Annotated in this window: 49 protein-coding genes (1 of these 49 running past the window's edge); 30 read left to right on the top strand and 19 right to left on the bottom strand. The window is 64.6% G+C overall.

Features of this window, described 5'->3' with window-relative positions; translation table 11 throughout:
* The 5 genes in view from trbL to ABDW49_RS27145 are tightly spaced (at most 23 nt apart) and all read left to right on the top strand, a layout consistent with a single transcriptional unit that may run on beyond the window.
* Positions 1 to 1,280, top strand: the 3' portion of a protein-coding gene (gene trbL / locus ABDW49_RS27165) for a P-type conjugative transfer protein TrbL (protein WP_343616926.1). It extends 34 nt beyond the left edge of the window; only the last 1,280 of its 1,314 coding nucleotides appear in the window; its start codon lies beyond the left edge, outside the window; the stop codon is at positions 1,278 to 1,280.
* A 4-nt stretch (positions 1,281 to 1,284) separates the two neighbouring features.
* On the top strand, positions 1,285 to 2,049 hold the full coding sequence (gene trbF, locus ABDW49_RS27160) for a conjugal transfer protein TrbF (protein WP_343616924.1): 765 nt from the start codon (positions 1,285 to 1,287) through the stop codon (positions 2,047 to 2,049).
* A gap of 23 nt (positions 2,050 to 2,072) precedes the next feature.
* Positions 2,073 to 3,152, top strand: a complete 1,080-nt coding sequence (gene trbG / locus ABDW49_RS27155) for a P-type conjugative transfer protein TrbG (RefSeq protein WP_343617410.1) — start codon at positions 2,073 to 2,075, stop codon at positions 3,150 to 3,152.
* Positions 3,149 to 4,441, top strand: coding sequence for a TrbI/VirB10 family protein (locus tag ABDW49_RS27150; RefSeq protein ID WP_343616922.1), 1,293 nt, complete (start codon positions 3,149 to 3,151; stop codon positions 4,439 to 4,441). Before trbG ends, ABDW49_RS27150 begins: the two co-directional genes overlap by 4 nt.
* Positions 4,441 to 4,656, top strand: a complete 216-nt coding sequence (locus tag ABDW49_RS27145; protein WP_343616921.1) for a DUF2274 domain-containing protein — start codon at positions 4,441 to 4,443, stop codon at positions 4,654 to 4,656. The genes ABDW49_RS27150 and ABDW49_RS27145 overlap by 1 nt, the downstream gene beginning before the upstream one ends.
* Positions 4,657 to 4,742: 86 nt before the next feature.
* On the opposite strand, the gene ABDW49_RS27140 is transcribed toward ABDW49_RS27145, so the two are convergent.
* The 3 genes from ABDW49_RS27140 to ABDW49_RS27130 form a co-directional block, all read right to left on the bottom strand.
* Positions 4,743 to 5,204, bottom strand: a complete 462-nt coding sequence (locus ABDW49_RS27140) for a hypothetical protein (protein WP_343616920.1) — start codon at positions 5,202 to 5,204, stop codon at positions 4,743 to 4,745.
* 30 nt (positions 5,205 to 5,234) lie between these two features.
* Entirely contained in the window at positions 5,235 to 6,173 is a 939-nt protein-coding gene (locus tag ABDW49_RS27135; protein WP_343616918.1) for an integrase family protein, read from the bottom strand.
* Positions 6,174 to 6,392: 219 nt separating this feature from the next.
* Complete coding sequence (locus tag ABDW49_RS27130; protein WP_343616916.1) at positions 6,393 to 6,881, bottom strand: polysaccharide deacetylase family protein; 489 nt, start codon at positions 6,879 to 6,881, stop codon at positions 6,393 to 6,395.
* A gap of 82 nt (positions 6,882 to 6,963) precedes the next feature.
* Here ABDW49_RS27130 and ABDW49_RS27125 point away from each other — a divergent pair, with 82 nt between their 5' ends.
* From ABDW49_RS27125 to alkB, 7 genes are all read left to right on the top strand, one after another.
* Complete coding sequence (locus ABDW49_RS27125; RefSeq protein WP_343616914.1) at positions 6,964 to 7,860, top strand: LysR family transcriptional regulator; 897 nt, start codon at positions 6,964 to 6,966, stop codon at positions 7,858 to 7,860.
* Positions 7,861 to 7,988: 128 nt separating this feature from the next.
* Positions 7,989 to 10,091: a TonB-dependent siderophore receptor gene (locus ABDW49_RS27120; RefSeq protein WP_343616912.1), complete on the top strand. Its 2,103-nt coding sequence runs from the start codon at positions 7,989 to 7,991 to the stop codon at positions 10,089 to 10,091.
* 232 nt (positions 10,092 to 10,323) lie between these two features.
* Entirely contained in the window at positions 10,324 to 10,716 is a 393-nt protein-coding gene (locus ABDW49_RS27115) for a hypothetical protein (protein WP_343616911.1), read from the top strand.
* Positions 10,717 to 10,800: 84 nt separating this feature from the next.
* The gene (locus ABDW49_RS27110; protein WP_343616909.1) at positions 10,801 to 10,986 is read left to right on the top strand and encodes a hypothetical protein; all 186 of its coding nucleotides are present in this window, start codon (positions 10,801 to 10,803) and stop codon (positions 10,984 to 10,986) included.
* A 126-nt stretch (positions 10,987 to 11,112) separates the two neighbouring features.
* A complete protein-coding gene (locus tag ABDW49_RS27105) occupies positions 11,113 to 11,625 on the top strand; it encodes a methylated-DNA--[protein]-cysteine S-methyltransferase (protein ID WP_343616907.1) in 513 nt (170 codons plus the stop codon).
* Positions 11,622 to 12,341, top strand: coding sequence for a 2OG-Fe(II) oxygenase (locus ABDW49_RS27100; protein WP_343616905.1), 720 nt, complete (start codon positions 11,622 to 11,624; stop codon positions 12,339 to 12,341). Before ABDW49_RS27105 ends, ABDW49_RS27100 begins: the two co-directional genes overlap by 4 nt.
* Positions 12,331 to 13,026 carry a DNA oxidative demethylase AlkB gene (gene alkB, locus ABDW49_RS27095; protein WP_343616903.1) on the top strand — a complete coding sequence of 232 codons (696 nt, stop codon included), beginning with the start codon at positions 12,331 to 12,333 and terminating at the stop codon, positions 13,024 to 13,026. Before ABDW49_RS27100 ends, alkB begins: the two co-directional genes overlap by 11 nt.
* Here alkB and ABDW49_RS27090 read toward each other — a convergent pair.
* Genes ABDW49_RS27090 through ABDW49_RS27055 form a run of 8 tightly spaced genes read right to left on the bottom strand, consistent with a single transcriptional unit; the run spans position 13,013 to position 22,917 of the window.
* A complete protein-coding gene (locus tag ABDW49_RS27090) occupies positions 13,013 to 14,119 on the bottom strand; it encodes a CapA family protein (protein WP_343616901.1) in 1,107 nt (368 codons plus the stop codon). The genes alkB and ABDW49_RS27090 overlap by 14 nt on opposite strands.
* Before the next feature lie 13 nt (positions 14,120 to 14,132).
* On the bottom strand, positions 14,133 to 15,323 hold the full coding sequence (locus ABDW49_RS27085) for a CoA transferase (protein WP_343616900.1): 1,191 nt from the start codon (positions 15,321 to 15,323) through the stop codon (positions 14,133 to 14,135).
* Positions 15,320 to 16,471 (bottom strand): CoA transferase, encoded by a 1,152-nt coding sequence (locus ABDW49_RS27080; protein ID WP_343616899.1) that lies wholly within the window; start codon positions 16,469 to 16,471, stop codon positions 15,320 to 15,322. The genes ABDW49_RS27085 and ABDW49_RS27080 overlap by 4 nt, the downstream gene beginning before the upstream one ends.
* Positions 16,468 to 18,792: a 2-hydroxyacyl-CoA dehydratase family protein gene (locus tag ABDW49_RS27075; protein WP_343616897.1), complete on the bottom strand. Its 2,325-nt coding sequence runs from the start codon at positions 18,790 to 18,792 to the stop codon at positions 16,468 to 16,470. Before ABDW49_RS27075 ends, ABDW49_RS27080 begins: the two co-directional genes overlap by 4 nt.
* Positions 18,789 to 20,030, bottom strand: a complete 1,242-nt coding sequence (locus ABDW49_RS27070; RefSeq protein WP_343616895.1) for a CaiB/BaiF CoA-transferase family protein — start codon at positions 20,028 to 20,030, stop codon at positions 18,789 to 18,791. Before ABDW49_RS27070 ends, ABDW49_RS27075 begins: the two co-directional genes overlap by 4 nt.
* Positions 20,027 to 21,076 (bottom strand): TRAP transporter substrate-binding protein DctP, encoded by a 1,050-nt coding sequence (gene dctP, locus ABDW49_RS27065; protein ID WP_343616893.1) that lies wholly within the window; start codon positions 21,074 to 21,076, stop codon positions 20,027 to 20,029. Before dctP ends, ABDW49_RS27070 begins: the two co-directional genes overlap by 4 nt.
* Positions 21,077 to 21,079: 3 nt before the next feature.
* Positions 21,080 to 22,387, bottom strand: coding sequence for a TRAP transporter large permease (locus tag ABDW49_RS27060; RefSeq protein ID WP_343616891.1), 1,308 nt, complete (start codon positions 22,385 to 22,387; stop codon positions 21,080 to 21,082).
* Complete coding sequence (locus ABDW49_RS27055) at positions 22,384 to 22,917, bottom strand: TRAP transporter small permease subunit (RefSeq protein WP_343616889.1); 534 nt, start codon at positions 22,915 to 22,917, stop codon at positions 22,384 to 22,386. The genes ABDW49_RS27060 and ABDW49_RS27055 overlap by 4 nt, the downstream gene beginning before the upstream one ends.
* Before the next feature lie 154 nt (positions 22,918 to 23,071).
* On the opposite strand from ABDW49_RS27055, the gene ABDW49_RS27050 reads away from it, so the two are divergent.
* The 4 genes from ABDW49_RS27050 to ABDW49_RS27035 all read left to right on the top strand — a co-directional run bounded on the left by ABDW49_RS27050 (position 23,072) and on the right by ABDW49_RS27035 (position 29,806).
* Positions 23,072 to 23,593 carry a MarR family transcriptional regulator gene (locus ABDW49_RS27050; RefSeq protein WP_343616887.1) on the top strand — a complete coding sequence of 174 codons (522 nt, stop codon included), beginning with the start codon at positions 23,072 to 23,074 and terminating at the stop codon, positions 23,591 to 23,593.
* A gap of 184 nt (positions 23,594 to 23,777) precedes the next feature.
* A complete protein-coding gene (locus ABDW49_RS27045) occupies positions 23,778 to 26,465 on the top strand; it encodes a TonB-dependent receptor (protein WP_343616884.1) in 2,688 nt (895 codons plus the stop codon).
* The gene (locus ABDW49_RS27040; RefSeq protein WP_343616882.1) at positions 26,465 to 28,240 is read left to right on the top strand and encodes a CocE/NonD family hydrolase; all 1,776 of its coding nucleotides are present in this window, start codon (positions 26,465 to 26,467) and stop codon (positions 28,238 to 28,240) included. Before ABDW49_RS27045 ends, ABDW49_RS27040 begins: the two co-directional genes overlap by 1 nt.
* A 57-nt stretch (positions 28,241 to 28,297) precedes the next feature.
* Complete coding sequence (locus ABDW49_RS27035; protein WP_343616880.1) at positions 28,298 to 29,806, top strand: alpha/beta hydrolase domain-containing protein; 1,509 nt, start codon at positions 28,298 to 28,300, stop codon at positions 29,804 to 29,806.
* Between the two features lie 102 nt (positions 29,807 to 29,908).
* On the opposite strand, the gene ABDW49_RS27030 is transcribed toward ABDW49_RS27035, so the two are convergent.
* The gene (locus ABDW49_RS27030) at positions 29,909 to 30,910 is read right to left on the bottom strand and encodes a zinc-dependent alcohol dehydrogenase family protein (protein WP_343616878.1); all 1,002 of its coding nucleotides are present in this window, start codon (positions 30,908 to 30,910) and stop codon (positions 29,909 to 29,911) included.
* 123 nt (positions 30,911 to 31,033) lie between these two features.
* On the opposite strand from ABDW49_RS27030, the gene ABDW49_RS27025 reads away from it, so the two are divergent.
* Entirely contained in the window at positions 31,034 to 31,951 is a 918-nt protein-coding gene (locus ABDW49_RS27025; protein WP_343616876.1) for a LysR family transcriptional regulator, read from the top strand.
* A gap of 113 nt (positions 31,952 to 32,064) precedes the next feature.
* On the opposite strand, the gene ABDW49_RS27020 is transcribed toward ABDW49_RS27025, so the two are convergent.
* Entirely contained in the window at positions 32,065 to 33,351 is a 1,287-nt protein-coding gene (locus ABDW49_RS27020; RefSeq protein WP_343616874.1) for a hypothetical protein, read from the bottom strand.
* Between the two features lie 309 nt (positions 33,352 to 33,660).
* Between ABDW49_RS27020 and ABDW49_RS27015 the strand changes: the two genes are divergently transcribed.
* The gene (locus ABDW49_RS27015; protein ID WP_343616873.1) at positions 33,661 to 34,299 is read left to right on the top strand and encodes a MarC family protein; all 639 of its coding nucleotides are present in this window, start codon (positions 33,661 to 33,663) and stop codon (positions 34,297 to 34,299) included.
* 43 nt (positions 34,300 to 34,342) lie between these two features.
* A complete protein-coding gene (locus ABDW49_RS27010) occupies positions 34,343 to 35,305 on the top strand; it encodes a L,D-transpeptidase family protein (protein WP_343617409.1) in 963 nt (320 codons plus the stop codon).
* Between the two features lie 112 nt (positions 35,306 to 35,417).
* Here the strand turns inward: ABDW49_RS27010 and ABDW49_RS27005 are convergent, their stop codons facing one another.
* A complete protein-coding gene (locus ABDW49_RS27005) occupies positions 35,418 to 38,471 on the bottom strand; it encodes a TonB-dependent receptor (protein WP_343616871.1) in 3,054 nt (1,017 codons plus the stop codon).
* Positions 38,472 to 38,929: 458 nt separating this feature from the next.
* Between ABDW49_RS27005 and ABDW49_RS27000 the strand changes: the two genes are divergently transcribed.
* Complete coding sequence (locus tag ABDW49_RS27000; protein WP_343616870.1) at positions 38,930 to 40,357, top strand: amino acid permease; 1,428 nt, start codon at positions 38,930 to 38,932, stop codon at positions 40,355 to 40,357.
* A 38-nt stretch (positions 40,358 to 40,395) separates the two neighbouring features.
* On the opposite strand, the gene ABDW49_RS26995 is transcribed toward ABDW49_RS27000, so the two are convergent.
* Entirely contained in the window at positions 40,396 to 41,814 is a 1,419-nt protein-coding gene (locus ABDW49_RS26995; RefSeq protein ID WP_343616869.1) for a short-chain fatty acyl-CoA regulator family protein, read from the bottom strand.
* A gap of 100 nt (positions 41,815 to 41,914) precedes the next feature.
* On the opposite strand from ABDW49_RS26995, the gene ABDW49_RS26990 reads away from it, so the two are divergent.
* From ABDW49_RS26990 to ABDW49_RS26965, 6 genes are read left to right on the top strand one after another with little or no spacing between them, the layout of a single operon-like run.
* The gene (locus ABDW49_RS26990; RefSeq protein ID WP_343616867.1) at positions 41,915 to 43,441 is read left to right on the top strand and encodes an acyl-CoA carboxylase subunit beta; all 1,527 of its coding nucleotides are present in this window, start codon (positions 41,915 to 41,917) and stop codon (positions 43,439 to 43,441) included.
* Positions 43,411 to 43,674 carry a hypothetical protein gene (locus tag ABDW49_RS26985; RefSeq protein ID WP_343616865.1) on the top strand — a complete coding sequence of 88 codons (264 nt, stop codon included), beginning with the start codon at positions 43,411 to 43,413 and terminating at the stop codon, positions 43,672 to 43,674. The genes ABDW49_RS26990 and ABDW49_RS26985 overlap by 31 nt, the downstream gene beginning before the upstream one ends.
* Before the next feature lie 4 nt (positions 43,675 to 43,678).
* A complete protein-coding gene (mce, locus tag ABDW49_RS26980) occupies positions 43,679 to 44,116 on the top strand; it encodes a methylmalonyl-CoA epimerase (protein ID WP_343616863.1) in 438 nt (145 codons plus the stop codon).
* Complete coding sequence (gene scpA, locus ABDW49_RS26975) at positions 44,103 to 46,256, top strand: methylmalonyl-CoA mutase (RefSeq protein ID WP_343616862.1); 2,154 nt, start codon at positions 44,103 to 44,105, stop codon at positions 46,254 to 46,256. The genes mce and scpA overlap by 14 nt, the downstream gene beginning before the upstream one ends.
* A 1-nt stretch (position 46,257) precedes the next feature.
* A complete protein-coding gene (bioB, locus tag ABDW49_RS26970; RefSeq protein WP_343616860.1) occupies positions 46,258 to 47,298 on the top strand; it encodes a biotin synthase BioB in 1,041 nt (346 codons plus the stop codon).
* 42 nt (positions 47,299 to 47,340) lie between these two features.
* Positions 47,341 to 49,362: an acetyl/propionyl/methylcrotonyl-CoA carboxylase subunit alpha gene (locus ABDW49_RS26965; RefSeq protein ID WP_343616858.1), complete on the top strand. Its 2,022-nt coding sequence runs from the start codon at positions 47,341 to 47,343 to the stop codon at positions 49,360 to 49,362.
* A gap of 148 nt (positions 49,363 to 49,510) precedes the next feature.
* Here the strand turns inward: ABDW49_RS26965 and ABDW49_RS26960 are convergent, their stop codons facing one another.
* A complete protein-coding gene (locus ABDW49_RS26960) occupies positions 49,511 to 50,578 on the bottom strand; it encodes a phosphatidylinositol-specific phospholipase C1-like protein (RefSeq protein WP_343616857.1) in 1,068 nt (355 codons plus the stop codon).
* 428 nt (positions 50,579 to 51,006) lie between these two features.
* Between ABDW49_RS26960 and ABDW49_RS26955 the strand changes: the two genes are divergently transcribed.
* From ABDW49_RS26955 to ABDW49_RS26945, 3 genes are all read left to right on the top strand, one after another.
* Positions 51,007 to 52,122, top strand: coding sequence for a hypothetical protein (locus ABDW49_RS26955; protein ID WP_343616855.1), 1,116 nt, complete (start codon positions 51,007 to 51,009; stop codon positions 52,120 to 52,122).
* An 87-nt stretch (positions 52,123 to 52,209) separates the two neighbouring features.
* Entirely contained in the window at positions 52,210 to 53,823 is a 1,614-nt protein-coding gene (locus ABDW49_RS26950; protein WP_343616853.1) for a ShlB/FhaC/HecB family hemolysin secretion/activation protein, read from the top strand.
* 62 nt (positions 53,824 to 53,885) lie between these two features.
* Positions 53,886 to 55,163, top strand: coding sequence for a Xaa-Pro peptidase family protein (locus ABDW49_RS26945; RefSeq protein WP_343616851.1), 1,278 nt, complete (start codon positions 53,886 to 53,888; stop codon positions 55,161 to 55,163).
* A gap of 129 nt (positions 55,164 to 55,292) precedes the next feature.
* Here ABDW49_RS26945 and ABDW49_RS26940 read toward each other — a convergent pair whose 3' ends face one another.
* Entirely contained in the window at positions 55,293 to 55,547 is a 255-nt protein-coding gene (locus ABDW49_RS26940; protein WP_343616849.1) for a DUF2171 domain-containing protein, read from the bottom strand.
* 179 nt (positions 55,548 to 55,726) lie between these two features.
* Here ABDW49_RS26940 and ABDW49_RS26935 point away from each other — a divergent pair, with 179 nt between their 5' ends.
* The gene (locus ABDW49_RS26935) at positions 55,727 to 55,954 is read left to right on the top strand and encodes a hypothetical protein (protein WP_343616848.1); all 228 of its coding nucleotides are present in this window, start codon (positions 55,727 to 55,729) and stop codon (positions 55,952 to 55,954) included.
* Positions 55,955 to 55,960: 6 nt separating this feature from the next.
* On the opposite strand, the gene ABDW49_RS26930 is transcribed toward ABDW49_RS26935, so the two are convergent.
* Complete coding sequence (locus ABDW49_RS26930) at positions 55,961 to 56,509, bottom strand: lipocalin family protein (RefSeq protein WP_343616846.1); 549 nt, start codon at positions 56,507 to 56,509, stop codon at positions 55,961 to 55,963.
* 41 nt (positions 56,510 to 56,550) lie between these two features.
* A complete protein-coding gene (locus ABDW49_RS26925; RefSeq protein ID WP_343616844.1) occupies positions 56,551 to 56,748 on the bottom strand; it encodes a hypothetical protein in 198 nt (65 codons plus the stop codon).
* Positions 56,749 to 56,920 lie beyond the last annotated feature (172 nt).

Below are 56,920 nucleotides of genomic sequence, written 5' to 3'. Positions count from 1 at the left end.
GCGATTTCACGCGCTACATCGACAGCGGCTTCGGGCTGCTGGGCGCCGACGTGCATTATCTCACCGCGACACTGATCGCGATCGACGTCACCCTTGCCGGGCTCTTCTGGGCCATGGACGGCGAGAACAACGTGCTGGGCCGACTGGTCAAGAAGGTGCTCTATGTCGGCGCCTTTGCCTACATCATCGGCAATTACTCGACCCTCGCCGACATCATCTTCCGTTCCTTCGAGCAGGCAGGTCTGACCGCGGGTGGTTCCGTGATCAGTGCCTCTGATCTGCTCAAGCCGGGCAGGCTGGCCGGCACGGGGTTCAGCGCGGCCTGGCCTCTGCTTCAGCAGGTGAGCCAGCTGATGGGCTTTGCCAGCTTCTTTGACAATTATCTCACTGTCGCGGTGCTGTTGGTCGCCTGGATCATGGTGATCCTGTCTTTCTTCGTCCTCGCGGTCCAGCTGTTCGTCACGATCATCGAGTTCAAGCTTACCGGGCTCGCAGGTTTCATCCTTGTGCCCTTTGCCCTCTGGAATCGCACCAATTTCCTGGCCGAGCGCGTGCTGGGCAATGTGGTGACTTCGGGCATCAAGGTCATGGTGCTGGCGATCATCGTCGGTATCGGTTCCACCTACTTCAGCCAATTCACCTCGGATCTTCAGGGCAAGGAGCCTGACATCGGTCAGGCGATGAGCCTGGTTCTGGCCAGCCTTGCCCTGCTCGGGCTCGGCATTTTTGCCCCGGGCATCGCAACGGGTCTGGTGGCGGGAGCCCCGCAACTTGGTGCCGGTTCGGTCATGGCAACCGGCGCCCTGGCAGCCGGAGGGCTGGCCGCAGCCGGCGGCGCAGCACGCGTCGCCGGCGCCGCGGGCATGAGTGCCGTTCGCGCGGGAGCCTCGATGGGGGCCGCAGCGAAGAGTGCCTATCGCACCGGGCAGGCCGATGCCGGGGCCTCGACCGTCCGTGCCGGCATGGCCGGTGTCTATAACGCTGCCCGGGCTGCCGCCGCGCGCGGGACCGGCGAGCGCGCCGGGCAGGGGGCTGACGAAGCCTCCGCCAAGTCCGCTGAAGGCGGAGCCTCGCCCCCGGCATCAGAAGGACCCGGCGAAGCAGCGCCGAGCGAGGAGCCTTCCTCGCCTGACCGTGACGGCAAGGCCGCTCCCCCTTGGGCCCGCAAATTGCAGGCCAATCAGAATGCCCGTCATCGCCGCCAGATGACGATCCATGCCCTTCAGCAGGGCGACAAGGGCGGTGGCGGCGCCAACCCCGACATCAAGGAGAAGGAATAAAGCCATGATCTTCAAACGCCCTATCCAACGTTACAGCAACATGCCGGAACCTGAGACGCCCTGGCAGCGTGCAGGTCAGATCTGGGACGACAGGATCGGATCAGCGCGGCTCCAGGCCAGCAACTGGCGGCTGATGGCCTTCGGTGCCCTGGGCCTTGCCAGTTGCCTTGCCGCCGCGCTCGTCTGGCAGTCATTGCAGAGCCGTATCGTGCCCTATGTCGTGGAGGTCGACCACCTGGGCGAGCCGCGCGCGATTGCTCCGGCCGATACGGCCTATCGCCCGAGCGATCCGGAAATCTCCTGGTTCCTGGCCCGCTTCATTTCCGATGTCCGGGCCCGGTCGCTCGACCCCGTGCTGATGCGGCAGGACTGGCTCCAGGCCTATGATTATGCGGGCACGCGCGGCGCGCTGTTCCTTGATGAATATGCGCGTGCCAACGATCCCTTCGCTGGAGGCGGAGACAAGACCGTCTCGGTCGAGGTCACCAGCGTGGTTCGGGCATCGGACAGTTCATTCCAGGTGAAATGGACCGAGACCAGCTATGATCGCGGCAGTCTGGCCGGCACGGCGCGCTGGACTGCGATCCTGACCATCTCCCAGAGGCCCCCGAAAAACGCCGATGTGCTGCGGCGCAACCCGCTCGGGCTCCATGTCGACGCGATCGCCTGGAGCCGAGAACTCGAGACAGCGTCCGATCGGGCTCCGCGACCGCTCTCCCCCGCTCCGGCAATGGGGCTGGCCCCTGAAGCAACCGCATCCCTCAACTAACCCCAGATGGAGTCGATCCCATGATGAAAGCCCTGATTGCGGCCACGGCACTTCTTTGCCTGGCTTTCCCGCTCCACGCCCAGACCAACGCGGCGAAGGGGGCGAGTACAGCGAGCCCGCCAAAGGCGGCAGCACCTGCGGCGCCGCTCAAGCAGGCCGAGCCCACGATCAAGCCACAGGCCGTTGTCCCGGTCACGCATGCCGCTTCCCATACTGCGGCCCATCACCGACTGGTGCGCAAGGCCAGGACATCCTCAGCGGAACTCAGCGTGCGCCTTGCAAATCGCAGGGCGCTTCAGGAGCCCGCTTCCATCGGATTTATCAACGCGGCGCAGGTCTACGGCTGGAATGAAGGTGTGCTCTACCGCCTGCTCGCCGCGCCTGGAGCCGTCACCGACATCGCGCTCCAGCCCGGCGAGACCATGACCTCGGTCGCGGCGGGCGATACCGTGCGCTGGACAGTCGGGGACACCAGCAGCGGCACAGGGGAGGAGAAGCGGGTTCATATTCTCGTCAAACCGTTCGCGGCGGGCCTTTCGACGAACCTTATCATCGCCACCGACCGACGGACCTATCATCTCGAGATGCTCAGCACGGTCGGCACGGCCATGGCAGCCATCTCCTGGACCTATCCTCAGGGGGACCTGATCGCCATTCGCCGTCAGCGAGCCGAAGTTGCCTCGGCAAGTCAGAATGGCGGCGCAGCCGCCGGCACAGCCGTCGAGGCAGGGTCAGGGCAGGGAAGGCCCGATGCTGCTCCTGGCCTTCAGGCAGGCGGACTGTCGCTCGATCATCTCAACTTCGGCTATGCGATCAGCGGGGACAATCCCGCTTGGCGTCCGCTCCGGGCATTCGATGACGGGCGGCAGACCTTTATCGAGTTTCCCGCCAGCATCGGTGTCGGAGAGGCGCCGCCGCTTTTCGTCCTCGGTGACAAGGGCGAGGCCCAGCTGGTGAATTACCGGATGGCCGGGCGCTACTATGTCGTCGATCGGCTTTTCTCCTCGGCGCAGCTCCGGCTTGGCACCAAAAAGCAGGCCATCGTGACGATCACGCGCACGGCCAAGGATCAGCCCCGTCGTGACGAGGGGAGGATCGCATGAGCGAGACCAAAGAAGCCGATCAGCCTCCGATTCCTCTGCCTCCCTCGCCTGAGATGCAGTTGCAGCCGGTACCCAAACTCGATCCTGAGACGCTTGTTCTGCGTGGTACGCCGCGCCGTGTCACCCGTTTCCGCAAGCAGGCGATTATCGCACTGGTCGCAATCGGCATTCTGCTTGTCGGGCAGGTGACCTGGCTCGCACTGCGTAACCCAAGCCCTACTGCTTTTGCAGCGGCCGATGCCCAGGACAGTGCGCCAACCCGTAGGACCAGCGAAGTGATGGCCGGCGCGCCTCAGACCTATGGTGACGTTCCAAAACTTGGGCCGCCTTTGCCCGGCGACCTCGGGAAGCCGATGCTCGAGCACCAGCAGTCGTTGGGCAGTGTTGTCACAACGCCCGCGCCGGATCCTGCTATTCGGCAGAGTGCCGTCGCGGCAGAACAGAACCGCGAGGCCGAGCGCAAGTCTGCCCGCGAGTCCGGCGTGATGGTGCAGATCGCCGGCGGGAATCATGCGAATGCCGGATCTGCCGGCGCACCCGAGGCGACCCAGTTCGCGCCGACCATCGTGGCCTCCTCGCAGCCCGAGAGCACGGCTGGGCGCCTGTCGCTTGATCCCGAACATGATCCCGGCAACCAGCAGCGCAAGGTCGATTTTCTGGCGGCAAAGGATCAAGGTGGTGACATCAATCCCCACGAACTGACCCGACCGGCCTCGCCTTATACGCTGACGGCGGGCACTGTGCTGTCGGCCAGTCTGATCACGGGCGTCAACTCCGATCTTCCCGGGCTGGTCGTCGCGCAGGTCACCGAGAATGCCTATGACACGGCGACAGGGCGCATTCTGCTCATTCCGCAGGGATCCAGACTGATCGGCAGCTACGACAGCGTTATAGCCTATGGCCAGAAGCGTGCCCTGCTCGTCTGGCAGCGGATTATCTTGCCCGACGGTTCATCGGTGCGGATCGATAATGTACCGGCCAGCGATATGTCGGGCTATGCCGGGCTCGCTGATAAGGTGGATGCCCATACCTGGCAGCTTCTCAAGGGCGTCGTCCTATCAACGATGCTGGGTGTGAGTGCGCAGCTCAGCTTCGGCAGCGATGAAAGCGATTTGCTTCGGGCGCTGCGTGAATCGACGCAGCAGAGCGTGTCCCGTGCTGGCGACCAAATCGTCGGCCACGCGCTCAATATCCAGCCAACTATCACCGTCAGGCCCGGCTGGTCGCTGCGCGTGATAGTGCACAAGGACATCGTTTTGCGCCCGTGGGGGCCGCAAGGGAGGTTATAATGGTGGATTTGAAACTGGGTAAGCTGCCCGAACGTGTGCCGGTGAAGCTGACGATCAGCGTGCATCCGGACCTCAACGGACGCTTGCTGGATTATGCCGCCGCATATGCAGAAGCCTATGGCCAGCAGGAGCCTTTGACTGAGCTCATTCCGGCAATGCTGTCGGCCTTCCTCGAAAGCGACCGCAGCTTCGCACGTCGCGGACGTCTGTCATGAAGCGGGACCAAAGCCTCGATCGGACAAAATCCGCCCAGGAGATCATCTCAAAGGCGGATTTCATTACAGTAGACGAGTTTGCCCTTTTAGCGCGATTGTCGCGACGGCAGATCGACAGACTCCGAAAGAGTCGGCTTCCTGGGTTTCCACGTGAATACGAACTTAGCAGTGGTCTGAGCAAATTTCGGACTTGCCCAAGGTTTCGCCGTTCCGATGTTGAGCGCTGGCTCGGCACTCGCGCGCTTTGGTAAATCTACTTTGAACGTGTATCCATTTTTCGGAGGTTCAACCTTTACGCCGAGTGCGTTGGCTACGCCAACACTCTCGGCGATTTTTATGATCTCGGCTTCCCACCTTAAAAACCAAGCCCGTTTTTCTTCCTCAAGATCATAGAGGTCGTAGGTCTTCTCCAGCCCCCTCTTTGCGTGGTTGAGCATTGCCTCGGCTGTCTCATAGTCAGTGTCGAGCCTTTTGGTGTTCGAACGGGCTGTACGACGCAGATCATGTGGAGTGAAATGTTCGATCTTCTTCCCCGAAATTTTTCTCATCCGAGCGAGAATTCGGTTGCGAATGAAATACTAAATTCCGTGAGCAAGAGGACCATCGTTCACAGGGGACGGAAATATCCATTCATGATTGCTGACCATTAAAGAGCGGCCCCATGGACCGAGGGCAATCCGATGCTCGCGGGAGCTTTTCGTCCTGCTTGCCGGGATAATCCACATATCGCCATGAATTTCAGAGGTTTTTGCCTGTCGCACCTCCGAAATGCGGGCTGCGGATAGAAGCAACAGCAGAAACCCGCGCTGGAAATGACGACTTTCTGGAACCAGAGATTGCAGGAACCAACCAATTTCCTGAACGTCCAATATCCTCCCGCGGGGGCTCTCTGGAAAATGAAGGTCATGGAGGCGTTTGGCAGGATTAAATGTCAATCCGACTTCACACCCTTTCAACGAGGATGCCCACCCGAAAAAGACGCCTAGTTCAACAGCAAGGCGATTTGCCATCGATTTCGCTGTTCGCCCCTTCTTTTCGACCAGCCGGACGAGATCATCTTCGGTGACGTCATAGATGCTGCGGTGAGAAAGGGTCGGTGCGATATTGGCTTTGTAGATTTTAATTTTTCCTGCGATGGTCTTCTCCTTGTTAGGCCGCTTTGCCCTGGACGATCGTCCTTCACGGGCTGCTGTCATGTACAGCTCATGTGCCTTCGCTACGGTCATTTCTGCTCGGGCGCGCTCGTCTCGTTGAATGGCACGTGGATCAAGACCGGCTTCCACCTTTTCATTTTGCTCGCGTGCCCAAGCTCTCGCTTCGCTGATTGCGCGGGCGGGATACAATCCGCCGAACATCGTGACGACCACTGTCGAACCAGCAATTTGCCGACGATACCGCCACCGCTTTTTACCGCTTGGCAGGACTTCAATCGCTAGGCCCGGTGTCAGCAAGTCCGCCAGTGTGCCTTTTGTGACGCCGTCGATCGCCGCAGGTGAGAGCGCTATTTTCTTGGCCATAATCCGAACCCTTCGAAGTCAGGCACAGATAAAATCATGGCAGAAATCATGGCAGAATAGCTGTCGATCCCTGTCGGATTGAGGGGAGCTGAGGCCAATAAATACGCATGACTTTTTACAATGACTGTCAGTGCATAACCATTCCATGAGGACTCAAATGACTGAAAATAAGCGGATTATCGTTTTTAATCAGCAGCGACTCGAACTGATCAGGATGCTCTAAACTCTTAAGGATCGAGCATCTGATTCATTGTTTTGCCAGAAATTGCCGTGCGCACCGGCCTCATGGCCGCGCCTGACGATCTCCTGAGCGATATCCGGAGCCTTGCGCACCGCCTCACCCACCATGAAGGAGCTGAGTTTGATCTGGTGCTTGTCCATCAGGTCGAGGATGCGCGGAATGCCTTCATAGATGCCATATTGGAAAAAGGCGTTGGTCGGCAGGTCGGGCAGGCCGTTCTGGATGGGTTCGGGGATGGGGCCACCGGCGCCGGAAATGGGCTGGCCGCCCGCTTCGAACATCAGCGACAGGCTTACGGCGATGCGTGCGCCATTCGGCCAGAAGCCGCCGCCTGAGTTGGGGCTCACGCGCGGCTGGACCGGTGCGCGGGCGGTTGCGGGGAGCGCGGTTGCGGCGAGCCCGGCAGCGGCGATGCCGGTGCCAAGAACGCTGCGGCGCGTGACGGAGAGGGGGGCTTGCTGTGTCATGAGCACTGTATAGCTTGTCGCCCCGAAAGGGATTAGAGAGCCAGTAAGCGATGCACTGTCAAACCAGAATTGAGAGTTGGTGATGCTGGACGATCTCAACGAGTTGAAGACCTTCCGCGCCATTCTGGCGGTGGGCAGCCTGTCGGGCGCGGCGCGGGATCTGGGGATCAGCCTGCAGGTCGCCAGCAAGCGGCTGGCCATGCTGGAGCAGCGGGCCGGGATCAGGCTGATCAACCGCACCACCCGCACGCTCTCGGCCACGGAGGAGGGGGCCAGCCTGCTGATCGATGTGGAGCGCGCGCTCGATGCGCTGACTTCGGGCGAGGATCGGCTGGTGAAGGGCCGCGACGAGCCGATCGGAACCTTGCGGATCAGCGCGCCGGTGTCCTTCGGACGGCGCCATGTGGGGCCGGTGCTGGGGGCGTTGGTGGCGCTTTACCCGCGCCTGTCGGTCTCGCTGACGCTCGATGACCGCGTGGCCGATCTGGTGGGCGAGGGGCTGGATGTGGCGATCCGTATCGGTGCGACTCAGGACAGTTCGGCCATGATGCGCAAGCTGGCCGACAATCACCGCATTCTGGTGGCCTCCCCGGCCTATCTGAATGTGGCGGGCCGACCGGCGTCGATTGCGGACCTCCATCGCCATGAGTTCCTGCGCTATGGCACCGCCAACGCGCCCTGGGCGATGTTTGGGCCCGGCGGGCGGCGTCAGACGATTGCCGCCCCCGCCCGACTGCGGGCGAGCAATGGCGATGCCGTGCATGACTGGGCGGTGTCGGGCCTTGGCATTGCCCTCAAGTCGGAGCTGGATGTGGCGGAGGACATCGGCTGCGGGCGGCTGGAGCGGGTACTGCCCGATTGGGATGGCGGCGACACGCCGGTCGTCGCGCTTTATCCCTCGGGGCGCAATCTGCCGCTCAAGACGCGGGCCTTCATCGACTCGGCGATCAGCCATTTGCGGTCCATGCGCCGGGCCTGACATCTGTCGCAATCGGTGAACCGGTGATCGCCATCGGCCCCTATCCGTGATGTTGTTTTATGAGAATGCATTGCAATAGCTAAACTGTCTGACTATGGGGCCCGTCAAACAAGGGGCCATCTTTCATCATGCGCGCATCATTCCGTTCGTTTCTGCTCGTCTCGCTCACGCTTCCTGCCTCGGCTGCCTTTGCCGCCGCGCCCGATGCGCCCGCCGCAGCCGATGCGCCGCCCGAAGCCTCCAACATCATCGTGAACGGCGTGCGCCCGGCCCGATCCTATGTCGCCGACGACACCAATGCCGCCAAGATCGCGGCGCCGCTCCGCGACATTCCGCAATCGGTCACCGTGGTGCCCGCGCAGGTGCTGCTCGACCAGCGCGCCCTGTCCTTGCAGGATGCCCTCAAGAACGTGCCGGGCATCGGCATGAGTTCGGGTGACGGCCAGCGCGATCAGGTGTTTATTCGCGGCTTCACGGCGATTGCCGACCAGTTCGTCGACGGCTTCCGCGACGACGGCCTCTATTTCCGCGATCTGTCCAATGTCGAGCGAGTCGAGGTCGTGAAGGGCCCGGCGGCGGTGCTCTATGGCCGCGGCTCGTCGGGCGGGTTGATCAACCGCGTGACCAAGAAGCCGACGCTCAACATCATGTCCGCCACCTTCACCGCGGGCAGCTATGACACCTATCGCGGCGAATTCGATGTCGGCCATTTCGACCCTCAGGCCGGTGTCGGCGGGCGCATCACCGGCGCCTATGAGGATGACGGCAGCTTCCGCTCGCAGCAATTCCTCAAGCGCAAGGCGGTCGCGCCCTCCTTCGTGTTCGGCCAGGGCAAGGACACGACCGTGCTGCTCCAGGCCGATTATCTGATGGACAGCCGCCTCAACGATTTCGGCATTCCGGCGATCAATGGGCGCCCGGTCAATGTCGATCCCGGCACCTATTACGGCGCGGCCAATGCGCGGGCCACCGATGTCGCGCGCTCCGAGGTGTTTTCGCAGACGGTCACGCTGACCCAGCGCATCTCGGACACTCTGAGCTTCCGCAACGGCTTCCGCCATTATCACTACACGCTGGACCGCCATAACACCAATGTGACGGCCGCCAACAACGCCACCGGCACCATCACGCTGAGCCATGGCGGCATCGCGCGTGACGAGGATGGCTGGTCGAACCAGGCTGAACTCACGCAGAAGCTCAACCTGCTCGGCATCAAGAACACGCTGCTGTATGGCTGGGAACAGGCGCGTCAGGCCAAGGGTGCGATTACGCTGGCCTCGCGCGTGGTGGGCACCACCTCGGCCTTCGCGCCGGTGCTGCCGCAGGTCGATCCGTCCAGCTTCACCGCGCTCAGCGCCAGCAACATCAATTATTTCAACGTCACCGGCCTTTATGCGCAGGATCTGCTCGATTTCGGGCATGGCATCAAGGCGCTGGTCGGTGTGCGTCACGACCGTTTCAGCCAGCGCACCGTGCAGCGCATCGCGGGCCTGCCCAACCTTGCGCGTGTCGACAACACCTGGAGCCCGCGCGCGGGTCTAGTCCTCCAGCCCGACACGAAGCAGTCCTATTACGCCTCGTGGAGCCGCAGCTACCAGCCATCGGGCGAGACCTTCGCGCTGGCGGCCAGCAACGCCGATCTGGCGCCGGAGAAGACCGAGAACAAGGAAATCGGCGCCAAATACAATCTGTTCAGGAACCGCCTGTCGCTCAATGTCGCGGGTTTCATCCTGCGCCGCACCAACATCAAGGGCACCGATCCGGTGACCAATGCGGTCATCCCCATCGGCACCCAGCGCACGCGGGGCGTGGAACTGTCAGGCACGCTGGATCTGGGATCGGGGCTGAAGGCGATCGCCGGCTATTCCTATCTCGACAGCGTGGTGACGGCCTCGGCCACGCCCAGCTTCGTCAACAAGGGCGCGACGCTGACGCCCAGGAACCAGGCCAATCTGTTCGTCACCCAGACGATCAAGACGCATTACGGCATTGGCGGCGGCGGCAATTATGTCTCCAACCGTTGGGCGGATCCGGCCAACACCACCATCCTGCCCAATTATGTGACGCTCGATGCCATGGGCTGGGCGGAGTTCGGGCCGCTGCGGCTGCAGATCAACGTCTACAACCTGACCGACAAGCGCTACATCATCTCCGGCCACGGCACTTCGGCGCTGCTCAACATGCCCGGCGCGCCGCGCAGCGTGCTGGGAACGGCGCGGATCAGCTTCTGAGGCAGAGCGCACAACCACCCTGTCAACGCGCTGGCAGGGTGGTGATGGGGCGGGTGCTCGCAGTCTCGCAGGGACGGCACTCATCTGTTATGATGTGCCAAAGTTCTGCTGGATAAGGTTGAAGAGCATGCCCCATGCCCGCGCGACCGCGCTTCTCATCCTTCTTGTGACAGCCACGGCGGTGAGCGGTGCACCCTCCCGGACACCGGCCCAGAAACTCGGCACGAAACGGGTGTCCGCTCTGACGGGGCAATGCACGCATCTGGCCTTTGCCGGTCGCCTGATTGAGGCGCCCTGCAACGAGCAGGCCTTCGGCACGATCTATCCGAACGGGCGCGTGGCCTTCGCCTTTTCCGTCGATGGCAAATTCACGCTGCAATTCGCGGGCGATGGCGCGCGAAAACAGGCCGTTGGCAGTTTGGGCAGCATGCAGCCGATCGATGCCGTCACCTTCGGGCTGCTGGACACGGGGCCGGGCGGCAGACCCCAGCGGCTGAAGGCGACCGGCAAATGTGTCTATGGCGATGCCTTTTCCGGCGAACCGATCAGGATCGTCTGCGAGGGCGCTACGGCCAAGGGCAAGTTCGAGGTCACCTTCGAAACCGATGGCGACAGCCCCGGCTGAACCGCCTCCCTTCCACCCCACGCGGCCACGCTATGGCCGATGATCCATGGTACGCTTCGAGCCGAAGCCACAGGAATCAGACGTATGGACGATCATCCTTTTATCGACGCACTCGGGATCGCCCGTGGCCTGTCGAAGCTGCTGCGGGAACGCCTTGAGCCGACCGAGGCGACGCAAGTCATTCTGGACCGCGAGGAAGCCGTTCTAGCGCTGGGCGTTATCGATGCCATGGTCGAGCTGGTCGCGCGGGATCAGGCCGCTCAGCCCTAGTTCGGGCGGCCCTTGCGGGAGCCGCGCGGCTTGATTCGCGCCTGTCCGCAATTTGAAAGCAAGGATCGGAGCGCGTCGGATCACCCCTTGCCCTATCCCGGCTGCATCAGCCGAAGGATCAGACTTATGAGCAAGGACAAAGAGCAACTGCACTACGCCATCGGCGATACGCAGCTTGGCACGGTGATCGTCGCCCTGAGCGACCATGGCGTGGCCGCCATCCTGATCGCCGACGATGCAGCCCGCGCCTTGCGGGATCTGCAGGCCGCCTTCCCGGAGGCCGAACCGATCGAAAACATGGCAAAGGCGGGCGATGCGCTAACCTCGGCCATCGCGCTGGTCGACAGGCCGCAGGGCGCGTTCACCCATGCGCTCGATCTGCGCGGCAGCGCGCAGGAGCTGGCCGTCTGGCAGGCGCTGCGGGATATCCCTGCGGGCGAGACGCGCAGCTATGGCCAGTTGGCGAAAACTCTGCCGCTGCCGATGACCGCGCGGGAGGTGGGCGCAGCCTGCGGCGCCAACCGCATCGCCGTCGCCGTACCCTGCCACCGGGTGGTCAAGGCCGATGGCGGCATCTCGGGCTATCGCTGGGGTGTGCCGCGTAAGCGCAGGCTGATCAACATGGAAGGCGTCGCATGAGCGGGCAGCCGGATCTTGCCACGCAGATCGCCGCCTATGACTGGAGCGCCATTGCCGCCAGCCTCGATCAGCAAGGCTGGGCGGTGCTGCCCGGCCTGCTCGATCACGCGGCATGCGATGGGGTGGCGGCGCTCTATGGCCCCACCGCTGCCTTCAGAAGCCATGTTCACATGGCGCGCCATGGTTTCGGCAAGGGCGAGTATCGCTATTTCGCCTATCCGCTGCCGGCGCTGATCGAGGCGGCACGGACCGCGCTCTATCCGCATATCGCGCCGGTGGCCAATGGCTGGCATGCGCGGATGGGGATCGATGTCCGTTTCCCCGCCGATCACGCCAGCTTCCTCCAGCGATGCCACGCAGCCGGGCAGAGGCGGCCCACGCCGTTGCTGCTGCAATATGGCGAGGGCGACTACAATTGCCTGCATCAGGACCTTTATGGCGATCATGTGTTCCCGCTGCAGGTGGCGGTTCTGCTCTCGCAGCCCGGCAAGGACTTCACCGGCGGCGAGTTCGTCCTGACCGAGCAGCGGCCGCGCATGCAGTCGCGCGCGGCGGTGGTGCCGCTGGGCAAGGGGGACGCCGTGCTGTTCGCGGTGAACATCCGCCCGCAGCGCGGCGCGAGGGGTGACTATCGCGTCACAATGCGCCATGGCGTCAGCACGCTGCGATCCGGCAAGCGCCATACGCTGGGGATCATTTTCCACGATGCAGCATGACCTGTTCGCCGACGACCGGCGCGATGTTCATCTTGGACCGGGCGCCGCCATCCTGAGCGGTTTCGCGCTGGACGGCGCCGACGCGCTGATCGCCCATGTCGAGCGCATGGCGGCGCTCTCGCCCTTCCGCCATCTGGAAACCAGAAGCGGCAAGCGCATGTCGGTCGCGATGTTCAACTGCGGCGCGCTGGGCTGGGTGTCGGACCGCTCGGGCTATCGCTATGATCCGATCGATCCCGAGACGGGGAGGGCCTGGCCGCCCCTGCCGCCGCTGTTTCTCGATCTGGCGCGCCGGGCGGCGGGGGCTCTGGGCTTTCACGGATTTGTCCCTGATGCCTGTCTGGTCAACCGTTACGTGCCGGGCGCGCGGCTGTCGCTCCATCAGGATATGGATGAGCAGGATCACAGCGCGCCGATCGTTTCGGTCTCGCTGGGCCTGCCCGCGAGCTTTCTGTGGGGCGGCCACCAACGCGGCGACCGTGCCGTGCGACACCGGCTGGTCCATGGCGATGTTGTGGTGTGGGGCGGGCCCTCGCGGATGATCTTCCACGGCGTGGAGGAACTGCAGGACGGGAACCACCCCGTGACCGGCGCGCTGCGTTACAACCTCACCTTCCGCAAGGCTGGGCCAGCGCAGATAATCCGCCAGGCGATGGGCCATCCATCAAGCTTCAGCCAAGGCTGAAGCTGATGCCATCCTCGCTGTGCCAGTCGAGCGACGGCAGACCTGCTGCCTCGCCGATGCGCTGGAGATAGGCGGCAACATCACCCGCCTTCTCGCCCGCCAGCACGGGGCGGCCGGGCGGCTCGAACCAGATGGGCAGCAGGCCGGCTTCGATCCTGCGGTCCTGATGCCAGAGGATCTGGCCGATCATGCCGTTGACCGCCTCGGGGTGGAAGGGGGCGAGAGGGTAGGCCGGATCGGGCTCGAAGCCGAACATGCGTTTGCGGCGTTCGACCCATTCGGCGCGGGCGGGGTGGTCCTGCGCCGGGGACAGCGCATGGGTGACGACGCAGCCATTGCCCAGCCCATGGAACACCGGCCTGCCCTCGATGATCTCGATGCCGCGCGCGATATGGGCATGATGGCCCACCACCACATCGGCCCCGGCGGCAACGGCGGCGGCGCTCAAGGGGCGCTCATAGGGGGCGAGGGCGGCGGGGCGATGGGTGATGCCCTTGTGGAGCGCGACCACCACCAGATCGGCCTTGCCCTTGGCCGCCGCGACATCGGCCTCCATCAGCGCTTGCGAGGCCGGATCGATGGTCACCAGATCGGCCTGAGGGCGCGAGGGGCTGCCATCCGCAGGCAGGATGCGGATATAGGCGCAGCCGGGCTTGCCCTCCCCCGCCCAGCTCAGTTCCGGCCCGACGCAATTGTAGCTGAGCAGGGCGATGGTCCGTTCGCCTGCCCTGATGAAGCGCGGGGCGCGGGCGGCGTCCAGATCGAGGCCCGCTCCGGCATGGGCGATATGGTTGCGATCCAGCCCGTCCATGGTGTCGGCCAAGCCCTGAGCCCCGCAATCCATCATATGGTTGCCCGCCATGCTGACCGCCGTGACCCCCGCCCGCGCCAGAGCATCGAGATGCGCCGGATCGGCGCCGGGGGCGGGCACGTCTCCGGGCATTTCCTCGGTGCTGGTGGTATAGGGCACCTCCAGATGGCCGATCACCACATCGGCGGCGCGCAATGTGGGCGCAAGGCCCGAAAGCCAGTGATCGGCATCGGGCACATCGAGGATCAGATCGCCCAGCAGCAGGATTTTGGTCGCGGTCATTCAGATCACCTTGTCAGATCACCCCGGCGGCGCGCAGGGCGGCGATGGCGGCCTCGTCCATGCCCAGCTCGGTCAGAATGGCATCGCTGTCCTGGCCCAATGTCGGGACGGCGAGGGGACGGCTGTCCCCGGGAAAATCGGGGCCGAGGCCGGGGCCGAGAATGTCGAGCGGCCGCTCCTGCCCCGGAAGGCTGGCCTGATGCAGCAGGCCGCGCCGGGCGATATGGGGATGGGACAGAATATCGCCGATCTCGCCAATCCGGGCGGCGGGCACGCCGGCGGCGGCCAGGGTTGCATCCAGCGCCTCGGCATCGTGGAGCAGCATCTGCGCCGTCAGCCAGCCCTTGAGATCGGCGTAATGCGTCACGCGTGCGGCATGGGTGGCGAAGCGCTCATCCGCGATCAGGTGAGGATGGCCCAGCGCGGCAAACAGCGCGGCGATCTGGTGCTGGTGATTGGCCCCCAGTGCGATCCAGCCGGTGCGGCAGGCGTAATACTCCGCCGTCGCCACCAGACGAAAGCCGCGATTGCCGGTCCCCTTGGGCGCCTGCCCCGTATAGGACCAGACCGAGGCCGCCGAGCCCATGATTTTCAGCGCGGCATCGATCATCGCCACATCCAGACGCTCGCCCTGGCCTGTCAGCTCGCGGCGGCGCAGCGCGGCCAGCACGCCGATCACGCCGAGATAGCCGGTAAAGCTGTCCACCACCGGAATGCCGATTTTCAGCGGGCCTTCGGGCGTGGCATTCATCATCGCCATGCCCGAGGTGGCCTGAGCGATATGGTCATAGGCCCCGCGATCCTTGAGCGGGCCGTCCTGCCCGAAGCCCGAAAGCGACAGATAGATCAGGCTTGCATGGCAGGAGCGGAGGGACTCGAACCCCAGTCCCAGCCTGTCCATCACGCCGGGACGGAAGTTCTCGACCAGAACATCGGCCTTTTGGGCCAGATCGCGGGCAATGGCCAGTCCCTCTGGCGCCTTGAGATCAAGCGTGAGCGAGCGTTTGCCCGCATTGACCGCCGCAAAGGGGATCGACATGCCGGGCAGCCCGGCATGTTCGGTGTAGTGGCGGAAGTCGTCGCCCTTGCCCGGCGGTTCGACCTTGATGATCTGGGCGCCCAGTTGCGCCAGCATCTGCGTGGCGGTGGGCCCCGCGATGGCATGGGTGAAATCCAGCACCCTGATCCCGTCGAGGGGCATCATGCGGCGTCTCCCGGTATGGCAGGATCGAAGCCCAGTTCGTGCAGGATCGCCGCTGTGTCCGCGCCGGGCAGGGCGGCGGGGCGGGGCGGGACACTGGGCGTGTCCTTGAGGATAAAGGGCAAGGCGAGCTGGGTGACCGGCGCCTGACCGGGCAGCGGCACCTCCACGACCCGCCCGCGCGCGCGGTGATGCCGATGGGCGACCGCCTGAGCCGGGGTGAGGACGGGCATGGCCTGCGTATCGGCCTGCGCCAGCAATTCCACCCATGCATCGCGCGAGCAGGTGGCGATGATGGCGGCAATCTCGGCCTGCATCTGCGGGTGGAGATCGGTGCGGTGTTGCAGGGCGCCCAGATCATCACGCCCGATGGCGGCGCAGAAGCGTTGCCAATAGCGCGGCTCCATATCGGTGGTGCACAGATACTGCCCATCGGCGCAGAGCCACAATCCGCCCTTGGGATGCCACGCGCCCGGCTGGGGCATGGCATCCAGATCGTCGTGGCGACCCATCGAGACAGCCAGCAGCGGCAGGCAGGCATCGCTCATGGCGACATCGACATGCTGGCCTTTGCCTGTACGCTCACGGGCTTGCAGGGCGAGCAGCAGGGCGATGGTGGCATGGGCGCCCGTCAGCACATCGGCCACCTGCAGGCCCGGCAGCGAAGGTGTTGGCAGGCCGTTCAGCCGGGATAATGCCCCCGCCAGTGCCAAAGCCGCAGGATCATGCCCGGCCCGCTGCGCGCAAGGCCCTGTCTGCCCGGCAAAGCTGACCGAAAGGTAGATCAGGCGCGGATTGAGCGCCAGCATTGCCTCCACGCCATAGCCCATGGAGGCCAGCACGCCGGGGCGGTAATCCTCGATCAGCACGTCAGCTTTGGCGATCAGCTTTTCGAGGATCGGGCGCGATTGTTCGTGGCCCGGATCGATCTTCAGGCTGCGCTTGTTGCGGGTGTAGCTGGGGCGGGCGCGGCGGCGCAGGGCGGCGGCCTGATCGGCATCATCGCCGAACATGGCGGCCTGTTTGGCCAGTTCGCGCGGGTGCTCGACGCGGATCACATCGGCGCCCATGTCGGCGGCTACCCAACCGGCATATGCCCCCGGCAGAAACCGGCTGAAATCGACAATGGAGAGGCCGGTGAGCGCACTCATGCCGGTGCCAGCCTCTGGGCCGAGCGTTCGGCGGCCGGGCCTTCGATAAAGGCGGTGATCGCCGCATCGGTGGCGGCGGCATCCTCGCCCTCGCGGTTGAAATTGTCGGTGGTGAGTTGCAGCACCGGATAGCCTGCCGCCTGAAGCGCGCGCACCACAAAGGGATCGGCATCCGACAGGGCCACCACGCCGTCCACTGCGTGGGTGTCGGCCTCATGCACATACCATGGGCCAGCCCATGTCGGCATGCGCAGCTCATCGCCCATGGTGATGCAGCGTGAGGCCAGCGCGCGCAAAGGATCGCGCCCGCCCGACAGATCGCGGATATAGCCGTCCGCCGCCAGCGCCAGATACATCGACCAGACGAAGACCGCGCCATGGCTCTCCTCCCATTTCTGGTAGAAGCCCATATCGCTCCACAAGCCGCGCCCCAGCCAGAGCAGGCGGATTTTTTCATGCGCGCAAGCCGCGAGACCGGCATCGACGCGGGCCTTCACCTCCTCATAGAAGGCGCGTGCGGCGTTGCGCGCCCAGACCGTGCCGCGATGCCATTGCGGCACCATGGTGGCGGGCATGGAATCGACCACGCCGATCGGCGCGGGCACGGTGCGGGCGACCAGATCGCGGGTGGCGCGGTAATAGCCCTCCTGCTCGTTCACCAGATCCATCACGGCGCGGAATTTTTGCGCGTCGAAGCGGCGCCCGGTGGCCTGTTCGAGGCTGGCGATCACCGCGCGCAGTTCTTCCGTCATCAGATCGATGCGCTCTTCTTCCAGCGCGCTGTCCCATTGGTCGGGCAGGCGGCGCCACCAGTCGCTGTAGAGGTCCGGGCGCGGGTCGCTGGTCTTTTCGTAGACGAAGGTCTGCGCGCCGCTTTCCCGGCCCCAGTTGGCGAAGATCTTCGCGGTCGGCTCGGAGGAGGCGACGGCATGCAGGAAATCCGGGTGAGGCAGGCCGCCCCACGGGGCGTTGTCCGCGTCCTCATCGAAATGGGCGGCGAGGCCCTGGGCGGAATAGGCCTCCACATCGGAAGGATAGTGATGCGCGCGCAGCAGGCCCTGATAGCGGCGCGATTGCTGCTTGGCCGCCACGATCGAGGCCCACCACTGGTTGACCACAAAGGGAATATCCAGCGCGCGCAGGATCTCCTGAGGGGCATTGGCATTGACCATGGCAAAGGGGCTGCCATCGGCCACAGCCGCGCGGATGCCGGCAAACCAGTCGCGCTGATAGGCGTTGAAGCTGGCCACCGAGGTCAGCGACTTGCGGCTGCGCGGCGGGGGAGGTGACGCAGCGCGTGGGGCTTTGGGCGCGGTTTGCGGCTTGGTGGGGGCCGGTTCGCTGCGCAGGGCGGCGGCCAGTTTGTCGCCACCATGGGCCGGGCAGCGGATGGTGGTGAAGGGGACATTGGGCACAGCCTTGCGCAGGGCGGCGATATCCCATGGTGCGGCCTCATCGCCGCCGATGGCGATATGGAGGATGGCCTCGGGCCGGGTCGCTTGTGTCAGGGTGGCGAGGCGGGCGGCTGGGGCGCCGCTGTCTTCCACCAGCGGGGGGATGGGGCCGTGCGGGAAACGGACGCCCCAAGGGTGATCCTCGCCGACGATCAGATGGCCTTGGGCCTCGATGGCACGGTAGATGGTGTCGTTTTCATGCGGCGTGCCGCAGACCAGCACACGCTTGCCCGGCAGGATGGGGGCATCGGGCAGGGTGGCCAGCAGGGTTTCGAGCGCTGCGATATGCTGGGCGGGCGGCAGGATAGCGGCGCTGGCGATGATGGTCAGCGCATCGCTGCCCGACAGGCGCCCGGCGGCGCGGTATGGGGCAAGGGCGTCGATCAGCACGGTCTGGCGGGCGAGCAGGCTTGCGATTTCGGCCAGATGTTCGGGCGCATGGCCGCCCAGAGCGATCAGCCAACCCTGCAATTGGGCCAGTCGCTTGGCGCTGTAGGCCTGCGAGGAAGGCCGATCCATATGCAGCAGGTCGAGGAAATGGATATGCTTGGGCGTCGGTTCGCCTTGACGCGCCAGTTCACGCAAGGCGGCGTAGAGCCCGGCCTGTTCGCTGTCGGCGGCGGTGATGAGGATTGGGGTTTCGGCCAGTGCCTCGTCCAGCAGGATCTCCAGCAGGGCGCGTCCGCGTGGGCTCATGGCGGTGGTGCCCATGATGGCGTCGGCGCGCGGGGTCTGCTCCATGATGGGGGCGACCAGACGCATGGGCTGGAAGCCGCAGGCCAGCAGCAGCGCGCGCGGAGCATCGAAGCCCAGTGTGCGGATCACGCGGGCGCCGGGCTCCGGTTGGGCGAGGAAGGGCGCGATCACAGCACGCCGTCGCTTTTCAGGCGGGCCATGTCGGTGTCGGAATAGCCCAGCAGCTCGCGGTAGATCGCGTCATTGTGCTGGCCGATGCTGACGGGCAGCGCATCGTCAAAGCCGGTGGTGGCCGCCGAAAACTGAATCGGCACGCCCGAGGTGCGCAGATCGACCGTCGAGCCATAGGTGGGGTGCTCCACCGCCATGGTTTCGTGGCGCTCGACGACGCGGGGGTCGACCAGCGCGTCTTCCGGATGACGCACCGGGGCGACGGGGACGCCGCGTTCCTCCAGCGCGGAGACCACCTGCGCCACCGGCAAAGTGCGGCTCCAGGCGTTGATGCGGGCTTCCAGCACTTCGGCATTGGCGACGCGGGCGTCGCGGTTGCAGAAGCGGGGGTCCTGCGCGAGGTCCGGCTCACCCATGGCGGCGAAGAGGCCGCGTGCGAGAGGCTCATGCACCGCCACCACCGCGACATAGCCATCGGCGCATTCGAACACGCCGAAGGGCGAGAGGCGTTGCACCGTTAATCCCGTGCGCGCCTCCATCCCGGCGGCGGCCATGGCCGACCAGTTCTCGATCGCCACGAAGGAGGTGAGGGCGCCCAGCATGGAAACGTCCACATGCTGGCCCTCGCCGGTGCGATGGCGCTGCTCGATGGCGGCCAGGATGCCGATCACGGTGAAGACCGGGGCCAGCATATCGGCGATGGGGATGCCGATGCGCACGGGGGGATGGCCGGGTTCTCCGCTGGTGAACATCGCGCCCGACAGCGCCTGAATGATCACATCCATCGCCTTGCCCGAATGGTTGTTGGCGCCAAAACCCGAGAGCGAGGCGAAGACCACGCCGGGGTTGATCGCCTTGCAGGCCTCATACCCCACGCCGAGGCGGTCGGCGGTGCCGGCGGTGAAATTCTCGACCACGATGTCCGCCTTGGCCACCAGATCCATAAAGACCTTCTTGCCTTCAGGGTGCTTGAGGTTGAGCGAGACGCCATATTTGCCGCGCGCGCGGGTGAGGTGCGACAGCGAGATATCGTCCTCATGCGCCCGTTCGACCAGAATGCCGTCGCGGCCCAGATAGGGGCTGTTCTCGCGGGCGAGATCACCGCCATGGGGTTCCTCGACCTTGATGACCTTGGCGCCAAGGCCCGCCAGCAGCAGCGTGGCATAGGGCCCGGCCAGAGCGCGGGTGAGGTCGATGACGGTGAGGCCTTCGAGGGGGCGGGTTTGCGGAGCGGTCATCGGGCGGGTTCCTTGGAAGGGGCGGCGCAGTTGGCTGTGCCATGCGCGATAAGGGATTGGGCGGCGCGGAAGACGGGCTCTCCATCGATGCCGAAGCGGGACAGGTCGCGCGCTTGGCTGAGGGCGAAACGGTTGTAGAGGTCGTCGAAACGCGCCTGATCGGCTGCGGGCAGGGGGATCACCTCGACGTGATGGGCATGCGCGAAGTCGAAACCGGCTTGCTCGGCATGCGCGTTCTGGGTGTTGAGCTGGGCTTCCCACCAGGGCTTGGAGTCGGCCAGCAGCTTTTGCAGATCGGCGGGCAGGCGGCGCCACGCCAGATCGGACATGGCACGGGCCGGATAGCCGCCCCGGCTCAGGCGCAGGGTGGTGTAGTGGTGCGCCACCTCGGCGAAATGCAGGCTCTTGATCGTATCGGCTGGGGCGACCACGCCGTCGATCACGCCCTTGGCCAGAGCGGAATAGACGTCCGCCATCGGCATGTTCACCGGATCGGCGCCCAGCGCGCGCAAAGTGTCGATGCTGTCGGTCTGGGCGCGCAGGCGCAGGCCCTTCAAATCGGCCAGCGTGTGGACGGGCTTGTCGCGGGTGATCAGGCCGGGGAAATTGCCCGCCTGCACCGCCAGCACATGCAGGCCGGCCAGCTCCTGATTGTACTGCGGGAAGCGGGCGGCGAGGCAGTCATAGACCGCGACCTGCTGCTCCATGGTGTTGACGCCGCCGTAAAAGCCGGCCTGCGTGCGCTGTAGATGGACGCCGCCGCGCGTGTAGATCGGGGTGATCAGGCCGATATCGGCAAGGCCATGGCGGATTTCGCTGATGCTCATGGAGGAGGAGATCAGCGCGCCCGACCAGAAGGGTTTGAAGGCGATGCGCCCGCCGCTGGCCTGCTCCACATGCTTCATCCAGGCGATGTCGGCCTTGCTGAAGGGATGGGTGGGCGGATAGGGGCTGGCGTAGGTCAGCGTGTATTCGGCGTGATGCTCGGGTTTGGGCGAGCAGGCGGCGAGCAAAGCGCAGACGGCCAGGGTGATGATCTTGCGCATGGGTCAGGCTCCCACGACCGAGGGCAGCCACAGCGCCATCTGGGGAAGCGCGATCAGGCAGGCCAGATGCAGGAAATCGGCGACAAGGAAGGGGATCACCCCGCGAAAGATCGTGCCCAGCGACAGATCCTTGGCCACCCCCTGCAGCACATAGATGTTGAGTCCAAGCGGCGGGTGGACAAAGCCCAGCTCCATGGTGCGCACCAGAAAGATGCCGAACCAAATCGGGCTGTAGCCCAGCGTATGGGCAATCGGCAGGAAGATCGGCGTGGTCAGCAGCATCAGCGCCACGCCATCCAGGAAGCTGCCCAGCAGCAGCAGCACGGCGGCCATGGCGACGATGGCCAGCACAGGGCTGGCATGCAGGCCGATGACGGCGTTCGACATCGCCTCGGTGATGCCGCTGATCGAGACGAAGGTGGCAAACAGCATGGCGCCGATGATCACCAGATAGATCATGCCCGCCGTGCGCAGGGTGGATTTTGCGGCGTTGCCCAGTGCGCCCAGCGAAAATGCCCCGCGCAGCGTCAGGATCACCAGAGCGGCCACCACGCCGACCGAGGCCGCCTCGGTCGGCGTGAACCAGCCGATCATCAGCCCGCCCAGCACGAAGAGGATCAGCAGCGCGATGTCCGCGATCTTGGTGAGGGCGCGCAGGCGCTCGCTCCATGGCGCGCGGGCGATGGCTGGCGCCAGTTCGGGCTTCAGGGCGCAAAGGATGATGATGGTGGCCAGATAGCTGATGGCCTGGGTTGCCACCGGGATCAGCGAGGCGGCAAACAGCTTGCCGATGGATTGCTCGGCAATGATGCCAAAGACGATCAGCGCGCCCGAGGGCGGCACCAGCGAACCCAAAGTGCCGCCTGCGGCCAGAGCGCCCGCCGCGAAACCGGGCTTGTAACCGGCCTTGCGCATTTCGGGCAAAGCGACCGAGCTGATCGTGGCAACGGTGGCCAGCGACGACCCGCTGATCGCGCCAAACCCGGCGCAGCCCGCGATGGAGGCCAGCGCCAGCCCGCCGCGCCGATGGCCGACGAATTTGGCGGCGACCTCGAAGAAATCGCGGCTGGCCCCGGCGGCAAAGCAGATATGCGCCATCAGCAGGAACAGCGGCAGCACGCCCAGTTCATATTTGGACATCATGTCGAAGGAGGTGACGGCGCCCTTGGTCAGCGCTGCTTCTGGCGAGATCAGCACGGCCATGCCGCCCAGCCCGACCAGCGCCAGCCCGACGCCGATGGGCACGCCTGCTGCCAGCAGAACAAGCAGAAGCGCGACGCCGCAGGCGCCGATCAGTTCGGGGGGGATCATGCGTCGGCCCCCCCAGAAACCGGGGCGATGGCGCGGCGCAGGAACAGGGCGGCAATGGCGATGGTGGTCAGCAGCCACAGGGCGCGCAGCCAGCGCAGCGGGATATGCAGCAATTCGGTCTGCTCGAAGCCGTTCCAGAGTTCGGCGTTGAGGCGCGCCGTGCCCAGAGCCAGCAGGATAAACAGCAGCGCGCCAAACAAAGCCGCGACTCGCGCCAGGCGCCCGGCGTTGACCGGCGAAAGGCGCGCCGTCAGCATATGCACGCTGGCATGATGGAAATCCAGGGTGGCCACCAGCATCGCAGAGGTGGAGAGCAGCACGATGGCCGCCTCGGTGATCTCGATCGAGCCGAGCAGATGCAGGCCGATATGGCGCCCCGCCACGGCAATCGCGTCCGAGCCTGCCGCCAGAACCAGCCCCAATGCGCCGGGCGTATAGGCGGCCAGCATTGCCGTGCGGCTCCCCCATGAGACAGGGCGTGATGGAGCAGGGCTGTCGGGCGCGATAGGGCCGGCCTCGCTTGGGGGCATGATGTCCTCTTTCCCTTCTGGCGCTCTGTGGCGCATTGTGCTGGCGGGCGGCGTTGACAGTCTGACCGCCAAGGCGTCTAATACCCCTATCCAGTAGATGGTAGATTAGGAAGATAATTGATGATGTCAACCAATTTGCAGCCGGAGCATGTCCATGGCCAGTAAGGTGGCCGGCAGCGGCAGGCCGGTGCAAACCCGTGCTGTGGAGAGCGCCACGGGCGTAAAGCTGGGGCGCTTGGGCGATTTTGTCGGCTTCCGTCTGCGCCGCGTGCAGAATCAGCTCTCGCGCGATTTCGCGGCGGTGACGGCGGAGCGTGGGCTGCGCTCGGGCCTGTTTTCATCGCTGGCTTTGATTTCGGCGAATCCGGGCCTGTCGCAGGCCGAATTGTCGCGGGAAATCGCCATGGACAAGTCGGTCACGGTCACGCTGGTCGATGAGATGGAGCGGCGCGGCTGGGCCGAGCGCAAGCGTTCCCCCACCGACCGGCGGCGCCATGCGCTGTTCGTCACGGCGGAGGGCGAGGCGCAGTTGGAAGAGATGTTCGCGCTGGTCAGTGAGACGGAAAATGCCGTTTTGCATCAGCTTTCTCCGGCGGAATTGCTGCTGCTCAGCGAGTTGCTCGATCGCATGTATGCGGTCTGTGTGGCGGAGGATGGTGGGGAGTCAGCAAAATAGGTGATAAAAAATAAGGTTGACTCATTCCACCATTATCAGCATCTTCCCCGGCAGAAGCAGAGTACAGTGCCGATAGGCTGAAAGCGGCCGTCGGGAGAGGATGTTCATAAGGGGGTGCTCAAGGCCCCCGCTACCCTCGTGCTGTCCATCTGCGCGTGCATGCATTGCAAGCGGGAGGATAATCATGAACATAACCGCGTTTCGGGCCGCAGCCCTGATGAGTTCCGCTCTGGCGCTGACCCTGATCGCGCCTGTGGCCCATGCCCAGGATCAGGGCGCGACTCCGGGTGCCGCGGCAACTCCGGCAGCCCCGGAGACTCACGCTGACGCCGACATCATCGTGACCGGCAGCCGGGTGCGCGGGGTTGCTCCGATCGGTTCGCCGGTGGTGGCGATGAGCAATGCCGATATCGCCCAGGCCGGCCGCGTGACCTTGCAGCAGGCCATTCAGGATCTGCCGCAAGTGTTCAATCTGGGCGTTTCGGAAGGATCGCGCGGCCAGACGGGCGGCGCGGGCAACATTGTTTATGGCAATTCGATCAATCTGCGCGGCATCGGCCCCAATGCCACGCTGATCATCGTCGATGGCCATCGGGTGACCAACAATGGTCGCTCGATCGACCCCTCGATCCTGCCGACTTTGGGTGTGGAGCGGGTGGAAGTGGTGGCCGACGGCGCCTCGGCCATCTATGGGTCGGATGCGGTGGCGGGCGTGGTCAACCTCATCCCGCGCCGCAATTTCAACGGTCTGGAGATGGTGGCGCGCGGCGGTATTTCCGATGATGGCGTCTACAGCGAAAAGACGCTGGGCGCCGCTTTCGGCCACAAGTTCAACCATGGCCAGTTCACCCTGGCCTATGAGCATGTCGAAAAGAGCAATCTCAACGGAAATGACCGCAGCTTCTTCCGTTCGAACCAGCTCAGTTCGGGCGGTAACAATTATTCGGTGACGAAATGCGCGCCCGGTACGCTGAAAGCAGGCGGCGTTTCCTATGCCATGCCGGGGCAACTGACTCAGGCCAATGCCGGAAGTCTGGTCGCGGGCACGTCGAACTCTTGCAACGATCTGCAGGGGCAGGATCTGATCCCGCGCCAGCGCTATGACAGCATGAACGGCACCTTCGATTACGCCATCAACGACTGGCTGAGCTTCACCGCTGACGGCTTCTACTCCTATCGCGCCTTCCAGCGCCTGCCCGCTTTCGCCAATGCCACGATCACCGTGCCCTCGACCAACGCCTTTTTCGTGCGTCCGGCGGGCTTTACCGGCAGCAGCTACACCATCGACTATAACTTCATGAATGATAGCCAGCGCAACATGAGCTGGGGCCATTCGGAAAGCTGGCAGATCTCGCCGGGCATCAAGGTGAAACTGCCCCATGGCTGGCAGTTCGAGGCGCTGTTCGACAAAGGACGCACCTATGACATCTCAAGCTCCACAGCGGGGCTGAACAACACCGCGCTGACCGCAGCGCTGGCCAGCGGCAATGCCGCCACCGCCTTCGATCCCTATGGGCTGGGGCGCACCTCCGCCGCGACGCTGGCCGGGATTTTCAATCAGGTCTCGATCAACCCCACCATCGGCCGCTTCACCGGTTATGAGGCGCGGCTCAACGGCTCGCTGCTGCATCTGGCGGCGGGCGATGTGAAGCTGGCGCTGGGCTATGAGGGGCAGCAGTTCGACATGTCGCTGGGCACGCAGAACGGCGTGCCGGGCACCGCCTATCGCTGGACCAATCCGGGCCGCCGCGTCGATTCCGCCTATGCCGAACTGGTGGTGCCGGTCTTCGGCGCGGCCAATGCCATCCCCGGCCTGCGCAAGCTGGAACTGGACGGCGCGGTGCGTTACGACAAATATTCCGATGTGGGCGCCACCACCAATCCCAAATTCGGCGTCAACTGGTCGCCCATCGAGCGCATGACGGTGCGTGGCAGCTATGGCACCAGCTTCCGCGCGCCGACCCTGCCGCAGATCTATGGCAACACCAGCCAGCTTTACGTGCAGAGCTATCAGAACCCCACGGGCGGCGCGCCGATCACTGGTGTGGCACTCTCGGGCGGCAATCAGGGGCTGAAGCCGGAGACGGCCAGCACCTGGTCGGTGGGCGCAGATTACAATCCGGTGCGCAATCTGCGCCTGTCGCTCACCTACTGGAATGTGGATTACAAGAACCAGGTGATCGCGCTGCTGTCAGACCTTTCGGTGCTGACGCGCGCGGCGCAGTACAATGGCACCGGGTTGATCGTGCAGGGCGCGCAAGCCTCGCAGATCGTGGCCAATTACATCGCCGGGGGCATGGCGGTGTCAGGCGCTCTGCCGGGGGGCAGCGCGGCCAATGTCACCACCTTCATCGATGGGCGCAGCCAGAATCTGGGCCGTTCGATCACGCGCGGTTTCGACTTTTCCGCCAATTATCTGCTCCCCACAGACAAGGCTGGCACCTTCACCTTCAATCTGGCCGGCACCTATCTCACGCAATATCTCTCCCAGCAGACGCCGAGCGCGCCCTTCCTCAGCCTGCTCAACCAGATCTATCAGCCGCTGAAATTCAAGGCGCGGCTCAGCGTCAACTGGGATATCGGGCGCTTTTCGGCGATGGTGCGGGCCAATCATCTGGGCGGCTATGCCAACACGGCGGCCAACCCCGTGCAGAAGGTGGCCAGCTATACGCCGATCGACCTCAACCTGAGCTTCCGCGTGGGTGACAGGGACAAGCCCTTTACGCTGGGGCTGGAGGTGCGCAATCTGTTCGATGCCAATCCGCCCTATGTCAACATCGCGCCTAGCTCGAACGGCGGCGGCGGCTATGATGCCACGGCGACGGATCCGGTAGGCCGCCTGATCGCTGTGTCCGCAAGGAAGAAGTTCTGATGCGCGTGCCTCTCAAGCTCTGTGCCAGCCTTGCCGCTCTGGTTGCTGTGATGGGCGCGGGGGAGGCTTTGGCCCAGCCCGCCGCTCCCGCCTTGCAGGCGGCGGCAGCGCCCGCCAGCTTCGGCCATTATCAGCCCCCCAAGCAGTTTACCGAGCAGGTGCACTCCACCTTCTATGTCCGTCTGCGCGATGGCACGCGGCTGGGGGTGACGGTGGCGCGCCCGGCAGTCAATGGACAGGCGGCGCCGGGCAAATTTCCGGTGATCTGGCACCATACGCTGTCCGCCACGCAGGAGGCTGCCGATGGCACCGGCCCGCGCGCGGCGGGGTTCCGCTCGATCCCTTCGCTCACCGATTATGGCTATGTGGTGGTGCAGGTGGCGCGGCGCGGCAATGGCCAGTCCTTCGGCACGATGCGCGGCTATCATGAGCGCAACGAGGACGCCGACGCCTATGAGATGATCGACTGGCTGGGCACGCAGGAGTGGTCCAACGGCATCGTGGGCCAATATGGCTGCTCCAACACGGGGGACGCCGCGATGCATGCGTTGACGGGGGACAATCCGCATTTGAAGGCGGTGTTTGCCGGGTGCTTCTCCTGGAACAAGTATGACGCCATGCGCCGGGGCGGCATCTTCGCCCAATGGGGCACGGGGCCCACGCGCACGGTGGCGCAGGATATGGCCATCGCCCCGGTCGATGAGGACAAGGACAAGGTCCTGCTGCATGCCGCCGCGCTGGAGCATCAACGCGCCACGCCGCTGTTCGAGCTGTGGAAGTCCATGCCCTATCGCGACAGTTGGGCGCCTTCGGTGCAGTCCACCTTCTGGCAGGAAGGCAGCGTGTCCTCCTATGCGCAGCAGGTGAGGCGTTCGGGCACGCCGCTCTACATCATGGGCGGCTGGCGCGATGAGCTGCGCGATCAGGGTCTGATCGCCCGCATGAACATCCCCGGCACGCGTATCCTGATCGGTGACTGGCTGCATTGCCAGAATGACGGCTTTGCGCTGGTCGAGGAAATCCATCGCTTCTTCGACCGCTATCTGAAGGGCATCGACACGGGTCTGGAGGCTCAGGCGCCGATCCATTATTTCGTGGTGAACGCGGGCGCCGATCACAAGGGCGAATGGCGCGAGGCGAAGGACTGGCCCCTGCCGCAGAGCAAGGAAACGCCCTATGTCATCACCCCCGCCGGGCTGCTGGCGGGCACGGCGCCTGCAAAACCGCTGCATCAGGCCTTCCCGGTCGATTACACCGTGACCTGCCCCGAGGGTGGCTCGGGCTCGACGGTGCAGCCGTGCCATTTGCCGGGCAAGGGGCTTTCCATCGCGGGCAAACCCCTGACCGCGCCGCTGGAAATCACCGGCCATGCGCTGGCCGATGTCTGGATCGCCGCCGACACCAAAGACGCCAACCTGTTCCTGCTGCTGGAAGATGTGGCGCCCGATGGCCATGTCCGCGTCGTGACCGAGGGGCGGTTGAAGGCCTCCCTGCGCAAGCTGGACAAGGCCCCCTGGGCGCTGCCCGGCCTGCCCTGGCACCGCGCTTATACCGAGGACGCGCAACCTCTGACGCCGAACGAGCCGACGCGCCTGCAGTTCGACATCATGCCCACGTCCTATGTGTTTCTGCCGGGCCACAAGGTGCAGTTCACCTTCACCGGATCGGACCACCGTGAACGTGCGCGCGATCCGGAGGCGCAGCCCAAGACGATCATGCTGATCAGCGATAGCGCGCATCCTTCCACCGTCAGCCTGCCGGTGGTGGCGCATTGATCCTTTCCGGGCCGGGGGCACCACGCTTCCCGGCCCGCTTTCTGTGAGATGATGACGATGACCATCTTCACCCGTACCCTGCTGGCAGGCCTGTCGCTGGCCTGCGCGCTTCCCGCCCATGCTGAAGGCGCTCACTGGGGGCAGAAGCTTCCCGAAACGGCGAACTCGCATATCTTCGCTCCGATCGCGCTGCCCGGCTCGGCGGATGATGAGGCGCTGAAAAAGGCCGATTATGTGCAGGAGGAGTATCTCCTCTCCGGCACTGGCAACATCTATGCCGAGGGCCCCCAAGGCGGCCCGATCAGCGTGGCCAAGAGCGGCGTGCCCTACACCACCCGCGTGGTGATCGTGCGCCCGCGCGATCCCAAAAAATTCAACGGCATCGTGCAATTCGCCTTCCAGCACCCCAGCCTGGCCGGCACGCAATGGGGAAGGATCGACACGCTGGTGCTGCGCACGGGCTCTGCCTATGCGGTGGTCATCAACGGCGGCGACGCGCCAAGCCGCAAGCTGGGATCGCCCGAATTTCCGGTCTCGGCGCCCTATCTGCCGCGCTGGTACGATCCCGTCCGCTACAAGGCCTTTAACGTCCCCGAGGATGACGGCATCCGCTGGGACATCATCGGCCAGACCGCCCGCCTGCTGCGCGATCCCGGCAGCACCGGGCCGCTGGCGGGGCTGAAGGTGAGGCGCGTCTATGTCTCGGGCTGGTCTTTCCTTGGCAGCACGATCCGCAGCTGGATCAACTTCGGCTTCCATGACCGCTATCGCCGCAAGGATGGCTCGCCGGTGATCGACGGCTATCTGATCGGCATTTCGGCGGGATCGGTCGAGGCGGGGCATGTGCCGCTCAACTCCACCGGGCCGCATGTCGATCATCGCCATGACATGCTGCGCCAGATCGATGTGCCGGTCATCGAACTCACTTCATCGATGGAGGCGATCACCAATGTCTTCCCCCAGGCGCCCGAGAGCGATGCGGTAAAAGGCGGCCATCGCATCTATGAGCTGGGCGGGGTTAGCCATCTGGATCAGGGCACGCATGCCCAGTTCAAGCCCGCCACGGAGCAATTGATCGCCCGTCATCACCCTGCCGCCAAGGAGGCGCCGGTCTGCACCGTGGAGGACACCGATGTGCCGATGCGCGATGTGGCGCAGGCGGCGATGGCCAACATCGACCAATGGGTCAGCACCGGCAAGGCGCCGCCGCACACCAGCCGCATGCAGGTCAAGCCGGACGGCAAGGATTATGTGCGCGACGCTTTCGGCAATCCGCTTGGCGGGGTGCGGGTGGCGCAACTCGATGTACCGCTGGTGACCTATGCCGAAGCGCCCGCCTCGGCCTGCGGCGGGGTGGTGCCGATCCGCAATTTGAAGCGCCTGCCGGTCGATCCGGCGCTGCTGGCCAAAACCTATCCCGGCGGCAAGGGGGAGTATCTCGCCAAATTCGATGCGCGGCTGGCGCAATTGCAGGCGCAGGGCTGGTTGCTAGCCCCCGATGCGCAGGAAGAGGGCGCACGAGCGCGCGGCTATGCCGATCAGGCTTTCGGTAGAAGCGCACCGTGACCGGGTGGGGGGGGATGGCTTCGTCATCCCCCCTTTCGCTGCGTGGGCCAGCACGGGTGTCAGGCGGATGGCCCCATGCGCTCCCACCCCGGTTCCGAAAGCTCAGACCGTGACAACGACCTTGCCGACCTGCGCGTTGGATTCCAGAAAACGTGTGGCTTCGCGGATCTGGTCGAAGGGGAAGGTCCGAGCGATCAGGGGCTTCAATTGCCCTGTCGCAAGACCTTCACCGATGAACGCTTTGGCACGCTCGAGAACGGCGTCATCGCCCACCACCTCGGTGTAGAGATAGCCTTTCAGTGTCAGGCTCTTGCCCAGCACGGTGAAGAGCGGAAAAGGCGTGGGCTCGCTGCTGAGCGCACCATATTCCAGCAGAATGCCGCCCCGCGCCATGGCCTGCGTCAGCGGTTCGAAGGATGGCCCGCCGACCGGATCGAACACCACGCGGGCCCCATGGCCGCCTGTGATCTCCAGCACGCGGGCGGCCAGATCCTCCTCTTCGGTGGCGATGACATGGTGCGCGCCGGCGTCCAGCAAGGCCTGCGCCTTGGCCGAGGTGCGGGTGGTCGCGATCACCGTCGCCCCGACCATGCGCGCCACCTGAAAAGCGGCGATGCCGACGCTGCTCGATGCGGCGGTGACGATCACATGATCCCCCGCGCCCAGCCTGGCCTGCTCGACCAGGGCGCCCCAGGCCGTGACATATTGCATCCAGACGGCAGCGGCCTCCTCGAAGGAGAGGTTGGCCGGATGGCTGACCACATGGCGTGCGGGCACATTGATCACCTCGCCATAGGTGCCCCAGCGGGCAATGTCCTGCGTCGGGATCACGCTGACCGCATCGCCGAGGGTCAGGCCCGACACGCCCTCGCCCAGAGCCGCGACGGTTCCGGCGGCCTCATAGCCAAGGCGACTGGGGAACTGCGCCTGCTGCAAATAGGCGTTGCGGCGAAACATCACCTCGGCCCGGTTGAGGCCGATGGCGCGCACGGCGATCTGCACCTCGCCGGGGCCGGGAGGGGGCACGGCGATATCCTCGATCTGCAGGACTTCGGCTTCGCCATAGGCGTGGATGCGGACGATACGGGGTGTGGGGCGGTTCATGCGATGCTCCTTTTCCCGCTGCGATGCGGGCTGTGCGGGAGATGTACGCAGGGGCATCGTGGTTCAGAAGATAGCAATACGGCAGCATATTGTTATGGCTATGGGTAGCAATAGGGGCTGTTTATGGATTTCCTCCGTCTTGCGCGTATCTTTGTCGCGGTGGTCGATCAGGGCAGCTTTGCGCGTGCGGGCGGCGCTCTGGCGATGGCGCGTCCCAATGTGACCAAGGCGATCAATGAGCTGGAGGCGCAGCTCGGGGCCCGCCTGCTGCACCGGACCACGCGCCGCCTGAGCCTGACCGGCGAAGGCGAGCTGTTCTACCAGCGTGTCGCGGGGCTGATCGCTCAAGAGGCCGATATCCGCAATCTCTTCGGCGGGGCGAGCGAGCGGCCCAAGGGGCGGTTGCGGATCGATATGCCGGTTGCCGTCGGGCGTTCGCTGTTGATCCCGCATCTGACCGGTTTCCGCGCCGCCTATCCAGACATCGAGCTGATCCTGGGCGTCAGCGACCATCAGGTCGATCTGCTGGCGGAGGGCGTGGATGTTGTTCTGCGTCTGGGGCCGCTGCCGGCGAGCAGCCTGATCGCGCGGCATATTGCTGATCTGACCATGATCGCTTGCGCCTCACCGGACTATCTGGCCCGTCATGGCATGCCGCGCGGCATGGAGGATCTGGCCGCTCACCGCGCCGTCACCTATTTTTCGGGGCGGGGGCGGCAGGTGCAGGATTGGCATTGGTTGCAGGATGGTGTGCCGCGCGTCTTTCGGCCCACCCCCGCTTTGCTGGTCAACGACACCGAGGCCTTTATCGAATGCGCGGTGCAGGGGCATGGCATGATCCTGGTCGGCGGTGCCAGCGTGCAGAGTCAGATGGCCTCGGGGGCTTTGCAGCGCATTCTGGCGCAGGTGGCGTTCTGCCCGCTGCCGTTGTCGGTGATGTACCCCGATCGCCAATATCTGGCCCCTCAGACGCGCGCCTTTATCGATTGGGCCATCGCCTGCTTCGACACGATTGACAGCCCATGGATCAAGGCGATCTGACTTTGATGCTGATCCGGCCCGGTAGAATCCGGGCGCGTTCAGCGTGCTCGGCGAGCCGCCACCAAGTTTGACCCCCGACCGGATTGCGGCCGGTCGGGGGGCATGGGCGGTTGTCAGTGCTCGTGATGCTCCTCGTGATGCGGGGGAGCGGGGGGATGCCCTCCCTGCGGATGCGGCGCCGGGCGAGGGGGCTGCGGCATGGGATGCGGCATCGGGTGAGGCTGAGGCGGCACGACATGAGGCATCTGGGCATGAGGCATCTGCGGCGGCCTTGGCGGCGTCGGCACATGCGGGGGCTGCGGCGCGGGACGCGGGGCGACAGCCATGCTGTCCGGCCTTTCCATACGCATGGGGGCCGCATGAGGCTGATAAGGCGCTGGTGGGGCTAGATCGTCGCGCACCGCGCCCTGTGGCATGGGCCTCTGCGGGACCTCCTGATACTGGGGCCTTGGAGCATGGGGTGCGGCGTTGGGCTGGGGCGCCGCGCCATACTGAGGACTATACTGCGGATTGCGTGGCATGCCCGGCGCGGCGGTCGGGGCAAAGCCCGCCGGCGGGTGTGCCATGCCGGGTGATGGCGGCGCAGACATCGCCGATGGGTGGGCCGGGGCACCGGGCGCCGCGGGGCGAGGACCCCCGGCGGGCGCGGGCGGCTGGGCAGGATGATAGGGCTGCGCCTGACGGGTGCGGATGATCCCCGGTCCGCCGAACTGGCCGGGTCTGGGCGCCGCCGCGACCGGCGGGCTTCCGTGATTGCTCGTCGCGAAGAACTGCCGGTTGCTGCGCGCGGCCTGCACATGCTGCTGCTGGATCGTCGTCGGGGCGATATGCTGCTCATGCATGGCCGCCTGCTCGATCATCGACGGCCGCGCCTGCACCCCGCCCGGACCGCCATTGTAGCTGACATTGGTCACCCGGTTCACAATGACCGTCTTGTTGTAGACATTGGTCACATGGACATTGGTGATGTTGGTGACCGAGCGGTTGTAGAACACATGGCCGCCGTTCCAGTAGGCCCCCTGATAGCCCGACCCCGTATAGCCAAAGCCATAGGCCACGCCGCCATAGAAGCCGACATGCGGCCCCCAATAGCCGGGATGGAACAGATAGGCCCCATCCTGCCAGCCCCACCAGGAGGGGGTCCACAGCAGTCCGGGCCTTGGCGCCAGCACCCATGTGCCGGGAATCCAGTAATAGTCCTGAACATCGTCATCCCAGGCCCATGTGCCCGGAATCCAGATATAATCGGGCCCCGGAATGGGCGGCTGATCATAGACCGGCAGCGCCGGTGGCATGAAGTTGACGCTGATGTTGAAAGAAACCTGCGCCAGAGCGGGCGATGCCACGCCAGCCGAGCCGCAGGCAAGGCCGAGCGCGGCCAATGCCAAGATCCGTTTCATCTCGATCCTCCATCCCATGCCCTTGCGGGCGGGTCAGGTGGCCCCTATCCCTATGGCGCCATGACCGCACAGGGCGCCTTTGCGGCTGAATGGAGACTGAAATGAAATCAGGCCAAACAGAAAGCTTCGGATCGGGTAGAGCCTGCCAATCGCTCAAGAACAGGCATCAAGAACAGGAAGGGTGATGGGGCGTTTGACGATGGCCTTGTTGCGGCATTGCGTTGCAAGGCTGTCAGAGACTGTTTGGAAATCCGGCGAAAGCCGGATTTGCGGCACCGGCCTTACGCATTCAGGAGTATCGCGAGGATTATGGATCAGGCAGAACTTGCCAAGGCATTCGGCGCGTTTTTCGCGGTCATGAACCCTTTTATCAACCTGCCGATCTTTCTGGCGCTGACCGCCAACCGTACCCCTGCCGAGCAGCGGGCGCTGGCGCTCAAGGTCACGATCTTCGCGGCGGTGATGAGTGTGGTCATCATGCTGTCGGGCAGCGCGATCATCGCCTTTTTCGGGATCACCGTCGATCAGTTCCGCATCGCGGGCGGGGCGGTGCTGGCGCATATCGCCTGGTCGATGCTGGATGGCACCGGCATGTCCTCGCACCATGGCAGCGATCAGGAGCGGGGGCATATGGGCGATCTTTCCGCCATGGCCTTCTATCCGCTGACCTTCCCCATGGTGGTGGGGCCGGGCACGATCACCACGCTGATCCTCTATGCCGCCCATGCCCAGACCACGCGCGACATGCTGGAGGTCTGGGCGATCGTCGGCAGCATTCTGCTGCTGCTCTTTGTGGTGCTGTTCTTTTCCGCGCAGATCGGCAGGCTGATGAGCGAGACGATGCGGGTGATCACCACCCGTTTGATGGGGCTCATTTTGCTGGCGATTTCGGTGGGTATGATCGTGGCGGGTGTGAGCGCGGTGTTTCCGCGGCTTGTTGCCGGTTGAGAGGGGAATGCGGGTGAAAAGCAGGCTGGCATGGTGCGCGCTGATGGCGGTGATCTGGGGCGGCCCGGTGATGGCGCAGGGGGAAAAGGTCAGTTCCGCCCCCGAATTGGCGCGCGCCGCCGATCAGCTCAAGCCGGGGCAATGGGTCTGGGCCTCGCGCATTGCGCCTGCCGGGCCTATCCTGATCTATGTCGATCTCTCGCGCCAGCGCGCCACCGTCTATCGCAACGGGGTGCGGATCGGGATCAGCACCATCTCCTCGGGCAAGGAGGGGCATGAGACGCCGACCGGCGTCTTCACCATCCTGCAAAAGGACGCCAAACACCGTTCGAGCACCTATAACAATGCCGCCATGCCCTATCAGCAGCGGCTGACCTGGGATGGGGTGGCGCTGCATGCCGGTGGCCTGCCGGGCTATCCCGAGAGCCATGGCTGCGTCCATCTGCCCTATGGCTTCTCGCAGGAGCTTTTCGCCATCACCAAACTGGGCGTGACCGTGGTGGTGCAGGGCGATGCCATCAACCATGAGCGCACCAGCGATTCCAGCCTGCTGGCGCCGCTGGATCTGGCGGGCAAGCCGCTGCGGCAGCAGATGCTGGAGTCCGCCGATTTCGTCTGGCAGCCCCAGCTTGCCCCCAGCGGTCCGCTGACCATCATCGTCTCCAAGCTGGACCAGCGGGTGGTGGTGCTGCGCAACGGCATCGAGATCGGGCGCAGCGTGGCGCAGATCAACGATGATGATCCCGGTTCGCATGTGGTGACCCTGACCACGGTCGGCGGCAAGCCGCGCTGGATCTATGTCGGCCTGCCGGGGCATGACGAGGATGCCGGGCGTGCGCTGGACGAGGCCACGGTGAACCGCCTGAAGTTGCCGCGCGCGTTCTATGAGGCGGTCAAGGCGCAATTGCGGACCGGCTCGACGATCCTGATCACGCAGTCGAGCGTGGGTGATGATGGTCGCGGCCACAGGCTGACGATTTTGGACAGCGTCAATCCGACACCATAAGAGCTAGGGAGGATCAGGGCCAATGGTCCCGGCGTTGGGCGGGCATGGCCGGTCCGGATGACGCAACGATCCCCGCAATCGTCGCCAATTGCGGGGATCAGGTTTGTTGTCGTCAGAATTTGACGGTGGCGTTCACACGGAAATAGCGGCCCATGATGGCGTCGTAATAGCGTGCGTAATCCAGCCCGCTGTAGGGGAAGGGCAGGCCGCGGTTGAACACATTGTTCACCAGGAAGCGGAAGTTGATGTTCTTGGTGGCATCCACGCCGATCGAGCTGTTGAAGGTCACATAGGAATGGATGATGGGATATTGATAATCGGAATCGGGCGAGTTGGGATTGACCTTCGACGAGCCATAATAGATCGCCTGCACCATCCAGTTGAAGGATTTGCGCGTGTAATTCGCCGTGGCGGTGAAGGTGTTGGCCGGGTTCTGCGACAGGGCCAGCTTTTGCTGCAGATCGCCCGTGCCGACACGGTAGTAATGCCGGAAGGTATGCAGGTAATTGACGTTGAGATCCAGCACGCCCGCCGAGGCTGAGAGGCCCAGCCTTTCGAGCGGCAAATTGTATTTCAGATTGCCCTGCAGCGCGCGGAAGGTTTCCTGCCCGATGTTGAAATTGCCCGCCGCGAAGGTGGTCACCTGACTCGCGCTGTTGCGCGTGAAGGTGCTGCAAAAGGGGCTGGAGAGCGAGGAATCGTAACAGGCCGACATCAGATCGGTCAGGCTCAGACTGGCGATCTCGTTGCGGATGTCGATGTTGACATAGTCGGCGCTGATTTGCAGGCCGCGAAGCTGCTGCGGCTGCAGCACGCCGCCCAGCGTCCAACTGTTGGCGGTTTCATTCTGCAGGTTCGGATTGCCGCCTGTCGTGCCCTTGGCGGTGGCATCCACCACACTGGAGGTGAAATTCGCGGGGACGCCGGCCGCGGCGCAATTGGCCGCGCGCGCGGCGGGATTGTTGCCCTGCGCGATGAAGCGCTGATCGCAGGGATCATTGGCCAGTTCGAAGGTCGAGCCGTTCGGCGCGAAGAGTTCGGTGATGGCCGGCGCGCGGAAGGAGCGCGTGAAATTGCCGCGAATGGTCAAGCCCTTGACCGGGGCATAGGTGCCACCGCCCGTGTAGGAGGTGAAGCCGCCCGTCAGGCTGTGCTTCACGTAACGCACCGCCGCATTGAGATCCAGGCTCGAGATGAAGGGCACCTCATTGTCCGGAGAGATCACCGGCGCGTTCAGCTCTCCGAAGAACTCATTGGTATGGAATTTGCCGGAGACCGGGGTGATCGGCACCGAGCCGCCATATTCGAGGTAGCTGCCATCGCTCTGCAATTCGCCCCTGAAGAAGGCGCCCGGATCGAAAAACGCGCTCTCACGGCGATATTCATAGCCTGCCACGCCCTTCAGATAGCCGCCGGGCAGCTTGATGAGGTCGCCCTTCACATCGGCCTGCACATCCAGCTGCGAATTGACCTGATGGGTATAGGCATTGGCGGTGATGTAATTGATCGCGGCCTGGCTGGCATTGCCGAGGCCGAAGATGTTGAGCGGCGCGCAGGTGCTGCTGATCGTGGGATAGCTGGCGCTGGTGTAACCGGGCGCGCAGGTGATCTGGCCATTGGCGTTGGAGACGGCATTGAGCGCATTGTAGAAATTCTGGTTCACCAGCTCACGCGAGGCGGTCGAGCTGGTGGAGCGGCCGTAATTGACCGTCAGATCCCAGCCGAACTTGCGCTCGCCCGCATTGAAATCGCCGGTCAGCCCGCCCACGAAGCGCAGCAGATCGGTGCGCGTGCGATAGGAACCGGAGGAAAGATCGGTGTTGGCGCGCGTCAGATAGAAGGTGTCCGTCGGCGAGCCATTGGCGGCCAGACTGTTGATGATGGTCTGGCGGTCGGCGGCGCTCAGATAGGGGTTGGCGGTGCTCAGGATCAGGTTGCCGTTGGGCTGGCCCGCGCTGTTGAACTGGGCCGTGTTGTAATAGGGCTGCGCCGCGACATTGGTGGCAAAATTGCGGCCCAGCCACACCTCGCCGTTGAAACGGATATGGTCGGTGATGTCGTAATGGGCCAGCAGCGTGCCTTGCAGACGTTCGCTGTCATTGAGGAAATTGTCATAGTCGCCGATGGCGAAGCCGCTGCCCCCGGCCTGAACCAGCCCGCTGCCCGTCAATTGCCCATTGATGAAAGGCGTCAACTGCCCGGCATTGTTGAAGGTGAGCGCCTGCCCCGCCGCATTGGTGATCCCGGCATAGGGCTGCCCCTTGTAGATCGGAATATCGTCGGCAAACAACGGTATGCCGGTGTTGGTGAAGATGTTGTAGTGCTGCCCGCCATAGAAGAGCTGATGCGTGTAGCCGTTCCCCGGCAGCGCTGTGCCGGTGAAGGGCTTGGTGCCGCCGATCTGGCTGGAGCGGTCAGCATAGGTCATGCCATCCTGGCGGTCGTAAAAGACGCTGACGGCGATGTTGCCGCGCCCATCGGCGAAATTCTTGCCCGCCAGCAGCGAGGCGTTGAAGTCGTGTCCGTCACCCTTGCCGGAAATGCCCTGCGAGCCACTGACCGAAAAACCCTGATAGTTCTTCTTCAGAATGACGTTGACCGTACCGGCGATGGCATCCGAACCATAGATCGGCGCGCCGCCCACCGAGACCACTTCGATCCGGTCCACCAGAGCGGGGGCAATCTGGGAGAGGTCGACCGGAGAACCCGCGACCGCCCCGAAGATCGAGCTGCTGGCGGGGCTGACGAAACGGTTGCCATTGACCAGCGTCAGCGTGCGCTGCGAACCCAGGTCATAGAGGTTGGCGAAAGTCTGGCCCGCGCCGAACGACCCTGACGCGGAGCCCACAGGACCGGCGCCCGGCGAGCTGAAGGCGGGCTGGTCGAGCAGCGCCATGCCCAGATTGGTGAAGCCGCGCTTGGCGATATCGTCGCCGGTGACGCGCGTGATCGGCTGCGCGGTGATCACCGTGGTGGCGATGCGTGATCCGGTCACGACGATGGTGTTGGCGTCCGCCTTGTCCGAGGTCTCGTCCGGCGCGGTTTGGTTGGCGGGGGGCTGGGTTGTTTGGGCCAGCGCGGTGCCGGCTGGCATCAGGCTGCAGAGTGCCACGCCGAGCAACAGGTGGAAGCGGGCGCAATGCGCCCCTTGTGTGGGTTCGCTCATGATCAGGTCCCTGTTTTTTACCGCCTGTTGTGCCCCAGGCGGCAATCGCTTCTGATCGCTTTGTCAGCGACTGCTGACATTAGTGTAAGTAAGATCGGGCCTGTCAAGCGTTGCAGTGCCTTAAATGGTGAAAATCTCTCAATATTTAAGAATTAAATAGGTTACCTGATGTCGGGTTTAAACAATATTTAACCAGCTGTTTTGTGCAGATGGCCCGACGGTGGCCGCGATATTCTCAGCGTCGGTCGAGTCGGGCATCGACGATCTTCAGTCTTGCGCCCGAGCTGCTGCATGACCTGTCCCGGCGCGCCGTCTCATCATAACCGATGCTGCCCATCACCTTGCGCCATCGAGGATTCGAGCGGGCTGTCCTTTCCGCCAACCATGCGCTACGGGCCGGCGAACGAACACCGGCCCCCAAACCAGCGCTGCGTTGGCGGGCTCAAAGGATCATCGCGTTGGCACTACCCGCCTATCTGGCTTCGCTCGTGCGGAGCAAACCGATCGCCAGCTACACGGGCGAGGCAAAGCAGGACACCGGACAGGGCCTGACCCGCTCGCTCAGCCTGTTCCACCTCATCATGATCGGGGTGGGCTCGACGATCGGCACCGGCATCTTCGTGGCCCTGACCACCGCCGTGCCCGAAGCGGGGCCTGCGGTCACCCTGTCTTTCGTGATCGCGGGCGTCGCCGCCACCCTGACGGCGCTGTGCTATGCCGAACTCGCCTCGGTCGTGCCGGCGGCGGGAAGCTCCTATTCCTACGCCTATGCCACGCTGGGCGAACTGCCCGCTTTCCTGATCGGCGCCTGTCTGGTGCTTGAATATGGTGTCGCGGCTTCGGCGGTTGCCGTGGGCTGGGGGCAGTATCTCAACGAGCTGTTCCTGATGACCACCGGCTGGCACATTCCCGACGCGCTGGCGCAGCCGCCCGGTGCCGGGGGCATCGTCAATTTGCCGGCGGTCATTCTGGTGGGCCTGTGTCTTGTGCTGCTGCTCAAGGGCACCAGCGAGTCCGCGAAGACCAATTCGATCCTGGTGATGGCCAAGCTGATGGTGCTGGCGCTGTTTGTCGGCATCGCACTGATGCACGCCGATCCTGCCAATCTGCATCCTTTCGCGCCCAGAGGCATGGCCGGGATCGGGGCCGCGGCCTCCTCGATCTTCTTCTCCTATGTGGGGATCGACACCATCGCGACAGCCGGGGAAGAGGTGGAAAATCCGCATCGCACCCTGCCGCTGGCGATCATCGGCGCGCTTGCCATCGTGACCGTGACCTACATGCTGGTCGCGATCAGCGCCGTGGGCGCGCAGCCATGGACCAAATTCGCCGGGCAGGAGGCCGGGCTTGCCGTCATCCTGCATAACGTCACCGGGGCCCAATGGCCCGCCATCGTGCTGTCGACCGGAGCGGTCGCCTCGATCATGAGTGTCACGCTGATGTGCATCTTCGGCCAGACGCGCATCCTTTATGCCATGAGCAAGGATGGCCTGCTGCCTTCAGTGTTTCACAAGGTCGATGCCAAGCGCCATGTCCCGCGCGAGAACACCTGGATCGTCTCGATCTTTGTCGCGCTGCTCGCCGCTCTTGTGCCGCTCGATGCGCTGGTCAATGCCACCAGCATGGGGACGCTGCTGGCCTTCTGCGCGGTGTCGGCCGGGGTTATCATCCTGCGGCGGGCACGCCCCGATCTGGTGCGCGGCTATGGCGTGCCGCTCTATCCGGTGCTTCCTGTTGCCAGCGTCGCAATCTGCCTGTTCCTGATCAGCCAGTTGCCGCGCGATACCTTTGTCATCTTCGCGGTGTGGCTGGCGGCGGCTGCCTTGATCTATGTCACCTATTCGAACCGCTCATCGACCCTGGCCCGGACCCATGACTCACCCTGAGCCGTAGCGTCCCGGTGAAAGCTAGGGTCAACAGATCATCAATCGCAGATATCGTAGGGGATGGCTCCGCGCTGCCGCGTATCGATGGAGATCTTCTTCTCATTGGGGGGATAGGCCCGCTGATGGCAGTCCATCCTCGGGCAGATGCGACAGGAAACCCCCATCTTGGTGAAGGCTTCCTCGCATGCCATATTCAGCGTATCGGCATAGACAAAGTCCCCCGCCAGAGACGCTTCCCAGCCCAGCACCAGCGCATGGCGGCGCGGCGGCATGAAAAAACTGTCGGAGGGTTTGAGCTGGCCGCGCGCCAGGAAGACATAGCGCCCGCCCTCGGCCATATCGGCCAATTGCAGATGGATGCGTTCGGGGACCGTCACCGCCTCATGCGCGATCCACAAGGGGCAGGCACCCGAAAAACGCGCCAGTTGCAGGCCATTGGCGGCGTGGCGCTTGGTGATGTTGCCGCCCATATCGATCTTGCAGAAGAACACTGGCGTACCGCGCGCATGGGGGCGCTGCAGGGTTGAGAGCCGGTGGCAGGCCTGCTCGAAGCTGACGCTGAAAATCTGGCGCAGCCGGTCGACGTCATGGCGCAACCGCCGCGCCGCGTCGCGAAAGCGGCGATAGGGCATCAACAGCGCGCCCGCCGCATAATTGGTGAGGCCCACGGTCAGCAGATGGCGCGCGGTCTGCATGGTGAGGCCGGAGGCCTCGACCGTCTCGCGGATCTCCCGCGCCAGGGCGATGGCACAGATCTGGAAGGCCATCTGGAAACGCAGGCTCTCCAGCGGCTGATTGGCATTGAGCACCAGTTGCTTGCCGCTCTCATCATAGCTGCGCATCAGCGAGGTGGCATCGAAGCGCAGACTGATGCCGCGCCCGGTAAACCAGTCGGACAGCCGCGCCGTATCGGGCGAAGGGGCGCCATCCGACAGGCTCAGGCCAATCGCCTCGGCGCCGGTGTCGATCAGGTGATTGTAATTGTCGGCGCGGTTGAACCAGTCGCGCACCTCCTCCCAGGGCAGACGCCCGCCCGACAGCATGTCGGAGCCCAGAGCCTCGTCCACGGCCTCCAGCCGTTGCGCGTTGGAGCGATAGAGCCGGTAAAGCTGCGCGAATTGCGCGGCAAAGGCGGGATGCTGCTGGACGAGGCGCTCGATCTGGTCTTGCGGCAGGGCCTCGCGCAGCGCGGGGTCGCGCGTGGCTTCCAGCAGGCTCTCGATCACCGGCTCCTGAGGGGCGGCGGCCATATCGGCCCAGTCGCGCGGATAGAGCGCGCGCAGCCTTGCCGCGAGGCGCGGGGTGAGCGGGCGGCTGTCGCTTTCCAGTTGCGAGAGATAGGGCGGGCTGATGGCAAGCTGCGCCGCCATCTCGGCCTGCCGCAAGCCATGGGCGCTTCGCAGGGTCTTGAGGAAGGGGCCGGCATAGAGGCGGCGCTGGGCGGGGGCTGTGTCCATGGCGGATTTGCTAAGCTGTGCATTGCAAATTAGCAAGATTGCATTGGACACAGCCGCACAGGGCTGCGAAAACGGGCAAAATACCTCAGGAGAGCTTTGCATGAGCGCCAATGTCGCCGAAATGGAAACCCGCCGCGCCGCCGCGCGCATGGGCGGTGGCCAGCGCCGCATCGATGCCCAGCATGCCAAGGGCAAGCTGACCGCGCGCGAACGCCTCAAGGTCCTTCTCGACGAGGGATCGTTCGAGGAGGTCGACATGTATGTCGAGCATAATTGCGTCGACTTCGGCATGGCCGACAACCATATTCCGGGCGATGGCGTGGTGACCGGCAGCGGCACGATCAATGGCCGTCTGGTCTTTGTGTTCAGCCAGGATTTCACGGTGTTCGGCGGCGCGGTGTCGGAACGCCACGCCATGAAGATTTGCAAGATCATGGATATGGCGCTGAAGGTCGGCGCGCCGGTGATCGGGCTGAATGACAGCGGCGGCGCGCGCATTCAGGAGGGCGTCGCCAGCCTTGGCGGTTATGCCGAGATCTTCCAGCGCAATGTGCTGGCGAGCGGCGTGGTGCCTCAGCTCTCGCTGATCATGGGGCCTTGCGCGGGCGGCGCGGTCTACAGCCCGGCCATGACCGACTTCATCTTTATGGTGAAGGACAGCTCCTACATGTTCGTGACCGGTCCCGATGTGGTCAAGACCGTCACCAATGAGGTCGTCACGCAGGAGGAGCTGGGCGGCGCGGTGACTCACACCACCCGCACCAGCGTGGCCGATCTGGCGCTGGAGAACGACATCGAGGCGCTGCTGGCGGCGCGCGAACTCTTCGATTACCTGCCGCTTTCCAACCGCGCCGAACTGCCGGATCGCCCCACCAGCGATCCGTGGGATCGCCGCGATGACAGCCTCGACACGCTGATCCCGGCCAGCGCGGCGCAGCCCTATGACATGCACGAAGTCATCCGCAAGGTGCTGGATGAGGGCGATTTCTTCGAGATCCAGCCCGCCCATGCCGCCAACATCCTGTGCGGTTTCGGCCGGATCGAGGGGCGCACGGTGGGCGTGGTCGCCAATCAGCCGATGGTGCTGGCGGGCGTGCTGGACATCAACAGCGCCAAGAAGGCCGCGCGTTTCGTGCGCTTCTGCGATGCTTTCGACATTCCGATCGTCACCTTCGTGGATGTGCCCGGCTTCCTGCCCGGCACGGCGCAGGAGCACAACGGCATCATCAAGCATGGCGCCAAGCTGCTCTTCGCCTATGCCGAGGCGACCGTGCCCAAGATCACCGTCATTACCCGCAAGGCCTATGGCGGCGCCTATGACGTGATGGCCTCCAAGCATCTGCGCGGCGATCTCAACTATGCGTGGCCCACGGCGGAAATCGCGGTGATGGGCGCCAAGGGGGCGGTGGAGATCATCTTCCGCGGCCTTTCGGGCGAAGAAATTGCCCAGAAGACCAAGGAGTATGAGGACCGTTTCGCCAATCCCTTCGTGGCGGCGGCCAAGGGCTTTATCGATGAGGTGATCCATCCGCACTCCACCCGGCGCCGCATCGCGCTGGGGCTGCGCAAGCTGCGCGGCAAGGCGCTGGAAAACCCGTGGAAGAAGCACGACAACATTCCGTTGTGAGGGATTGGCTCAACGCACATCCATCGGTGCTGGTCTTTGCCCTTGCAGTGATGGCGCTGTTCTTTGGACGGGAGTTTGCTGGAGGGTGGCGCACAGGAGAGGCTTCGGCACGCGGTATTCCGCAGGTGTTCAGAGAAGCCAATCCCTTCATTTTCTGGTTTGTCATGGCTGTGAATGGATCAATGGCGATAGTGTGCATCTATGGCGCCACAATGGTCTGGCTTGGAAGGTAAGGACATGAAACTGGGACGTCTGAACCATGTCGGCGTGGCGGTGCCCTCAATGCATGCCGCGATTGCCCAATACCGCGACGTGCTGGGTGTCGAGTTGATCACGCAGCCTTTCGATATGCCCGAACAGGGCGTGAAGGTGGCTTTCGTCAACACGCCGGGGCAGGATGGCACTGCTGGCACGCAGATCGAACTGATCGAGCCCTTGGGCGCAGACAGTCCCATCGCCGGCTTTATCGCCAAGAACCCGGCAGGCGGGCAGCATCACCTCTGCTATGAGGTGGAGGATATCGAGGCCGCGCGCGTCTGGTTCGAAGGGCAGGGCAAGCGCATCCTTGGCCCCACGCGGATCGGTGCGCATGGCACGCCGATCTTCTTCCTGCACCCCAAGGACATGCTGGGCCAACTGACCGAAATCATGGAGACACCCCGTGAGCAGCACTGAACAACCGGGCATCGCGGACTGGGAAAAGCTCTCCGCCAAGGAGCTCAAGGGCCGCGATCTGACCTGGCACACGCCGGAAGGGATCGACGTCAAGCCGCTCTATACCGCCGATGATGTGACCGCCGACCCCGGCCTGCCCGGTTTCGCGCCTTTCACGCGCGGCGTGCGCGCCAGCATGTATGCAGGGCGCCCCTGGACGATCCGGCAATATGCGGGCTTCTCCACCGCCGAGGAATCCAACGCCTTCTACCGTCGCAATCTGGCGGCGGGGCAAAAGGGCCTCTCGGTGGCCTTCGATCTGGCCACCCATCGCGGCTATGATTCCGATCATCCCCGCGTGGTGGGCGATGTCGGCAAGGCGGGCGTGGCGATCGACAGCGTCGAGGATATGAAGATCCTCTTCGACGGCATTCCGCTGGGCGAAATGTCGGTTTCGATGACGATGAACGGAGCGGTGATCCCGATCCTGGCCTTCTTCATCGTCGCGGGCGAGGAGCAGGGCGTCGATCGCAAGCTGCTGGACGGCACCATTCAGAATGACATTCTGAAGGAGTTCATGGTCCGCAACACCTATATCTACCCGCCCGAACCCAGCATGCGGATCATCAGCGACATCTTCGGCTACACCAGCCGCGAGATGCCCAAATTCAACTCCATCTCGATCTCCGGCTACCATATGCAGGAAGCCGGGGCGACGCAGGTGCAGGAACTGGCCTTCACCATCGCCGATGGCATGGACTATGTGCGCTATGGCGTGGCGAGCGGGCTGGACATCGACAAATTCGCCGGCCGCCTCAGCTTCTTTTTCGCCATCGGCATGAACTTCTTCATGGAGATCGCCAAATTGCGCGCCGCCCGCGTGCTGTGGCACCGCGCCATGACGCAGCTTGGCGCTCAGGACGAACGCAGCAAGATGCTGCGCACTCATTGCCAGACCAGCGGCGTCAGCTTGCAGGAGCAGGACCCCTACAACAACGTCATCCGCACCACGGTGGAGGCCATGGCCGCCATGCTGGGCGGCACGCAGAGCCTGCACACCAATGCGCTGGACGAGGCCATCGCGCTGCCGACGGATTTCTCGGCGCGCATCGCCCGCAACACCCAGATCGTGCTGCAGGAAGAGACCGGGATGACCAAGGTGGTCGATCCGCTGGGCGGCAGCTATTACATTGAATCGCTAACACAATCTTTGGTCGATGAGGCATGGGTCATCATCGAGAAGGTGCAGGCCGAGGGCGGCATGGCGCAGGCCGTCGCCGCCGGCTGGCCCAAGGCGATGATCGAGACCGCCGCTGCCGCGCGTCAGGCCCGCGTCGACAAGGGCGAGGATGTCATCGTCGGCGTCAACAAATACCGGCTGGCGCAGGAAGACCGCATCGAAACGCTGGAGGTGGACAACCACGCTGTGCGCGATGCCCAGATCGCCCGCCTCAAGGCCACCAAGGCCGCGCGCGACGAGGCGGCTTGTCAGGCGGCGCTCAAGGCCCTGATCGAAGGAGCCAAAGGCAGCGGCAATCTGCTGGAACTGGCCGTGGAGGCCGCCCGCCACCGTGCCACCTTGGGCGAGATCAGCGATGCGATGGAGGCCATCTTCGGTCGCCATGGCACCGTGCCTACGCCGGTCAAGGGCGTCTATGGCGCGGCCTATGCGCAAGACAATCGCTACCAACAGGTGCTGGATGGTGTCGAGGCTGTCGGTCGCCGCCTTGGGCGCAAGCCGCGCCTGCTGGTCGCCAAGATGGGGCAGGACGGGCATGATCGCGGCGCCAATGTGATCGCCAGCGCCTTTGCCGATATGGGCTTCGACGTCACCAGCGGGCCGCTGTTCCAGACGCCTGCCGAAGCCTGCGATCTGGCTCTGGCGCATCAGGTGGACGCGGTGGGGGCCAGTTCGCTGGCCGCCGGGCACAAGACGCTGATCCCCGAACTGATCCGCCTGCTGCGCGATGCGGGGCGCCCGGATATCAAGGTCGTGGCCGGCGGTGTTATCCCGCCGCAGGATTACGATATGCTGCGCGATGCCGGGGTGCAGGGCATCTATGGGCCGGGCAGCAATGTGGTGGAATGCGCCGCCGATATGCTGCGCCTGCTGGGGCACAACATGCCCCCGCTCGACCATGCGCTTGAAAGGGCGGAATAGAATGACGGTCACCCCCCGCAACGACTGGAGCCGCGAGGAGATCGCCGCCCTGTTCGACCTGCCCTTTACCGAGCTGGTGTGGCGCGCGGCGCAGGTCCATCGCGAGAATCACCCGGCCAATGAGGTGCAGCTTTCCACATTGCTCTCGATCAAGACCGGCGGCTGCGTCGAGGATTGCGGCTATTGCAGCCAGAGCGTGAAGGCCGACAGCGGGGTCAAGCCCACCAAGCTGATGGAAGTGCAGAGCGTGCTGCAAGCCGCCGCCCGCGCCAAGGACAATGGCTCCAGCCGCTTCTGCATGGGCGCCGCCTGGCGCAACCCCAAGGATCGCGACATGCCCGCCATCATCGAGATGGTGAAGGGCGTGCGTGGCATGGGTCTGGAAACCTGCATGACGCTGGGCATGCTGACCGACCATCAAGCCGATATGCTGGCCGAGGCCGGGCTGGATTACTACAACCACAACATCGACACGAGCCCCGAGCGCTACAACGACATCATCACCACCCGCACGATGGAAGACCGGCTCGATACGCTTGGGCAGGTCCGCCGCGCGGGGATCAATGTGTGCAGCGGCGGCATCGTGGGCATGGGCGAGACACGCGAAGACCGCGTGGGCTTCGTCCACACGCTGGCCACGCTGCCCAGCCATCCGCAGAGCGTGCCGGTCAATGCTCTGGTGCCGGTGAAGGGCACGGTGCTGGGCGATATGCTGGCCGACACGCCGCTGGCCAAGATCGACGACATTGAGTTTGTGCGCACCGTTGCAGTGGCGCGGATCACCATGCCGCTCTCGATGGTGCGCCTGTCTGCGGGCCGTGAGAGCATGAGCGAGATGACTCAGGCGATGTGCTTTATGGCCGGTGCCAACAGCATCTTCACTGGCGACACGCTGCTGACCGCACCGAACGCCGGTGACGACAAGGATGGCGCGATGTTCGCGCGCCTTGGCATCAAGCCGATGGCGATCACGCAGACACAGGCCGATCTGGATGCCGAGCGCATGCCGCGCGGTTGCGCCAGACTGGAAGCTGCAGAATAATCATATCCCCCGGATGATGGGGCAGGATTGGGAAGGTCCGACGTGTTCAAGAAAATCCTTATCGCCAACCGTGGTGAAATCGCCTGCCGCGTCATCAAGACCGCGCGCGCCATGGGGATCGCCACCGTGGCGGTCTATTCCGACGCCGATGCCCGCGCGCCCTTCGTGCAGATGGCTGACGAGGCGGTGCATATCGGCCCGTCGCCCGCCGCTCAGTCCTATCTGATCGCGGACAAGATCATCGCGGCCTGCAAGGCCACTGGCGCCGATGCAGTCCACCCCGGCTATGGCTTCCTCTCCGAACGCACCAGCTTTGCCGAGGCGCTGGCCGCCGAGGGCATCGCTTTCGTCGGCCCGCCGGTGAATGCTATCGCCGCCATGGGCGACAAGATCGAGTCCAAGAAGCTGGCCAAGGCGGCGGGCGTCAATGTCGTCCCCGGCTTTGTCGGCGAGATCGAGGACACCGAGCATGCCGTGCGCATCTCGGCGGAGATCGGCTATCCGGTGATGATGAAAGCCTCTGCCGGTGGCGGCGGCAAGGGCATGCGCCTGGCCTACAGCGAGCAGGATGTGCGCGAGGGCTTCGAGGCGGTGAAGCGTGAGGGCCTCAACTCCTTCGGCGATGACCGCGTCTTTATCGAGAAATTCATCCTCAATCCGCGCCATATCGAGATCCAGATCCTGGGCGATCAGCACGGCAACATCCTCTATCTCAACGAGCGCGAATGCTCGATCCAGCGCCGCCATCAGAAGGTGGTGGAGGAAGCGCCCTCGCCCTTCGTCACCCCTGCCATGCGCAAGGCCATGGGCGAGCAATGCGTCGCTCTGGCGCGTGCGGTGGGCTATTTCAGCGCGGGCACGGTGGAACTGATCGTCAGCGGCGCGGATCCGAGCGGCGAGAGCTTCTACTTCCTCGAAATGAACACCCGTCTACAGGTTGAGCATCCCGTCACCGAGGCGATCACCGGCATCGATCTGGTCGAACAGATGATCCGCGTCGCCGCCGGCGAAAAGCTGGCTTTCACGCAGGACGACATCGGCATCGACGGCTGGGCCATCGAGAACCGCGTCTATGCCGAAGACCCCTATCGCGGCTTCCTGCCCAGCACCGGCCGCCTCAGCCGCTATCGTCCGCCTGTCGAGGGCTGGACCGACGATGGCGCCGCCAATGGTCGCCGGGGCGTGGCGGGCGTGCGCGTCGACGATGGCGTCTATGAGGGCGGCGAGGTCTCGATGTTCTACGACCCCATGATCGCCAAGCTGGTGACCTGGGGCGCGACCCGCGATGAAGCCGCCGACCGCCAGATTGCCGCGCTCGACGCTTTCGAGATCGAGGGGCTGGGTCACAACATCGATTTCGTCAACGCCATCATGCAGCATCCGCGTTTCCGCAGCGGCGAGCTGACCACCGGCTTTATCGCCGAGGAATATCCCGAGGGTTTCCACGGCGCGGCGGTGTCGGACGATCTGCTGCGCCAGCTTGCGGCCATTGCGGCTTTCGTTGCCACAGCCCGCGCCGATCGCGCGCTGGAGATTTCCGGGCAGTTGGATGGCAGGCTGACGCCCGATCTCGACTGGAGCGTCAAGCTGGGTGGTCAGAGCTTCGCCGTGGCGGTGGACGCCGACGAGATCACCGTCGATGGCGAGGTGGTCGATCTGGCGATGGAATATACGCCCGGCGACCGGCTGATCCATGCCGAGATCGATGACGAACCGCTGACGGTCAAGATCGAGCCGACCCGCAGTGGCTTGGTCATCACCACGCGCGGGGCGGTCCACAAGGCGCAGATCCTGCCCGCGCGGCTGGCGCCTTTTGCCGCCCATATGATCGAGAAGATTCCGCCCGATCTCTCGCGCTTCCTGATCTGCCCGATGCCCGGCCTGTTGGTCTCGCTCGCGGTCGGCGTGGGCGATAAGGTGGAGATGGGTCAGCCGCTTGCCGTGGTGGAAGCCATGAAGATGGAAAACAACCTGCGCGCGGGCAAGGCGGGTGTGGTCAAGGCTGTCAATGCCAAGGTGGGCGACAGTCTGGCGGTGGATGCCATCATTCTCGAAATGGAGTGATGGGCCGCTCCATGCCAACGCGGGGAGGGGGGTATGTCAGTGCTGATGTACCTCCAATTTTTCAAGCAGGGTGAGGGCATGGCCCGGCTTGGTGCCAGGCCGTCAGCCCGTCCATCGTGTCCGGGCTGACGGGGGCGCCGCATCGGGCCTATCGCTTGCCGTCCTCAAGCCCGCTCGAAACGCAACCGGCAGGCTGGCGCACCGGGTTGCAGCGGGCCATCACCTTGCCGGGCAGCCGCACCGTATAGCCGCCGGGAAAGCGTGGATCGGCCCAGATGTAGTCGGTCGAGACATAGTGTGCGCCGCTGGCGAAAGCGGCGTCGCGGCGGCTGGTGTCGTTGATGCGTGCCTCATGGGTGTCGGCATCGGCGCGAGTGCGGACAAGGAAGCCCTGCGCCACATCGCGCCTGATCCGCTCACCTTCCTTCACGGGATCGTTGAGGGTCAGATAGGCGGCGGCGGGCGAGTTTTCATCGGTGTTGATGAAGAAAACGCGGCCCTCCAGCGCATGGCGCGCCCCGCGATAGATCGCCACCTTGCGCGCATCCTCATCCAGCGCGAAGAGGAAGCGGCCGCGCGCCTTGTTGAGCGTTGGCCAGTTGTTGGCCAGCACCGCGTCGCGCAGCGTGGGATAGGAACCCTGCACATCGTCGGGCACGATCAGCTTCTCGGGCGAGAGCACCGAGCGGATTTCCGCGTCCAGCGCATCGAAGGCCGCCTCGGTGAAGGGCAGAGCCTCGAACCCGCCCTTGTCGGCATTATGCTCTTCCTTGGCGTTGAACATCAGCATGATCGGCAGATGGCCAGGATGGGCATCCGACCAGTCGCGCAGCATATGCAGGCAGTCGGTCAGCAGCACGCAACTGCTTGAATTGTCGATGCCGGGGATGTGCAACACCTTGAAGCCGGGGCGCTGGAGCCGGGGATCGCTCGAACCACGCGCGTAATAGCCGCCCTGCGGATCGTAATTGACGTCGATCTCCAACTGGCGGGCCCCGGCGTCGAGCTGCTCGGTCAGCGGGCGGTGGCTGTAATCGAGCGCATCGGCCATCCGGGGATTGATGGCGCGGATTTTCGCCATGGTCTGCGCCGGCATCGGCTGCTTGTAGCTGTTATGCGTGCCGACGGTCTGCATGTCGTTCATGCGTTCCGGCGCGGGCGTGGAAGGGGCATCGGGCGCGGCGGCGCCAAGCAGCATCAGCAGGGGAAGGAGCATGGGGGAAGCTTCCTGAAAAAGCTCCCCGTGACAGGGCTTTGTTGCAGTTTTGCGGTGGCGGGCGGGATCATGGGCCGCTGCGGTGCGTCGGGCTTGGGGGCAAGCTGCTGAAAACCTCGCTCATGTGCTCTGTATTTCCCCTTGTATTTGCCGATGAGGGCAAGGTTAACAAACGGTGGTAAGTTTCCATTTTTGAAATAAATAAAGTGGCAATTACAGATCGTATTTTTGGAATATCGGAAAAGTATAGTTAAAGTCATCTCAATTGAAAAAGATGCCTGGAACTGGCGGTCTCTAGGTGGTTTTCCCTTTTGGATTGGCACATGATCTGGCGCCTCTTCGCACCATCCCATGATGCCATGAACCGGCCCCGAAAGCGGGCCCAAGGAACGGACCATCCCCGGCCCGCCCCAAGCAAGGAGGATGTCATGATTGCAGATCGCCGCCTTTTGATGGCCACCGCGATGGCCGGCAGCATGCTGCTCGGCCTGAGCGCCTGCGCCGGAGATTCCCATCTGGCCTATGGCTCCGTCGGATCGCCAGGAGGCTCTGGCACAGGCAGTGACGGATCGGGCGGCGGCACCGGTGCAGGAGGCGGCACAGGCGGAACCGGCACTGGCACCGGCGGTTCGGGCAGCACCGGTGGAACAGGCGGCACCGGCGGGGCGCAGACCGCCGCCTCCAGCGATGTGCAGACCGTGCTGGCGCAGGCCGGGCCCGCGCTGGTCACGGCGGGCAATGCCACGCTGGGTCTGGCCAGCGGCGTCGATGGCGCCACCACCACGCTGGCCAGCGCGGTGCCGCTCACCGGGCCGATCACCGGCACGGTGACACGGGTGCTGGGCGATACGGGGCAGGTGCTCGTCGACACCGGCAATGGCAAGACGCTGCTGCTCGACGGGGTGCAGAAGTCCGTGGGCGATGTGGTGACGATCAATCTGGGCAATCAGGGCGTGACCAGCTCGGCGGACGGCACCCCCGGCGCGATCGGCCTGAGCGTGCTGTCGCCCACCCAGGCGCAGGGCACGCTGGCCAGCGCCAATGTGCTGACCTCGGGCCAGGTAGCCACGGCCAATGTGAACGGCGTGGCCAATGTAGCGGTGGCCAATGTCACCGCGCCGGGCGGCGGCCTGTCGAACCAGTTGCTCAATGTCGCGGTGGCCGATCACCAGATTCTGGGCAGCGGCAATCCGGCGCTGATCAACGCCAATCTGCTGTCGGGCGCGGCGGGTGGCGGAGCGTTGACCCCGGTGACCAATCTGGTCGGCGGCGTGACCGGAGGCCTGACCGGGGGCACAGCCACCGGCGCTGCGGGCGGCTTGCTCACCCCCGTCACCGGGTTGGTGAGCAATGTGGTGAACACCGCGGGGGCCACCGCCACGCCCGCATCCGTCAATGGCGGCGCCACGGCCACCGCTGCCAACACTACGGCGACAGGCACTGCGACCGGCACCGTCGCGGGCCTGCTGACCCCGGTCACCTCCACCGTCTCCAACACCGTGGGCGCCTTGACCAATGGCACCTTGCTGACGGCCAAGCGCTGATACGGCCCGGCGGAAGGGCGACCATCCCACGCCCTTCCGCCACCCTTCCGCTCCCAACCATAACAGACCATCGGGGAGAGGGCCTTCATGATCACCCTGCTGCTGGCATCGGCGCTGATGGCCGGAAGCCTGGTGGGCACCCCGCCGCTGATCATCGATGCGGGCCGCGCCGACCGGGTCCAGACCCCCAATCTGCCGCCGCAGACCAGCGAAAAACCGGTCGAGACACGCAGCGCCACCCTCTCGCGCGTCGATGCCACAGGGTCGGATCAGCCGATCAAGGGGATCCGCTTTATCGGCGATCTGGTGCCTGCCCCCGTCGCCCATGCCGCCGAGCGCTTCGTGGGCCAACCGGCACGGCGCGACACGCTGGAGAAACTGGCGGCGGCCATGTCGCAGGCCTATGCCACCAGCGATGTGGCGCTCTACACCGTGGCGATCCCGGACCAGAATCTGTCGGGCGGGCGGGTGATCGTGCGGGTGGCGCAGGGCTTTATCGAGGGCATCACCTATCCCGATGGCTCGACCCCGCTGATCCGCGCCTATGCGCAGCATCTGCTGGGGATGAGGCCGCTGCGCCGTTCCGCGCTGGAGCGGGAGCTGTCGCTGATGCGCGACATCGCCGGGGCGACGGTCAATGCGGATCTGCTGCGCGGGCGCCAGCCGGGCGGGGTGGTGCTGTCGCTGAAGGTGAAGCGCAAGCGGCTGGATGGCTCGCTGGCCTATGACAACACGCGCTCGCAACTGCTGGGCAATGGGCAGTTCAACGCCACGCTGTCGGGCAACAGCCTGCTGCGCGATGGCGATGAGACCAAGCTGAATGTGATGGTGGCGCGCAACTTTCACAGCTTTGTCTACACCGGCCTCACTCACTCCACCCCGCTGGGCAGCGACGGGCTGAAGCTGACGCTGACCGGTGCCTATCTGAAGACTCAGGTCGACGCGTATGATCTGCAAGGCCATGCGGTGGTGGGCGGGGCATCGCTGAGCTATCCGGTGATCCGGGGCTATCGCAGAAATCTCACCGTCAGCCTGGGGATGGACCTGCTCAACAGCGATGCCGCCCTGTTCGGCACCGTGGCGTCGAGCGATCATATCCGCACGCTGCGCATGGCTGCGGGCTATTCCTGGGCGGGCAAGAAGACGGTGTGGTCGCTGGGCAGCACGCTGAGCAAGGGGCTGACCGTGCTGGGCAGCCGCGGCATGGTGGGGCAGAGCGATCCGCGCTTTCTCAAGGTGAATGCCTCGGGCAGCTATGACCGCGCCTTTGGCAAGCATGTGGTGCTGCGGCTGAAGGCGCAGGGCCAGTACAGCGGCAACCAACTGCCCGCCACCGAGCGCATTGCCTTTGGCGGCAATGACTATGGCCGCGCCTTCGACACCGCCGCGATCACCGCGGACAGCGGGGCGGCAGGCTCGGTCGAGCTGGCGATCAGGCCCAAGCTGGGCAAAAGGCTGAACGGCACGGAGATCTATGGCTTTGCCGACCATGCGAAGCTGCGGATCAACGAAAGGCTGGGCTATGCGGCCTCGTCATGGGATCTGGGCTCGGCCGGGGGCGGGATCAGGCTGGCGTGGAACGACTGGGCGGTGATCGGGGTGGAGGGCGCCAAGGCGGTGACCGACCCTTTCCATGGCGCGCTGGGCAACTGGCGGGTCAATGTGAGCTGGAAGATCAGCAGGCCCAAATCCCGGCTTTGATGGTCCCGGCCTTGATGCGCCTGCCGCTTGGCGCGCGGGCCGTCGCGTGCCATGGAAGCGGCATGATCACCACCCCCCGCTTCGCCCTTCCCCGCACCGATCGCCGCAGCGTGTTGCTCGGCACCGGCGTGTTGGCGCTCTCCACGCTGTTGCCCGCGCCGCTGCTGGCCGAGATCGACACCAGCGATCTTTCCGACATCACGCGCGACATCACCCCCATCTCCCTCGCCGAGCGCGAGGGCCGGATCGAGCGCGCGCGCCACTTGATGCGCGACCATCAGATCGACGCCATCCTGATCGAGCCCGGCGCCAGCATGGTCTATTTCACCGGCGTGGAATGGCATCGCAGCGAAAGGCTGACCGCTGCTCTGCTGTTCCAGAAGGGCGATCCGGTGATCGTCACCCCCTTCTTCGAGGAACCCTCGGTGCGTCAGACCCTGGCGATCCCCGCGCAGGTCCGCGTCTGGCAGGAGGATGAGGACCCGATCGCGCTGATCGCGGGCGCGCTGAAGGAACGGGGCCTGTCGCATGGCACGGTGGGCATCGAGGAAACGGTGCGCTTTTTCGCCAGCGACGGCCTTGGCAAGCTGATGCCCGGCATCACACGTGTGTCCGCCAACCCCGTCGTGCGCGGCTGCCGCATGATCAAGACCCCGGCGGAAATCGCGCTGATGACCAGCGCGACGCAGGTGACCATCGCCGCCTATCGCTGGGTCTGGCCGCGCATCAGAGAGGGCATGGGCCCCCATGAGATCGGCGCGCTGATGAATGCCGCCACGGTCAAGTTGGGCGGCAAGCCGGAGTTCGCGCTGGTCCTGCTGGGCGAGGCCGCCGCCTACCCCCATGGCTCGCGCGAGCCGCAGCGCGTGCGTGAGGGCGGGGTGGTGCTGATGGACTGCGGCTGCACGGTGCAGGGCTATCAGTCGGATGTCTCGCGCACCTTCGTCCCCGGCACGGCCCCGGCAGAGGTGCGCAAGGTGTGGGAGACCGTTCATGAAGGCCAGCAGGTCGCTTTCCGCACCGCGCGCCTCGGCCTGCCCGCCGGGCAGATCGACGATGCCGTGCGCGTGTTTTACGAGAAGCAGGGCTTTGGCCCGCGCTATCGCCTGCCGGGCCTGTCGCATCGCACCGGCCATGGCATCGGGCTGGACGGGCATGAGCCGGTCAACCTCGTTCACAATGAGGCGACGCCGCTGGCGCCGGGCATGTGCTTCTCGAATGAGCCGGGGCTTTATCTGCCCGGCAAGTTCGGCGTGCGGCTGGAGGATTGCTTCCATATGACGCCGCAAGGACCGGCGTGGTTTTCAACCCCGCCAGTCTCGCTGGAGCAGCCGGTCTGAGAGATTGTTTGAAAATCCGGCGGAAGAGCCGGATTTTACGGCACCAGCCCTCTCCCCCGCCCGGCCACCCACAGGATACTTGCCGCAGGTGGCCGGGCGGGGGAGAGGGCCGGCGCCGCGCTGGAAAACCTAGCTTGCGCTTCCGCCGCTCTTTTCCTCCTCGAAGGTGACGGCGACATCGGCATTGGCGGACAGCCGGACCTTGTCGCCCTCGACCTCGGCGACAAGGCCGCCAGAGATGTAGTGGTGATGGTCGTGATGGGCGCCGCTGTCGGCCTTGGTCAGCTTGATGCGACCGCCTTCGACCCGGTCCACCGTGCCGACATGCACGCCATCCGCGCCGATGATATCCATATGCTCCTTGACGTGATCGAGATTGGCCATGGTTCTCTCCTTGGTTGAGGGGGCTCTGGAGGGAACGATCGAAAGGCGTGACGGTCCCGGCGCTGGAGGAAAAAAGAGGTGATCGCGAAGATGCCACGCATGGCCCCGAACGGCCTGTGCATCGCGCCCCGGACCGGGCATAAGGCGTGGCGAGCTGTGCGTTGCAAGCGAGGCATGGGATGAATGAGGACAGCGAAGGCGGACTGCATGATGCGCGCTTTCCCGCGATGCGCGTCATCGGCGGGGATGAGGAGGCGCGGTCCGTGGCGCAACGCGCCTATATGAAAGCGATGAGGGAAGGGGTGGCCGAAACCCGCCAGCAAGGCGGCGAGCCGGATTACGATCTGCTGTCACAGGTCGCTTCCGATATTGCTCAGGAAGCCTATGACGCCTTTGTGGGGCGATGAAGCCAGCTATTGCTTGGTTTTCCGGACCAGCGACCAGTCATAGCCAAGGGCTTTGACCCGCTCCTCCAGCAAGCTCAGGACATCCCCGGCAGGGTGCAGCACGCGGGTCAGCACCCAGAGATAGCGCCCGGATGGCTCGCCAACGATCGACCAGTCGTAATCCTCGCCATGGTCGAGAATCCAGTAATCACCGTAAAAGGGGCCGAAGAAGGAGACCTTCAACTTCGCACGGCTGGCCGTATCGGCCACACGGGCCTTCCCGAGGCTTTGCTTCCAGCTTCCATCGGTGCCGCCGCGCCGCCCGCGATTGACCACCTCGACGCTGCCGTCCTCATGGAGTGCATAATCCGCCGTGACCTCATCCATATCGCGCTCGAACCAGGCCTCGTAGCGATATTGCTCATACCAGCGGCCCATATAGCGATAGAGTTCGACCGCCTTTAGGGGCTGCGGGACGGACCGGTTGCCGACCGGGCCTCTCAAGCCGGCAGCGGCCCATGCGCCCAGCAGAAACGCGCCCCCCACGATGCCTGCGGCTATCCCTGTTTTTCGCATGATGGGGCCTTCGTTTCGGCAGCGGGGCGCCGGCTTTCCGGTCAGCCGCTGAACTGGTCCGGGGTGATCTCGGGCGGGGCGGTGTCGGGAATGTCGATATCGGGTGGCGGCGGCTCCACACCCGGCAGATCGGTGCCGGGCGCTTCGACCGGCTCGGGCGAGACCGGGACCTCGGGCGGCGATTGCGGATCGATGCGATCGGGAACAGGCGGGCTGGCGGGATCTGGTCGGCTGGCCATCACGTTTCTCCTCACAGGGATGGAAGAGACCCCCCTCCTGCAAGTTCCCGGAGCCTCGCCGCAAGCGCCCCGGCCATCGCGCAGAGGTCACGACCCGTCGCGCCCTTTTTGGGCCTTCGTGGAGCGCCCCGCACGGCCTCTGCTTTCCCGTTCATCAAGAAGGAGCAGCCAT

Origin of the sequence: Novosphingobium sp., assembly GCF_039595395.1 — a bacterium.
Lineage (GTDB): Bacteria > Pseudomonadota > Alphaproteobacteria > Sphingomonadales > Sphingomonadaceae > Novosphingobium.
Note: the sequence above shows the minus strand (reverse complement) of the source record. Positions and strands in the feature narration are given on the sequence as shown.

What these genes read in the sequence shown, in the direction of transcription:
- trbF (WP_343616924.1), top strand. Translation starts at nt 1,285, where the DNA reads ATGATCTTCAAACGCCCTATCCAACGTTACAGCAACATGCCGGAACCT.
- trbG (WP_343617410.1), top strand. Translation starts at nt 2,073, where the DNA reads ATGAAAGCCCTGATTGCGGCCACGGCACTTCTTTGCCTGGCTTTCCCG.
- ABDW49_RS27150 (WP_343616922.1), top strand. Translation starts at nt 3,149, where the DNA reads ATGAGCGAGACCAAAGAAGCCGATCAGCCTCCGATTCCTCTGCCTCCC.
- ABDW49_RS27145 (WP_343616921.1), top strand. Translation starts at nt 4,441, where the DNA reads ATGGTGGATTTGAAACTGGGTAAGCTGCCCGAACGTGTGCCGGTGAAG.
- ABDW49_RS27140 (WP_343616920.1), bottom strand. Translation starts at nt 5,204, where the DNA reads ATGAGAAAAATTTCGGGGAAGAAGATCGAACATTTCACTCCACATGAT.
- ABDW49_RS27135 (WP_343616918.1), bottom strand. Translation starts at nt 6,173, where the DNA reads ATGGCCAAGAAAATAGCGCTCTCACCTGCGGCGATCGACGGCGTCACA.
- ABDW49_RS27130 (WP_343616916.1), bottom strand. Translation starts at nt 6,881, where the DNA reads ATGACACAGCAAGCCCCCCTCTCCGTCACGCGCCGCAGCGTTCTTGGC.
- ABDW49_RS27125 (WP_343616914.1), top strand. Translation starts at nt 6,964, where the DNA reads ATGCTGGACGATCTCAACGAGTTGAAGACCTTCCGCGCCATTCTGGCG.
- ABDW49_RS27120 (WP_343616912.1), top strand. Translation starts at nt 7,989, where the DNA reads ATGCGCGCATCATTCCGTTCGTTTCTGCTCGTCTCGCTCACGCTTCCT.
- ABDW49_RS27110 (WP_343616909.1), top strand. Translation starts at nt 10,801, where the DNA reads ATGGACGATCATCCTTTTATCGACGCACTCGGGATCGCCCGTGGCCTG.
- ABDW49_RS27105 (WP_343616907.1), top strand. Translation starts at nt 11,113, where the DNA reads ATGAGCAAGGACAAAGAGCAACTGCACTACGCCATCGGCGATACGCAG.
- ABDW49_RS27100 (WP_343616905.1), top strand. Translation starts at nt 11,622, where the DNA reads ATGAGCGGGCAGCCGGATCTTGCCACGCAGATCGCCGCCTATGACTGG.
- alkB (WP_343616903.1), top strand. Translation starts at nt 12,331, where the DNA reads ATGCAGCATGACCTGTTCGCCGACGACCGGCGCGATGTTCATCTTGGA.
- ABDW49_RS27090 (WP_343616901.1), bottom strand. Translation starts at nt 14,119, where the DNA reads ATGACCGCGACCAAAATCCTGCTGCTGGGCGATCTGATCCTCGATGTG.
- ABDW49_RS27085 (WP_343616900.1), bottom strand. Translation starts at nt 15,323, where the DNA reads ATGATGCCCCTCGACGGGATCAGGGTGCTGGATTTCACCCATGCCATC.
- ABDW49_RS27080 (WP_343616899.1), bottom strand. Translation starts at nt 16,471, where the DNA reads ATGAGTGCGCTCACCGGCCTCTCCATTGTCGATTTCAGCCGGTTTCTG.
- ABDW49_RS27070 (WP_343616895.1), bottom strand. Translation starts at nt 20,030, where the DNA reads ATGACCGCTCCGCAAACCCGCCCCCTCGAAGGCCTCACCGTCATCGAC.
- dctP (WP_343616893.1), bottom strand. Translation starts at nt 21,076, where the DNA reads ATGCGCAAGATCATCACCCTGGCCGTCTGCGCTTTGCTCGCCGCCTGC.
- ABDW49_RS27060 (WP_343616891.1), bottom strand. Translation starts at nt 22,387, where the DNA reads ATGATCCCCCCCGAACTGATCGGCGCCTGCGGCGTCGCGCTTCTGCTT.
- ABDW49_RS27055 (WP_343616889.1), bottom strand. Translation starts at nt 22,917, where the DNA reads ATGCCCCCAAGCGAGGCCGGCCCTATCGCGCCCGACAGCCCTGCTCCA.
- ABDW49_RS27050 (WP_343616887.1), top strand. Translation starts at nt 23,072, where the DNA reads ATGGCCAGTAAGGTGGCCGGCAGCGGCAGGCCGGTGCAAACCCGTGCT.
- ABDW49_RS27045 (WP_343616884.1), top strand. Translation starts at nt 23,778, where the DNA reads ATGAACATAACCGCGTTTCGGGCCGCAGCCCTGATGAGTTCCGCTCTG.
- ABDW49_RS27040 (WP_343616882.1), top strand. Translation starts at nt 26,465, where the DNA reads ATGCGCGTGCCTCTCAAGCTCTGTGCCAGCCTTGCCGCTCTGGTTGCT.
- ABDW49_RS27035 (WP_343616880.1), top strand. Translation starts at nt 28,298, where the DNA reads ATGACCATCTTCACCCGTACCCTGCTGGCAGGCCTGTCGCTGGCCTGC.
- ABDW49_RS27030 (WP_343616878.1), bottom strand. Translation starts at nt 30,910, where the DNA reads ATGAACCGCCCCACACCCCGTATCGTCCGCATCCACGCCTATGGCGAA.
- ABDW49_RS27025 (WP_343616876.1), top strand. Translation starts at nt 31,034, where the DNA reads ATGGATTTCCTCCGTCTTGCGCGTATCTTTGTCGCGGTGGTCGATCAG.
- ABDW49_RS27020 (WP_343616874.1), bottom strand. Translation starts at nt 33,351, where the DNA reads ATGAAACGGATCTTGGCATTGGCCGCGCTCGGCCTTGCCTGCGGCTCG.
- ABDW49_RS27015 (WP_343616873.1), top strand. Translation starts at nt 33,661, where the DNA reads ATGGATCAGGCAGAACTTGCCAAGGCATTCGGCGCGTTTTTCGCGGTC.
- ABDW49_RS27010 (WP_343617409.1), top strand. Translation starts at nt 34,343, where the DNA reads ATGGCGGTGATCTGGGGCGGCCCGGTGATGGCGCAGGGGGAAAAGGTC.
- ABDW49_RS27005 (WP_343616871.1), bottom strand. Translation starts at nt 38,471, where the DNA reads ATGAGCGAACCCACACAAGGGGCGCATTGCGCCCGCTTCCACCTGTTG.
- ABDW49_RS26995 (WP_343616869.1), bottom strand. Translation starts at nt 41,814, where the DNA reads ATGGACACAGCCCCCGCCCAGCGCCGCCTCTATGCCGGCCCCTTCCTC.
- ABDW49_RS26990 (WP_343616867.1), top strand. Translation starts at nt 41,915, where the DNA reads ATGAGCGCCAATGTCGCCGAAATGGAAACCCGCCGCGCCGCCGCGCGC.
- mce (WP_343616863.1), top strand. Translation starts at nt 43,679, where the DNA reads ATGAAACTGGGACGTCTGAACCATGTCGGCGTGGCGGTGCCCTCAATG.
- bioB (WP_343616860.1), top strand. Translation starts at nt 46,258, where the DNA reads ATGACGGTCACCCCCCGCAACGACTGGAGCCGCGAGGAGATCGCCGCC.
- ABDW49_RS26960 (WP_343616857.1), bottom strand. Translation starts at nt 50,578, where the DNA reads ATGCTCCTTCCCCTGCTGATGCTGCTTGGCGCCGCCGCGCCCGATGCC.
- ABDW49_RS26955 (WP_343616855.1), top strand. Translation starts at nt 51,007, where the DNA reads ATGATTGCAGATCGCCGCCTTTTGATGGCCACCGCGATGGCCGGCAGC.
- ABDW49_RS26950 (WP_343616853.1), top strand. Translation starts at nt 52,210, where the DNA reads ATGATCACCCTGCTGCTGGCATCGGCGCTGATGGCCGGAAGCCTGGTG.
- ABDW49_RS26945 (WP_343616851.1), top strand. Translation starts at nt 53,886, where the DNA reads ATGATCACCACCCCCCGCTTCGCCCTTCCCCGCACCGATCGCCGCAGC.
- ABDW49_RS26940 (WP_343616849.1), bottom strand. Translation starts at nt 55,547, where the DNA reads ATGGCCAATCTCGATCACGTCAAGGAGCATATGGATATCATCGGCGCG.
- ABDW49_RS26935 (WP_343616848.1), top strand. Translation starts at nt 55,727, where the DNA reads ATGAATGAGGACAGCGAAGGCGGACTGCATGATGCGCGCTTTCCCGCG.
- ABDW49_RS26930 (WP_343616846.1), bottom strand. Translation starts at nt 56,509, where the DNA reads ATGCGAAAAACAGGGATAGCCGCAGGCATCGTGGGGGGCGCGTTTCTG.
- ABDW49_RS26925 (WP_343616844.1), bottom strand. Translation starts at nt 56,748, where the DNA reads ATGGCCAGCCGACCAGATCCCGCCAGCCCGCCTGTTCCCGATCGCATC.